Genomic DNA, 52208 nt, shown 5'->3' with positions numbered 1-52208 from the left:
TGACGCAGACGCCGCGCGCGGTGGCGGCCGGAATGTCGACGTTGTCGACGCCGATGCCGGCACGCCCGACGACCTTCAGCTTTTTCGCCGCTTCGAGCACCTTGGCGGTAACCTTGGTGGCCGAGCGGATGGCGAGGCCGTCATAGTCGCCGATGATGGCGATCAGCTCCTCGGGCTTAAGGCCCGTCTTGACGTCCACTTCGACGCCGCGGTTCTTGAAGATGTCGACGGCAGCCTGGCTCAGCTCGTCGGAAATAAGGACCTTGACCATGGTGATGATCCTTGAATGCAGAAAATGTTTGTATGTGGCCGGCGCACCCGGAAACGGGCCAGGATGCGCCGGCAGATGATCAGGCAGCGGCGGGCTTGTAGCTGGCCTTCACTTCACTGAAGGCCCAGTCGAGCCAGGGGCAGAGCGCCTCGATATCCGAGGTCTCGACCGTGGCGCCGCCCCAGATGCGCAGGCCCGGCGGGGCATCGCGATAGGCCGCGATGTCCATGGCGACGCCTTCCTTTTCCAGCAGCGCGGCAATCTGCTTGGCGGCTGCCGCCTGGTCCTTGTCGCCCAGCGCGGTGAACCACGGATCGACCACTTTCAGGCAGATCGAGGTGTTGGAGCGGACGGCGGGATCCTGTGCCAGGAAATCGACCCAGTCGGTCCTGGCGACCCAGTCGGCGATCGTCTTCAGGTTGGCTTCCGAACGGGCGATCATGCCCTTCAGGCCGCCGACGCTCTCGCCCCATTTCAGGGCATCGAGAATGTCTTCGACACAGAGCATGGACGGCGTGTTGATCGTCTCGCCCTTGAAGATGCCCTCGATCAGCTTGCCGTCCTTGGCCAGGCGGAAGATCTTCGGCAGCGGCCAGGCCGGTGTGTAGGTCTCGAGGCGCTGCACGGCCCGCGGGCTCAGCACCAGCATGCCATGCGCGGCCTCGCCGCCGGTCGCCTTCTGCCACGACCAGGTGACCACATCGAGCTTCGACCACGGCAGGTCCATCGCGAAGACCGCCGAAGTGGCATCGCAGATCGCGAGGCCTTCGCGGTTGTCGGCGATCCAGTCGCCGTGCGGCACCTTCACGCCCGAGGTCGTGCCGTTCCAGGTGAAGACGACGTCGCGCGACCAGTCGACCTGCTTCAGATCAACGATCTCGCCGTAACCCGCCTTCAGGGTGCGGACATCCTTGATCTTCAGTTCCTTGTTGATGTCGGACGCCCAGCCGGAGCCGAAGCTTTCCCAGGCCAGCACATCGACGCCGCGTGCGCCCAGCAGCGACCACAACGCCATCTCGACGGCGCCGGTATCGGAGGCCGGCACGATGCCGATCCGGTAATCGGCCGGAATGCCGAGAATCCGGCGATGCTGCTCGATCACATCGAGCAGACGCTGCTTGCCCTCTTTCGAGCGGTGCGAGCGGCCAACCAGAGCGGATTTGAGGATTTCAGGGGTCCAGCCGGGGCGCTTGGCGCAGGGGCCGGACGAAAAATGCGCGGATTTCGGCCGCGCAGCAGGCTTTGCCATGTAGCTATCCTTCCAGATAGAAGCGCCCCGTTGGGGGGGCGTGTCCCGCCGCCCTTCTATCCGGAACCGGATAACCGCGCAATGGTTCAGTTCGTCGCAGGCTGAAATGACCGCCGCGACAGCAGGGAAGTCAGGCCAGCTTGGCTTCCTGTTCGGCCAGTTCCAGCAGGCTGGGCGCGCGTTCGGAAACCTCCTGGAGGATGGTCTCCGCCACCTGCAGGCGCTTTCGGGCCTCGCCGTCCAGTACGCCTTCGATCTGCTCGCGATCGATCCGGTCGACCGTATCCTTCAGTTCCCAGATCGTGGCGAGAATGACCTTCTGCGTTCCCATCGGCAGTACGGCCTGCTCCTCGAGGGCAGGAAAGACACGCAGCACCACGTCGATCTTCATCCGCAGAAGATCGACGATCAGGCCTGTGTGGTACTCCTTGAGCTGATCGACGGCGCTCTTCTGGGCATGCTGCATGCGGTCTTCGATCAGCACGAGGACACCTTCCAGTTCGGTCAGCGCCTCGCGGTATTCGTAGTAGGTCTCGAAGGAAGAATGCGTGATCTGCTGGATTGCCTCGTCCGCGATCCTGCGGGCACGCTTCGTCTGCCGCTCCAGAGCCTGCAGCAGCGTTTCGATTTCCGCCTTGTTGTAGATTTTCCCGGCGATGTTCGTCATGGGACACTGGGAGGCAAAGTGCGTGTATTCTACCCTGTGTTGCAGGCTCCGCAAGCAGCGTTGTGTGTGGATAACCGCATTACCAGGCCAGCAGCGCCGTGATGCCGAGAAGAGCGAAAGCCGCCGCGGCGATATACCGGACCGGAGTGAGCGGCAGCCGGGCCATCAGTTTCTCGCCCGCCAGTACCACCGGTACATTCGCCACCATCAGGCCGAGCGTACTGGCCGCCGCCACCATCGCCACGGATTCGTGACGCGCCGCCAGCGCGGTCGTTGCCAGCTGGGTCTTGTCACCGATCTCGGCGATGAAGAAGGCCACCAGCGTGGTGAGGAAGGCGCCCCATTTTCCCACCACCGGCGTGTCATCCAGCTTGTCGGGAATCAGAGTCCAGACCGCCATCGCAAGGAAGGATGCACCCAGCACCCAGCGCAGTACCTCCGGCGTCAGCCACTGCTCGATCCACACGCCGATCCACGCGGCAAGAACGTGATTGGCAAGCGTTGCCACCAGGATGGCTGCGAGGATCGGCCAGGGACGCCGGAATCGCGCCGCCAGCAGCAGCGACAGCAGCTGCGTCTTGTCGCCGATCTCGGCAATGGCGACGACGCCGGTGGTGGTGAGGAAGGCTGACAGCATGGGGCGTTTGCTGGACCGGGCGGCGAACGGAGCCATAGGCCTTCATCTCCGCCGCCCGGTCCGGGTGTCGGAAATGCAAGCCTAAGGTCTCGCCAAGCCAGGCTCTCGCCTGCTGCCGGAAACGCCAAGGCGGACGCTGGTCATCCGCCTAGTCTGTTGACGTCTCCACCGCTGTCGTGCGGGCGGCTACTCCCCAAAGGGTGCAGCGAGGGTGTAGCGCGGATCGGCGGCGCTGCCAAGCATTCTCCTTATACGCATCAAATGCATGCACTCGTAATCTTTTTCCGGCAGCCCCGACTCGGCATTGCAATCCCTCCGGTTGCAGCGTAGCAACAAAACAGGACCAGAGGTGGGAGTCTTCCGATGGTAGCACGCTGCAGAACCGTGGCGTTCCAGGGCATCGAAGTGATGCCCGTCGATGTCCAGGTGCAATTGTCGAACGGCCTGCCGGCCTTCGCCGTCGTCGGCCTGCCCGACAAGGCGGTCGGCGAGAGCCGCGAGCGGGTGCGCGGTGCGCTCGGCGCCATCGGGCTCGCGCTGCCGCCCAAACGCATTACCGTCAATCTCGCGCCGGCCGACCTGCCGAAGGAAGGCAGCCATTACGACCTGCCGATTGCGCTCGCGCTGCTGGCCGCCATGGGCGTACTGCCGCCCGACGCGCTGGACGGCTTCGTGGCGCTGGGCGAACTCGGCCTCGACGGCGCGGTCGGTGCGGTGACCGGCATATTGCCGGCAGCCATCGCGGCCAATGGCGAGGATCGCGGCCTGATCTGTCCGGCGGCACAGGGCAGCGAGGCAGCCTGGGCGGGAGATGCAGCGCGCGTGCTGGCAGCGCCCTCGCTGCTGTCCCTGATCAACCATTTCAAGGGCAGCCAGGTGCTCAGTCCGCCGGTGGCGCGGATGGCCGACGACGATGATGCCCCCGCCCCCGATCTGCGCGACATCAAAGGCCAGGAAACGGCCAAGCGCGCGCTGGAAGTCGCTGCGGCCGGCGCGCATAACCTGCTGTTCATCGGCCCGCCCGGTGCCGGCAAGTCGATGCTCGCCCAGCGCCTGCCCGGCATCCTGCCGCCGCTGGACTCGGCCGAGATACTCGAGGTCAGCATGATCGCCTCGCTGGCCGGCCAGATCGCCGAAGGCAAGCTCACACGTCGCCGGCCGTTCCGCGCGCCGCATCATTCTGCTTCGATGGCGGCGCTGATCGGCGGCGGCCTGCGCGCCAGGCCCGGCGAGGTAAGCCTCGCGCATCTCGGCGTTCTGTTCCTCGACGAGCTGCCGGAATTCAACCGCCAGACCCTCGACAGCCTGCGGCAGCCGCTGGAAACCGGCCAGGCCGTGGTGGCGCGCGCCAATGCCCATGTGACCTATCCCGCCCGCGTGCAGCTGGTGGCGGCGATGAATCCCTGCCGCTGCGGCCATCTTGCCGATCCCGCGCTCGCCTGCAGCCGCGCGCCGAAATGCGGCGGCGACTACCAGGCGCGGCTTTCCGGCCCGCTGCTCGACCGCATCGATATCACCCTAGAAGTACCGGCCGTCAGCGCCGAGGATCTCAGCGCGCCGCCGGCGCGCGAAAGCAGCGCCGATGTCGCCGCCCGGGTGGCGCAGGCGCGCGAGATCCAGCGCCGGCGCTATGCCGGCGCCAGCATCGACGGCCGCGCTATCCGCACCAACGCCGAAGCCGACGGCGAATTGCTCGAGCGCGTGGCCAACCCCGATCAGGCCGGACGCGCCTTGCTCAGCCAGGCGGCAGCGGCGATGCACCTGACCGCGCGCGGCTATCACCGCGTGCTGCGCGTGGCGCGCACCCTGGCCGATCTCGACGGCAGCGACAGCGTCAGGCGCCCGCATGTGGCGGAAGCGCTGAGCTATCGCAGGCTGGCTTTCGTGCGGTAATCGTCACCACCAAAGCCTAGCTTCCCCGCCCGGCTTGCCGCCATATTTGGCCGGCAGAATCACGCGGGAGGAACAGCATGATCAAGGCGGTGCGCTATTCGGCATTCGGCAAGCCCTGGGAGGTCGCCGAACTGATCGACCTGCCCGATCCCGGCCGGCCCGGCGAAGGCGAAGTGCTGGTCGATGTCGAAGCCTCGCCGATCAATCCCGCCGACCTGCTGCAGTTCGAAGGCAGATACGGCGCGGCACCGCCGCCGCTTCCGGTGATGGCGGGCGGCGAGGGCGTCGGCATCGTCCGCGAAGCCGGGCCCGGCGTGACGCATCTCAAGGCCGGCGATCGCGTGCTGCTGCTGTTTGCCGGACGCGGCAACTGGCGCCACCGCCTGATTGCCAAAGCGGCGCGCCTCTTTCCGCTGCCGCCTGCCGATCCGCTGCAGCTTGCGATGCTGACCGTCAATCCGCCGACGGCCCTGCTGATGCTGCGGAACTTTGTCGATCTCGCGGCCGGCGACTGGGTGATCCAGAATGCCGCCAATTCCGGCGTCGGCCACAGCGTCATCGTGCTGGCCAGGCGCCGCGGCCTGCGCAGCATCGCCGTCGTGCGCCGGAAGGAACTGGCGCCCGAGCTGACGGCGCTCGGCGCCAACGCCGTGCTGGTCGACGGCCCCGATCTGGCGGAGCAGGTCGCCGCCGTCACCGGCAAGGACAACCGGCCGAAGCTCGCCATCGATGCCGTCGCCGGCGAGGCCACGGCACGTCTGGCGCGGGCGCTCGCAGACGGCGGCGTGATCGTGAATTACGGCCTGCTGTCGGGGCAATCCTGCGTGATGCCGCCGGGCGATGTCGTGTTCCGCGACATCGCGCTGCGGGGCTTCTGGCTGGCGCGCTGGTTCTCGACAGCCCAGCCCGAGGAGATCCAGCGCACCTATGCGGACCTGATCGCGCTGATTGCCGACGGAACCATTCATGTCGAGGTTGAGGCGACCTATCCGCTGGAACGGATCCGCGAGGCGCTTGCCCATGCCGCCCGCGAAGGCCGCAAGGGCAAGATCCTGATCACACCGCAGCAGGCCTAGCTTCGCGGTCGCCGGCGGGGATCCGCACGCGCACCACGAAGCCCGTCTCGCCGACGGTCTCGACGCGCCCACCCATCTGCCGGGTCAGGAGATCGACCAGCTTCGGTCCGGCGGGACGGCTGCTGCCCGCCCCTCCGACGCCGTCATCGCCGACCGTGACGACGTAAAAGCCGTCGGCCTCGGTGAAATCGACCGCGATCGTCCCGGAGCGGTCCGCCGGGAAGGCGTGCTTGAGCGCGTTGGTGACCAGTTCGTTGACGATCAACCCGACCGGAACCGCCTGGACGAGGGCAAGGGCCACCGGCTGGACCCGGACCTGCAGCGCGATGCTGCGGCCTTCGATCAGCGACATCTGCAGCTCGCGGCAGAGCTCCTCGATGAACTCGCGGGCGTTGACGATGTCGTGGAGGTCCGAGCGGTACAGGCGGTCATGCAGGCGCGAAATGACCATGATCCGGTTCGAGACCGCCTTTGCCATGGCCCTGGTCCGCGCATCGGCCTCCCGTCCCGCTTCGAGATGCAGGATCGCGGTGAGCAGCTGCAGGCCGTTCTTGATGCGGTGATGCATCTCGGCGCGCAGCAGGCGCTGCTCCTGCTCCATGCGCGCCAGCGACACGGTCTTCTCGCGCAGGTTTTCCACCAGCCATGCCATCAGCAGCATGATGAGCAGTGTCAGCAGGGCGGCAAAGGCCAGCCGCGGGTCTTCTATTGCCAGCGAGTAATGCGGCGGAATGAACAGGAAGATCGAGAGAAGAATGCTGACCAGGCTGGCATAGATGGCGCTGCCATGGTCGATCATCAGGGCAACGATGAGGATTGCCGGGAAGAAGAGCAGGAAAGGAACCGGGTCGAGCAGATCCCGAAGCGCCCAGCGCAGGATTGCGAAGCCGGCCACGATCAGGGTTGCCAGCACGTAACGCGCGGGCACCGACAGGCGATGGATCGGCTTGGTGGTTTCGAAGATTTTCCGGACGAGCATAGAGGCCTCGCCCGGTACAAACCCCGAAACCGCTCATTGATCCCGGATTTCCGTTACGTCAGGCAGTCAGTGCCGGAGTGCGGAAAACCTGTAGCAACGCGGCTGCTTTGATTTTACACTGTACATTATGCCACGCTCGCTTTCTCCCGACGATATCGACGCGTTCCGCGCGCGCCTGTGCCGCGCCGCGGAAAAGCGGTTTGCCCGCTATGGCGCCGACGGCGTGACGCTCCGCCAGCTGGCGCGCGATCTCGGCTGCAGCGCAATGACGCCCTACCGCTATTTCCGCGACAAGGATGAAATCGTCGCTGCCGTGCGCACCGCCGCGCTTGACCGCTTTGCCGAGGCGCTCGAGGCGGCTGCACGCACGAAGGGCAATGCCCGGCAGCGCGGCCGCGCCGTCGGCGAGGCCTATATCCGCTTTGCCCTGGAGCATCCCGACAGCTACCGGCTGATGTTCGATCCGATGCAGCCGGACCCGCAACGCTTTCCCGATCTCGCCCGCGCCCAGGCGCGGTCGCGCCGCACCATGAGTGCCTATGTCGAAGACCTCGTCGCGGAAGGCGAACTGGAGGGGGATCCGGAGATCCTGGGCCATATATTCTGGGCCACCGTGCACGGCCTGCTCAGCCTGAAGCTGGCCGGCCGCATCGGCGACGGCATCTCCTTCGACGAACTCTACCGGACCGCGATGGGGCTGCTTGCCCGTGGCGCCGCGCCGAAGGGCGCAGTTGCCCAACCTGACACGAAACCCGCCCGCCGCCGGGCGTCATGACGGATTGAAGGAGGACGATACATGGCCATTCCCCAGATTCTGCAGGGCAAGCTTACCCTTCCGGTGATCGGCTCGCCGCTGTTCATCGTGTCCTGCCCCGAGCTGGTCATCGCACAATGCAAGGCCGGCATCGTCGGCTCTTTCCCCGCCCTCAACGCGCGGCCTGCTCACGTGCTGGAAGAATGGATCATCCGCATCAAGGAGGAACTGGCCGCCTACCAGAAGGCCAATCCGCAGGCCAAGGTGGCGCCCTTCGCGGTGAACCAGATCGTGCACGGCTCCAACGATAGGCTGGAGCATGACGTGGAAATCTGCGTCAAGCATCAAGTGCCGATCATGATCACCAGCCTGCGGCCGCCCGCCGATGTGGTGAAGGCCGCACATTCCTATGGCGGCATCGTGCTGCACGACGTGATCAGCGTACGCCACGCCGAGAAGGCTCTCGAACAGGGCGTCGACGGCCTGATCCTCGTCTGCGCGGGCGCCGGCGGCCATGCGGGAACGCTGAGCCCGTTTGCGCTGGTTTCCGAGGTTCGCCGCTTCTACCAGGGCACCGTCGTGCTGTCGGGCGCGATCGCCAACGGCCGAGGCATCCTGGCCGCCCAGGCGATCGGCGCGGATCTCGCCTATATGGGTACCCGCTTCATCGCCACCAATGAGGCCAACGCATCGCCCGAGTACAAGCAGATGCTGGTCGATACCGCGGCCAGCGACATTGTCTACTCTTCGCTGTTCACCGGCGTGCACGGCAACTACCTGAAGCCCAGCATCGTCAAGGCCGGCCTCGACCCCGACAATCTGCCCGAGGCCGACAAGAGCAAGATGAGCTTCGGTTCCGGCGGTTCGTCCAAGTCGAAGGCCTGGCGCGACATCTGGGGTGCCGGCCAGGGCGTCGGCAGCATCCATGAGATTCTTCCGGTCGCGGAACTGGTCGAGAAGCTCAAGCGCGAATACCATGAGGCCCAGGCCGACCTGCTGAATGCGAGGTTCGCTGCAGCCGCCGAGTAAGAGCGGCGAACGGGAGGTGAAATGACCGAGCTGATTTCCGGCGCACGGCGCCTCAGCCATGCCGAGCTGCAGCAGCGTGCCGCCCAAGCGGCGGGAGGCTTCAGACAGCTCGGCATCGGCGATGGCGACGTGGTGGCGCTCTACATGCGCAACGACTTCGCTTTCTTCGAGGCGACGCTGGCGGCAGGGCTTGCCGGCGCCTATGCCACGCCGGTCAACTGGCATTTCACAGCCGAGGAAACGGCCTACATCCTGTCCGACTCGGAGGCCAAGGTTCTGGTCGTCCACGGCGATCTCTGGCCGCGCATCGCCGCGGTGGTACCCCGGCACGTCCATGTCTTCATCGTGCCGACGCCGCCGGAGATCGCCGGGGCATACGGCGCGGATACCGCCCTGCCGCCCGAAGCTGCGGGTTTCCGGCTCTGGGACGAGTGGGTTGCCGCGCAGCAGCCCCTGCAGGGGGGCTCGACGCTGCCCCGCGGCTCGATGATCTACACGTCCGGCACGACGGGGCGGCCGAAAGGCGTGCGCCGGCAGCAGCCAACCCAGGAACAGTATGACGGCAACCGGCAGGCGGCTGCGACCTATTTCGGCCTGAAACCCGGCACGGACATGACCGTGCTGATGAACGGGCCGATGTATCACTCGGCACCCAATTCCTACGGCATCATGGCTGCAAGACTGGGCACCAGGATCGTGCTGCAGCCCCGTTTCGATGCCGAGGAAATGCTGCAGCTGATCGAGCGGCATCGCATCACCCACATGCACATCGTGCCGACCATGTTCGTGCGGCTGCTGAAGCTGCCCGAAGAGATCCGCCGCCGCTATGACCTCGGCAGCCTGCGCGACGTGGTGCATGGCGCCGCTCCCTGCCCGCCGGACGTGAAGCAGGCGATGCTCGACTGGTGGGGCCCGGTGATCAACGAATATTACGGCTCGACCGAAACCGGCATCGCCGTCTGGCTTTCGGCAGCGGACGCCCGGCGCAAGCGCGGCAGCGTCGGCTGCGTACTGCCCGGTGCCGTGGTGAAGATCTTCAGCGAGGATGGCCGCGAATTGCCGCCCGGCGAGACCGGCGAGATATACATGCGTGCCAGCTACATCCCCGATTTCACCTACAACAAGCTGGACGACAAGCGCGCGGAAGTCGGCCGCGGCGATCTGGTCACGGTGGGCGATGTCGGCTTCATCGACAACGAAGGCTTCGTCTATCTCTGCGATCGCAAGCGCGACATGGTGATTTCGGGCGGCGTGAACATCTATCCGGCCGAAATCGAATCGGTGCTGATCGGCATGCCCGGGGTGAAGGACTGCGCCGTGTTCGGCATTCCCGACGAGGAATTCGGCGAGAGCCTCTGCGCCTGCATCGAGCCCGATCCGCGGGAAGCGCCCCCGGCGCCGGCTGCCGTGCGCAGCTACCTCGCCGAGCGGGTGGCGAAATACAAGGTCCCGAAGATCGTCGAGATCGTGCCCGGCCTGCCACGGGAGGATTCGGGCAAGATCTTCAAGCGCAAGCTCCGCGAGCCCTACTGGGAGAAGGCCGGGCGCGCGATCTGAACCGGTCAGCCGGATTCCGACAGGTAGATGGCGCCGATGATCTTGTTCACCGTGCCGCCCTCCATCAGCGGCAGGGCCAGCTTGTCCATGGTGAGATAGTCGCGCGCCGACGGACTCGAGCGGGCCACATAGGATGGCGCCGCGAGGGCCCGCACCTGCCGGTACTCGATCAGCGGCTTCTCGCCGATCCTGGAAGTCGCGGCTGATACCAGCATGCCGGTCAGGTCGAAGCCAAAAATCCCGACCAGATCGGTGCCGTAGAGCCGGTAGCGGAAATCATCCTCCTCGACGCAGTCGAGAATCAAGAGATGGCCAAGCCAGGGGCGTAGCTCCTCGACGGTGAAATCGGCACGCAGAGGCGCCCGCCGGCCGGCGCATTTGTCCCGCCACAGAAAATAGAGCTGACGGAGAGACGGGTGAGCGATCCGCGATCCGGCGTCACCATCCTCGGGCAGCAGGAAGCGTCGCTCGGGTCGCGCCATATCCGATTCCCCCTCTCCCGACTATGCCGCAGATGCCGGCTGCTTCGCCACGTCCATCGTGAGCCCGCTCACAGGCCGACCTGCTTCAGGATGCTGCGGGTCAGCCTGACCCGGCTTTTGTCGAAATCCTTCCACGCGTCAAAATGCCGCGCGGCCTCTTCCGTCCGCGTCATCGAGTAGACCGGCAGTGACCGGAGGCCTTCGAGAAAATCCCAGGTGACCGGAACGGCAATCGGCGCCCCGGGACGCGCCCGCGGCGACCATGCCGCAACGGCAGTCGCCGTCCGGGAGTTGCGCAGATAATCGATGAATATCCGCCCCTTGCGTTTGACCTTGCTCATGGTTGCGACGAAGTTGGCCGGATCGACGCGCTCGAAGGCTTCCGCAATTTCCCTGGTGAAGGCCTTCGCTTCGTCCCACTGCACATGCGGCCTCAACGGCACCACCACATGGATGCCCTTGCCGCCGGTCAGCTTGGGAAAGGCGGCCAGCCCGAGATTTTCCAGATGCGCGCGCATGCCGATGGCCGCGCGCTTGAGCATGGTGAAACTCAGCCCTTCGTCCGGATCGAGGTCGAAGATCAACTGGTCCGGCTTTTCGATATTCCGGGCCGGCGCCCCCCAGGGATGGATTTCCACCACGCCGAACTGCGCCAGCCCCCGCAGGCCCTGCCGGTCGCGGATCATGAGATAGGGCTGTTTCTCCGACCGTACCTTGATCGGAATGATTCCCTCCGGCATGCCGCGGCTGTGATGGCGCTGGAAGAAGCGTTCCCCCTCGATGCCGTCGGGCGCGCGGATCAGCGAGATCGGGCGCTCGGCCACGAAAGGCAGCAGGTGGTCGGCAAAGGCCTCGTAATAATCGGCCAGTTGCTGCTTGGTGACGCCATCATCGGGCCAGAGCAGCTTGTCCGGATTGCTGACGGTCGGCTTCGCCATTCTGGCGGGCGGCTTCTTCTTCGCAGGCTTCGCTTTCTCCACATTCACCTCGGCCGGTGACTTGTCCTCGCGCAACCCCTTGAACGATGCCTGCCGCAGCACGCCCGAGCCGGTCCAGCTGGCGAACTCCACCTCCACGACCAGCTTCGGCTCCACCCAGTCGATCTCGCGCGGCTTTTCCGGCTGCGCGCCGGTTTTCGCGAAGGGCGATCCGTCCCGCTCGAGCCTCGCCAGCTGCCTCAGCAGATTGGCCGAGGAGCGGGCATTGTAACCCGTCCCGACCTTGCCCTTGTAGCGGAACTCGCCCTCCTCGAAGGCGCCAACCACCAGCGCGGTGAGCGGATTGCCGTTCCGGCGACGGATGTAGCCGCCGACCACGAATTCCTGCCGCGGGCGGCATTTGCTTTTCTGCCATGAAGGCTGCCGGCCCGAGATGTAGCGCGCGTCGAGCCGTTTCGACACGATGCCTTCCAACTCCATGCCGCAGGCCGATTGCCGGATCACCTCGCCCACGCCGCTCAGATGCTCGACATAGCGGATACGTCCACCCTGCCCGTCGCCGAGAAGCTCTTTCAGTGCCGCCTTGCGCGACTCCAGCGGATCGCGGCGGTAATCCCTGCCCTCCGCATGAAGCAGGTCGAAGACATAATAGATCAGCTTTCCCGTGGTGTTCTGTTCCAGAGAAGCCTGCAACGCCGAGAAATCCGACTGGCCGCCCGCCGCCAGCGCCACGACCTCGCCGTCCAGAATGCAATTCGGCAGCTTTGCGGCGGCAGCGACGATCTCGGGAAAGTGATCCGACCAGTCCAGACCCTTGCGGGTATAGGCGATCGCCTCGCCGCCATTGACGTGAAGCTGGATCCGATAGCCATCCAGCTTGATCTCGTGCACCCAGTTCGATCCTTCCGGTGCTTCGTCCACCAGAGTGGCGAGCTGTGGCGCGACGAAGCCCGGCATCTCCGCCGTCTTCCTGCGGGGCTTCCCCTTTGCAGCCGCCTTCGGCCTGGCGACAGGGTCTTCCGCCCTGCCGCGGTTGCTGCGCCACACGGCGGATTTCCCCGTCGCGATCTCCACCATGGTGCGGCCGGTCTTGATCGACGTGTCGATATCCGCCAGGGCGTTGGGATCGGCGTCGCTGGCATGAACGTCATGGCTCTTGATCAGCAGCCAGGTTTTGCCCTTCCCGTATCCGCCGGCACCGCCGCCGGAACGGCGCCCGGAGGTGCGAACCAGATTCCAGCGGCCATGCAGCCGCTCGCCCTCCAGCTCGAAGGCGAGATGCCCCTTGGCGAATGCTTTGTCGACCCTGGCCGGATCTTCCGGAATCCAGGTGCCGCGATCCCAGAGCTGCACCGTCCCGCCGCCATATTCGCCGCGCGGGATGGTGCCTTCAAACTCGCCGTAATCGATCGGATGGTCTTCCGTCTCGACGGCGAGGCGTTTGACCGAAGGGTTCAGGCTGGGGCCCTTCGGGACGGCCCATGATTTCAGGACCCCGTCATATTCGAGCCGGAAGTCGAAATGCAGCCGCCGGGCGGCATGTTTCTGGATGACGTAATTGAGCCGGCCGGACTTGCGCCCGGATTTTGGCGCGGCCCCTTTCGGCTCGGCCGTTCTCGAGAAGTCGCGCTTGCGGTTATAGAGATCGAGGCTGCTTTTCGGCATGGCGGATTCCGGTCAATAACCGGAATCCGCCTGTCCAGGTTCCCGCCCGCTGCTGGCACTGCGGGCGTCAAACCGCTAAAAACCTGCCATGACCCTGAAAACAGACGTGGCCATCATCGGGGCCGGACCGGTCGGCCTGTTCGCGATCTTCGAATGCGGCATGGTCGGCCTGCGCTGCCATGTCTTCGACGCACTCGACGTGGCGGGCGGACAGTGCAGCGCGCTCTATCCGGAAAAGCCGATCTACGATATTCCCGGCTTCCCCCGCATCAGCGGCGCCGAACTTGTGGAGCGGCTGGAGACGCAGGCAGCGCCGTTCAATCCCGTATTCCATCTCGGCCAGCGGGTGGACCAGCTGCAGCGTCTGGCCGACGGCGGCTTCCGGCTCGTGACATCGAAGGGGCTGACGCTGGAAGCCGGCGCGGTGATCATTGCCGCCGGCGCCGGCGCCTTCGGCCCTAACCGGCCGCCACTGCCCGGCATCGAATCCTATGAGGGCAAGGCGGTGCATTACTATGTGCGGCGCGCCGAGGACTTCCGCGGCAAGCGGGTGGTCATCGCCGGCGGCGGCGACTCTGCCGTCGACTGGGCGCTCGCCCTGCACGGCATCGCCGCGCACATCCATTTCGTGCATCGCCGCGACCAGTTCCGCGCCGCGCCCGACAGCGTTGCCAAGCTGGGGCAGTTGAACGGACGCGGCATCGATATCGTGGTGCCGTTCCAGCTTGCCGCTTTGGAAGGCGACGGAACATCCCTCGATGCGGTCGTGGTGACGTCCCTGGATGGCGAGAACCGCCGGCTGGAGGCCGACGCCCTGCTCGCCTTCTTCGGCCTGAAGAGCGACCTGGGCCCGATCGCCAACTGGGGCATGGAACTGGCGCTGCATCATCTGCCGGTCGACCCGGCTACCTGCCAGACCTCGCAGTCGGGCGTCTTCGCCATCGGCGACGTGGCCACCTATCCCGGCAAGCTGAAGCTGATCCTGACCGGCTTCGCCGAGGCTGCCGCGGCGGCACATGCCATCTACCCGCTGCTGCATGACGGCCAGCCGCTGCATTTCGAGTATTCCACCTCGAAAGGCGCGCCCGGCCTGGCGGCCGACTAACTCTCCTTCGCCAGCAGCGCGCGCAGTTCCGTCTTCAGCACCTTGCCGTAGTTGTTTTTCGGCAGGGCGTCGACGAAGCGGTATTCCTTCGGCCGCTTGAACCGGGCGATATGATCGAGGCAGAGCCGCTCCAGCATCTCGGGCGTCACCGCAGCGCCAGTGCGCGGCACCACGAAGGCGACGACCACCTCGCCCCAGTCCTTGTCCGGCCGCCCCACCACGGACACCTCGCTGACATTCTCGTGCTGCAGCAGCACTTCCTCCACTTCGCGCGGATAGATGTTGCTGCCGCCCGAAATGATCATGTCCTTGGAGCGATCCTTCAGGGTCAGCCAGCCATCCTCGTCGAAACTGCCGACATCGCCGGTATGCAGCCAGCCGCCGCGCAAAGCCTGCGCCGTGGCTTCCGGGTTGTTCCAGTAACCGGCCATGACGACGGGGCCGCGGCAGATGACCTCACCGACCTCGCCCACCGGCAGGGGATTGTCGTCGGCATCCACAACGCGCACCTCGACATCGGTGCGTGGCACGCCCGCCGAGCCGAGCCGCTGCAGGTAGCGCGGATGGCCGTCATCCAGATGCATGGCCTTGTCCATGCCGGTGATGGTCATCGGCGCCTCGCCCTGGCCGTAGATCTGCGCCAGCTTCGGGCCCAGCACATCCATCGCGGCCCGCAGGTCGGCGACGTACATGGGCCCGCCGCCATAGACCAGGGTCTTCAGGTTGTCGGTATTGGCCGAGGTAATCTGTGGCGCGTGGATCAGGCGATGCACCATGGTCGGCGCGAAGAAGAAACTGCAGCCAGGCCAGCGCGCGATCAGGTCCAGCGTCTCGGCCGGGTCGAAGCCGCCGCTCTCCGGAATCACCTGGTTCGCCCCGCGCGCCACATGGGGCATGCCGTACAGGCCGGAACCATGGCTGATCGGTGCGCAGTGAATGATGCAGTCGGTCGGGTCGACGCGGTCGACATCGGCGAAATAGTTCATCGTCGCCGACCAGATATTGGCGTGCGTCAGCATGGCGCCTTTCGGCCGCCCGGTGGTGCCCGATGTGTAGAACAGCCAGGCGAGACTGCCGGGCGACACCTCCGTTGCCATCGGCATCGGCTCGGCCCGGTAAAGAGCGCGGCATTCCTCGTCTTCAAGCACGATCAGGCGTTTCAGCCCGGGAATGTCCCTGGTCAGCGGCAGCAGCTCGCCACTCAGGCTTTCGGAGACAATGGCCAGCTTTGCCTGGGCATTCCCGATGATCCAGGCCACCTCGCGGGCATGCAGCTTGGCATTGATGGGCACGGCGGCGAGCCCGGCATGCCAGATGGCGAAGAGCAGCTCCCAGTAGTCCGGACTGTTTTTCAGCAGGAGGGCCACGCGATCACCCGCCTGCAGACCGCCGGCAGCCATGAGTCCCGCCGCCAGCCGCGGCACGCGCTGGCCCATTTCCGCGTAGGTGAGCCGCACGTCGTGGCCGACCGACAGCGCGGGACGGTCGCCCCAGATTTTCGCCGAGCGATGCAGAAGGTATGCGAGATTCATTGCGGCCCCGGATTCGTTTCCTCTGGCCGCGATGTTAAGGAGGAAACCGCGGCTCCGACAACCGGTGCCGCAGGTTCAGACCGTTCAGGCGTGATACTCGGTCAGGACCAGGCCTTCGTCGGGCGAAAAGCGGTTCTGGTACTTCGGCGCAATCCGCTCCACCGGCAGCAGGATGAACACATCGGTGGTGCCGAACTGCTGATCGATGACGGCACCGTCGCCGATATAGGCACCCAGCCGCAGATAGCCCTTGATCAGGGGCGGCAGGGCATGCAGCGCGGCCCGGGGATTGATCTGGTCCGCCGGCAGCAGATCCATCGGGACATAGCGCTCCGGCAGGGCCCGGACCCGCCATTCCGGCGGCGGCAGGTGATGCGCGTGGAGATAGCTCAGCGCCAGCGCGTGGTCCTGCGGGTTCGTGCCCGGGAAGGATGCGCAGCCGAACATGAAGCTGATGCCATGGTCGGCGATATAGGTCGAAATGCCCCGCCAGAGCAGCTGGATCGTCGCATTCGTCCGGTATTCGCGATGGACGCAGGAGCGGCCCAGTTCGAGCAGGCCGCCGCGCGGGCCGACGAAATCCAGCATCGGCTGGAGATCGTATTCCGACGAGGAATAGAAGCCGCCATGCAGGGCCGCGACCTCGCGTCGGAGCAGACGATAGGTGCCGACCGCCTGCTCGCCCTCGGGCCGGTTGCGGTCAAACACCATGAGATGGTCGCAGAGCCGGTCGAACTGGTCGAAATCGAGACCCAGCTGCGCCATCTCCGGCGACGGCTCTGCCGCCATTTCCTCATAGAAGACCCGGTAGCGGAGTCGCTGTGCCGCAGCGATATCCTCCGGCGCGCGGGTCAGGCGAACCTCAAATCGGCCATCGGCGGATACGCACTGCCACCCGGTTCGTGGTGTACGCGCCGCAGGTACAGCCAACGGGACGGAGAGCGGTAATTGCATATTCATGGCTCCGACTATCGCCACACAGTGTGTATCAAACATGTCGAATATATGACAGATTGGCTAAACTGCGACATATCATATAAGATGTAGTCAGCCTAGGCGGGTAGGCATCTATATCTGGGGGGTATAATGGGAGGATGTCCGGTTTGCGCCGGCAGGGCGCATACGCCGTTTATGGATCACAACGGGTGTCATCTACGGCGCTGCTCCGATTGCGGCCTGGTGTACATGGACCCTCCGCCCAGCGCGGCCGTACTGCACGCTCTCTACGACCGGGAGTATTCCGGTACCCCGCTTTATCTGGCGAAAGCGGAGAAGAAGATGCGTCGAATGCGGCATCGCGCCCGTCAGATCGCCCGCGTCGCCCGCTTGGCGCACCAGAGGGAACCGCTCAGTTTTCTGGACATAGGCTGCAGCGGCGGCTTCATGGTGGAGGCTGCCCGCGAACAGGGCTTCGTCGCCGCAGGTATTGAACCGGACCGCATGGCAGTCGAATTCGCACGCACTGCCTATCCGCGGAATGAGTATTTCGAAGGTCTGCTGGAAACGGCCGATCTCGGCGAACGGCAGTTCGACGTGATCTACTGTTCGGAAGTCATCGAGCATGCGCCCGACTGCCACGCCTTCCTGACACGGCTGACCGCTATCATGAAGGATGGGGGGCTGCTTTATCTGACGACGCCTGACATCGATCATTGGCGGCGTCCGAAAAACATTCTGGAATGGGACGGCTTTGCCCCGCCAGGCCACTGCCTCTATTTCAATCCGACAAATCTGGAAATGCTGCTGGCGCGGCATGGCCTCGCCGTGGTGCGGCGGTCTTTTGCATGGAAACCCGGCATTAAGCTCTACGCCCGCAAGGCGCGGGCGGCGTCAGTCCTCGGCCAGCAACGCGCCGCCGCGTGACGCCGGCACACGGGTCTCGGCTCCCCGCCGGGTCAGCCAGCCGAGAAGCAGCAGGCCGGGGATGGCGGCAACGGCCGTGGCCACGAAAAACAGCGGCCAGCCGAGCCATTCGGCCGCAAATCCCGCGTAGGATGACAGCAGGGTCCGGGCCACTGCCGTAAGGGAAGACAGCAGGGCATACTGGGTTGCCGTATAGGCAACGTCGCAGAGCGCGGAGAGGTAGGCGACCAGGGCTGCCGTGCCCATGCCGCCGGCTAGATTCTCGATCCCGACCGTAAGCGCAAGAAAACCCAGGTCATTGCCGCGTACGGCCAGGACGGCGAACAGAAGATTGGATCCGAGCTGCAGGACGCCACAGACCCAGAGCGAGCGATACAGCCCGACCGCCTGCATCAGCCACCCGCCCAGAAACAGCCCGGCCATGGTGGCGGCGAAACCGTAAAGTTTGCCCACCTCGGCGATCTCCGCCTTGGTGAAGCCGAGATTGAGGTAGAAGCTGGTGGCCAGCACGCCGGCCAGGCTGTCACCCAGCTTGAACAGCATGACGAAGAGCAGGATCGCCACCCAGCCTTTGCGGCTCATGAACTGCAGGAAAGGCCCCGCCACGCTGGCATAGAGCCAGGCCATCAGTTTCCCGCTGCCGCCGGCGAGATGCGGACGTGCCGCCAGCCAGCGTTCCGCTTCGGCGAAGCGCCGTTCGGCATCGCCGCGAGGCCGGGCCGCCGGCTCGCCGACCATCAGCACCGTGACAGTGCCGATAACCAGAAGCGCCGCCATGGCGAAATAAACCAGCGGCCAGGCCATGATGGTGGCCAGAAAGAGTGCGCCCGCCGAGGACACCAGCATGCCGATGCGGTATCCGAAGACAATGGCCGCGGCGCCGGCCGCCAGCTGGCGTTCTTCCAGGATCTCGACACGCCAGGCATCGATGACAATGTCCTGGGTAGCAGATGCGAAGGCGACGGCGACGGCGCAGAGCGCGGTAAAAACCAGCGCGTCCGCCGGATTGCTGACGGCGAGGGCGGCGATGGCGGCCATCAGCAGCAGCTGCGAAAAGATCAGCCAGCCGCGCCGCCTGCCGAACAGGCCGGTGAGGCCCGGCAACGGCAGGCGGTCGATCAGCGGCGCCCAGAGGAATTTCAGGGTGTAGGGCACGCCGACCAGCGCGAAGAGGCCGATCGACTTCAGCGATACCCCCGATTCGGTCAGCCATGCCTGCAGCGTCTGGCCGGTCAGCGCCAGTGGCAGGCCTGAAGCAAAACCGAGAACGGCGATCGCCAGAACGCGCCTGTCGCGGTAGACCGCGAAGGCGGCGAGCCACTCCCTCAGACGGCTGGCTGCATTCACGCTTTACTGCCGTTTTCCATAGCCGAGCGGCTGCAACGCCTCGCCGATCTCGCTCAGAATGGCGGGATCATCGATGGTGGCGGGCATGCGATACTCCTGCGCGTCGGCGATCTTCTGCATCGTGCCGCGCAGTATCTTGCCCGAACGCGTCTTCGGCAACCGCTTCACGACCACCGCCTGCTTGAAGGCCGCGACGGGGCCGATCCTTTCGCGCACAAGCTGCACCAGTTCCTGGATGATCTGCGATTCGGCGCGCGATACGCCGGCTTTCAGCACCACGAAACCGAGCGGCACCTGGCCCTTGAGCTGATCGGCAACGCCGACCACCGCGCACTCGGCCACATCGGGATGCGAGGCAAGCACCTCCTCCATGCTGCCGGTCGACAGCCGGTGGCCGGCGACGTTAATGATGTCGTCGGTGCGGCTCATGATGAAGATGTAGCCATCCTCGTCGAAATAGCCGGCATCGCCGGTGTTGTAGTAGCCGGGAAAGCGGGCGAGATAGCTTTTCTTGAAGCCTTCGTCGTTCTGCCACAGGGTCGGCAGGCAGCCGGGCGGCATGGGCAGTTTGATGACGATGTTGCCGATATCGCCGGCCTTCATCTCCTTGCCGTCGTCATCGAGGATCCGGACATCGTAGCCCGGCACGATACGCGTCGGGGAACCATGCTTCACCGGCAGATGCTCGATCCCCATGCAATTGGCCGCGATGGCCCAGCCGGTTTCCGTCTGCCACCAGTGGTCGATCACCGGTTTCCGAAGATTATCCTCCGCCCATTTGACTGTATCGGGGTCGGCGCGCTCGCCGGCCAGAAACAGGGTGCGGAAGTTGCTGAGGTCGTATTTCTTAAGCAGCTCGGCCTTCGGATCTTCCTTCTTGATCGCACGGAATGCCGTCGGCGCGGTGAACAGCGCTGCCACCTTGTGCTGTTCGATGACGCGCCAGTAGGCGCCCGCGTCGGGCGTGCCGACGGGCTTGCCCTCATACAGGACGGTCGTGCAGCCGAACAGCAGCGGCGCATAGACGATGTAGGAATGGCCGACCACCCAGCCGACATCGGATGCCGCCCAGTACACGTCGCCCGGCTTCATGCCGTAGACATTCGCCATCGACCAGTATAGCGCGACCATGTGGCCGCCATTGGCGCGCACGACGCCCTTCGGAATGCCCGTGGTGCCCGAGGTATACAGGATGTAGAGCGGGTCCGTCGCTTCCACCGGCACGCAGTCGGCAGGTACCGCCTTCTCCAGCTCTTCGGCAAAGTCGAAATCGCGACCTTCCGTCAGCGGCGCCGGGTACATCGGACGCTGGAATATCAGGCAGCATTCCGGCTTGTGCGCGGCAATTTCGATCGCCTGGTCGACAAGCGGCTTGTATTCGACCACGCGCCCCGGCTCGAGGCCGCAGGAACTCGCGATGATCATCTTCGGCTTGCAGTCGTCGATGCGGGTCGCCAGCTCGCGCGGCGCGAAGCCGCCGAAGACCACCGAGTGGATGGCGCCAAGGCGCGCACAGGCCAGCATGGCCATCACCGCTTCCGGCGTCATCGCCATGTAGATGACGACGCGATCCCCCTTGGTGACGCCGCGGGCCTTCATGGCGCCCGCCAGCCTGGCGACGCGGTCGCGCAGTTCCCGCGTGGTGAAGGTCTTTATCACGCCCGTGACAGGCGAGTCGTAGATCAGCGCGGGGCGATCGCCGTGCCCGGCTTCGATATGGCGGTCCAGTGCATTGTAGCAGGTATTGGTCTGCCCGCCGGCGAACCAGCGGAAGAAGGGAGGGTTGGAGTCGTCGAGAACCCGGTCCCAGCGCTTGTACCAGTGCAGGGCGTCTGCGGCTTTGCCCCAGAAGGCCTCGGGATCCGCCTTTGCGGCGGCATAAACCTGCTCGTACAATCCTGCCATCTCGATCCTCCCGCTTTTTCCGATCTATACCAGAGCCGGCCGCGGCCCTTTAAGGCTTTTGTCCGTCCCCGCGGGCGATCTGCAAGGCGTCGCCCGGCCTCCATGATGCCAGCAAATCGAGCAGATCGGGCAGTGCCATGGCGACGCACCCCTCGGTGCCGGAATAGTCCGGCCTGGCCACATGGAGAAATATGGCGCTTCCCATCCCCGGGATCGGCGGATCGTCGTTATGCCCGAGCACGACGATCACGTCGTAGACCGGGTCGTCACGCCAGAGTTTTTCGTGACTTGCCGCATAGGGCAGCCGGACATGGCGGTTATAGGCCGGATCGGCGGGGTCGTCGCACCAGCCGTCTTCCGGCATGAGCGCCCGGCCGGGCAGCCTCGCCTGCGGCGCCGCAGGTAGGCGATCGGCCCGGTACAGCAGCTGGCGCAGCGGATAGCGGCCAAGCGGCGTGGCACCGTCGCCTTCGCGCTTGTCGGCTTCCGGCTTGCAGCCGCCCTTGCCCAGGGCGCAGCGATAGATGCGGGCGCCATGGCGCAGCCAGCCGTCGGATGTTGCAATGATGTCGCTCATGGAGCGATCAAGCGGCATGAGCCGCCGAGACGCAAGGGTCAGTAGCTGGCATCCACGGCGCGCTGGCGCTCACGCTGCTGCTGCATCGTCGCATATTTCTGGTAGGCCGCGGCGGCGCGCTCCGCCCATTCCGCCTGCGCATTCGAGCCGGCGCGATGCCCGGCACCCTGATCCGAAGCGCCACGGGCAACGCCGAACTTCGCCACCGCATTCTGCGACGATACCGGCTGCGCGCCGACACCGCGCACCGGCGCGCCGCCCCCGCCCTGCGGGAAAGCCGGAAACCAGGTGCGGCCATCGACGGTCTGCGGCGGAGCGGCCGGCGCGGCGATGCTACGTGCGCCCGGCTGCAGGCCGCGCGCGCGCACCGCCATCGCGGCAAGCGCCTCATCGGCCTGGGCCTGCGTCACACCCTGTGCCGCCATCATGCTCTGCGCCAGATCCGGTGCCGCCGGGCGGCGCGAAGGCTCATTCCCGCCCCGGCCATCGGCATCAGCCGGTTTGACCGAGAGCTTCAGTTCCTGACGGGGCGGCGGCTGAACAGCCGCCAGCAACTCGGGAGGAACGCGGTCTGGCTGCGGTGGCGGCGGTGCCTCCGCCATGGCGGTTGCAGGTTCTCCCGCAGGCTCATCGCCGATACCGAGCAGCGCCAGTGCATGCTCGCCAGGATCCTTGCCGGTATCTTCCTCGACCATGGCGCTGACCAGCGATACCACCATCCCGATCGGCCCGCCGAACAGCGTGCCGCCGGCAATGCGGGCCCCGGGATCGATCGTGTCGCCCGTCACCGCCCGGTAAATGGTCGAGACGATGGGGATGTGCTGCAGCGGATTGACGATGTCCAGCAGATCCCAGAACGAGAATCCGTCCTCGCCGAACAGGCCGCGCGACTTCCCGGCCTGATCGGCCTGCTGGGCCGTCGGCTTGGGCTGCACCCCCTGGGTGGCGAGCGGTGTATCGGTCAGAGCAGCAACCATCGCATCCTCATCCGAGGGGAATGCTGCAAACCACGGGCCAGCTTGGCTGGCTTTCAGATCAATGACTTACCACGAGACGGACCGTTTGCCCGGCAGAATCTGCCGGGTCTGAAGCGTCCTAGAGGTAATGACCCGACTTCTTCCGCTTGGTGGCCAGATAGGCCTCGTTATGGGCGTTCGAGGGGAAACGATGGGGCACGCGTTCCGCAACCGTGATGCCGCAGGCCTCCAGCCCCTTCACCTTTTCCGGGTTGTTGGTCAGCAGCCGCACATGCCGGAATCCCAGCAGCTCCAGCATGCGCGCGGCCGGCAGGAACCACCTTTCGTCGGCATCAAACCCAAGCCGCTGGTTGGCCTCGATCGTGTCGAAGCCCTGATCCTGCAACTGGTAGGCGCGCAGCTTGTTGACCAGCCCGATGCCACGGCCTTCCTGCGCGAGATAGAGCAGGATGCCTGCGCCGGCCTCGCTGATCGTCTTCACCGCGCCGCGTAGCTGCTCGCCGCAGTCGCAGCGCAGGCTGCCCAGCAGATCGCCGGTGAAGCATTCGGAATGCAGCCGGATCAGCACCGGCTGCGTCGGGTCGGGCTCGCCGATCACCAGCGCAAAATGTTCCTGCCGGCCATCGGCGGGACGAAATGCATAAAGCTGCGCATTCTCCGCAGCCGCCACCGGCAGCCGTGCCTGGCTGACCGGAACCAGCGTTTCCGCAGCGGCCAGATCGTAATTCGCGACGGCTTCGGCAGACACCGTAAGCAGGTCCGCCGGCACGTCGACGCTGTCAGACAGTGCGATACAGATCGCGGCCGGCAGCAGGAAGGCGGTCTTCGCCAGCTTGATGGCCAGACGCGCACCCTCCGGCGGCGCGGCCTTCACGCGCGTGAACGGTCCCCGCATCGGCGCGCCGAGATCACGGCTCGCATCGGCGAGATCGCGGATCAGCGAGGCGCGGTCGGCAGTGTCGGTCGGCAGTTCGGCAACTGGCAGCAGAATCGTATCGTGTCCGGTCGGACCGATATGCAGTACCGCTGCGCGCGAGGCTGTCAGCGCCAGATAGCCGTCACCCCAGGCCAGCGCTGCATCGAGCGCGCTTTCGGTGAGGGTTTCCGCGGCGAGAACAACCGTCCGGCCGGTATCAAGCGTGAGCAGCACCGGACGGCCGCGGCGCAGCTCGTGCCCGGCGCGATCGACCGCAATGGCGGCCTGCTGCAGGTTCTTGTTCATGGGTTTCGGTTTACGCCGCCCGGCCTATCGCGGCAAGGCGCCGCCATCACAGGACCGTCACCAACGGCCGGTTGCCGCCGCGCCGACAGGCCCTTACGCTCGGCAACGATGACACGCCCGGGCCCCGATACCCAGCCAAGTCTGCAGGCACGGCTGATTTCGCGCGGCCTGCGCAGCCTGGTGAAACCGCGCCATATCACCCGCGCGGACATCCCGCTGATCCGCGCGCTGATAGCAGGACTCACGCGCAGTCAGTTGCCCAATGGGGTGACGGCCGAGCGGACGAGGCTTCCCGTACGCGGCGAGTGGCTGCGCGTCGCCCACCCCCGGCGCGGTCGCGTGCTGCTGTATTTCCATGGCGGTGGCTTTTTCTGCGGCTCGCCGCAGACTCATCGGGTGATCACCGGCCGTCTGGCGGAACTGCTGGGTTACGAGGTGTTTTCGCTGGACTACCGGCTGGCGCCGGAACATCCCTTTCCGGCCGCGCTGGATGACGCCATCGCTGCCTGGGACTGGCTGCGGTCACTCGGATACCGTCCCGACCGGATCTGGCTGGGCGGGGACTCTGCCGGCGGCGGCCTGGCGCTGGCGCTGATGCTGGCCTGTCGCGACCGCGGCCTGCCTCTGCCGGCCGGCGCCCTGCTCTTTTCACCCTGGACCGACCTGACCTGCAGCCTGCCGGCCTATGCCGAGAATATCGCGCGCTGCGCCTGGTTCATGCCCGAACAGGTGGCCTTCGTTGCCGATACCTACGTGGCCGGGCGGAAAAAGGATGATCCGCTGGTTTCGCCGATTTACGGCGACCTGAGCGGCCTGCCGCCACTGCTGCTGCATGCCAGCGACAGCGAACTGCTGCGCGACGATTCGGTGCAACTGGCGGAACGGGCACGGGCGCGAGGCGTCACCGTGCAACTGCGCCTGTGGCATGGGCTACCCCACGCCTGGCCGAACTTCGCCGGACTGATGCCGGAAGCCGATCTCTGCCTTGCGGAATCCGCGGAGGCCATCCTGCACCTCAGCGCAACGGCTTGAGCCTCCCCGCCACAAGGGGCAGACTCCGACTCGGCCCATTCGGGCCATTTCAGGGGGCCTTCTTTGCAGGAAAAGGAACTGCGCCTCGCGCTGGTCTGCTTCGGCGGCGTGTCCCTCGCCATCTACATGCATGGCGTGACCAAGGAAATCCTGAAGCTGGTCCGCGCGTCCCAAGCCTACCACGCGCTGCCGAAAGGCGCAGCGCGCGATCAGGCGAAATTCGCCGACCGGATACGCCCGGGCGATACCGAGTATGATAGCGAGCACGCCTATTTCGAACTCCTGCAGGAACTCGGCAAGCAGGTCGATCTGCGTGTGGTGGTCGATGTCGTGTCCGGCGCTTCGGCGGGCGGGATCAACGGCATCATCCTCGCCCGCGCCCTCGCCCATGACCTGCGCATCGACCATTTCCGCAATCTGTGGCTCCATGAAGCCGATGTCTCCCGGCTGCTCGATCCGAAGAAGAAGGCCGGCCAATTCAGCAAATTCTACATGCGGCCGCTGCTCTGGCTGGCAGCGCGCACGAAACTCGGCCGCGTGCTGCTGGATCCGGAGATCCGCGAGAAACTCTCGCTGTTCACGCGCTCGCGCTGGTTCGAGCCGCCGTTCGACGGCCAGCATCTCGGCCGCCAGCTGCTCGCCGGCCTCGAGGCGATGGGAGATCCGCGGAAACCCGGCGCATCATTGATGCCGACGCAGCTGGCGCTGGATCTTTTTGTCACCCTGACCGACTTCTACGGCTACCTGCGGCACATTCCCATTCACGATCCGCCCTTCGTGCAGGATCGCGAGCATCGCCACCTGCTGCGGTTCACCTACCGGCGCTGGCCCAATGGCGAGGAACAATCCGATTTCACCCGCGCCGACGCGCCGGCGCTGGCCTTTGCCGGCCGCGCCACCTCGGCCTTTCCCGGCGCCTTCCCGCCGGCGCAGATCGGCGACATCGAGCAGCTGATGAACGAGCAGGGAAGGACGTGGGAAACCAAGGATGCGTTCCTGGCCAGGAATTTCCCCGACTACTTCCGCGCCGAACTGGATCCGGAGAAAACCTCTTTCGTCGATGGCGGAGTCCTGGCGAACAAGCCCTTCGCCGCGGCTATGCGCGCGATCCGCGGCCGGCCGGCCTACCGGCAGGTCGATCGCCGCCTGGTGTATATCGATCCGCAGCCGATGCGCCCCGCTCCGCCGCCCACCGGCCGCGTGCCCGGCTTCTTCAGGGTGCTGAAAGGCGCACTGAGCGACATTCCGCGCAACGAGCCGATTGCCGACGAGCTGATTGCGGTGGCGCGGTTCAACGAGCGCGTCCGGCATCTGCGCGACATTATCGAAGCGACCCAGCCGCAGGTCACGCGGCTGGTCGAGGAAAGCGCGCCGCACAACATCGAATCGGCTCTGAGCGAGCTGGAAATCCGCCTGTGGCGCATGCAGGCCAGCGAACGGGCGGTGCAGGAAGCCGGCTTCGCCTATGAGGGCTATGTCCGCCTGAAACTCGGCGCCGTTCTGGACGCGGTGCACCGGATGGTCTGCACCGCCTGCGGCTTCGGCATCCAGTCCGCCGAAGCGCAATGGACCCGGCATGCGTTGCTGCGCTGGGCCGAAGATCGCGGCGTCAGCCACACTGCCACGCATTTCGAGCACGCGAGGCCCGGCGCAAGCCCGGACCAGCTGCCGCCCTGGGCCCGCTTCCTGCTGCGTTTCGACACCTCGTTCCGCCAGCGCCGCCTGCGTTTCCTGATCCAGCGCCTGAACCAACTCTACGGCAAACTGGGCGATCCGGAACACCGCGCGCTGCGGCCCGAGCAGATCGACGACCTGAAGCACAAGCTGTATGACGCGCAGGAGGACCTCCGGCGCCTGGATGGCGGCAACGGCATCGCCCCCGCAACGGCGGACATGATCCGGCAGCTTTTCTTCCGCCGCGTCGAGCCGCAGCAGGCAGTGCAGCTTGCCGCCGATGCCGCAGCCTTCGCCGAGGCGAACATGGCGGCCATCGACCATGTGATCGACCGGCTGGCCGAAGACATCGCCCTGAACCGGAACACCGGCCAGCTCGACGCCCTGTTCGCCGGCCTGGAGCCGACGGAATGGAGTGCTGCCGCGCGGCGCGACCTTCTGGTCAGCTATATCGGTTTCCCCTTCTGGGACGTGCTGACCTTCACCATCACGAACTGGCGCGACCTGGGCGAGTTCAACGAGATCCGCATCGACCGGATCAGCCCGGAAGATGCCGTGGCGATCCGCCGCGGCAACACGCTGAAAGGCGTCCATCTGGGACGTTTCGGCGGCTTTTTCAGCCGGGCGCATCGCGAGAACGACTATCTCTGGGGCCGGCTGCATGCCGTCGACCGCCTGATCGACATCGTCTACGACGCCGCCCTCGGCCATGGCACGGAGAGCACGGTGAACCGCAAGGCGATCAAGCTGAAGGCCTTCCGGCTCGTCCTCGACCGGGAAGCCGCCAATCTGGCAGTCAGCCGGGGGCTGATCGAGGATCTGCGCCGCGAACTTGACGCAATCGCCGCCGGGACTGCGTGACCCGGCCGGGCGGCTGCTTGTCCCGGTACGGAAAAGGCGTATGCTCGGCGGCCACTTTCATTGCGAGCATGCTGTGACCCGTCTCCTGAACTCCGCCTTTCTGGCCATCGCCATCACCGCCCTGTCCCTCTCCGCGCAGGCGCAGCCAGACAAGGCTGCCGCCAGCGATCCGGTCGTCGCCCGGGTCAATGGCCAGCCGATCACGCGCTCGGCCGTGCTGGAGCTGTACGGCCAGCTGCCGCCGCCAATGAACCAGATCCCGGTCGAGCAGCTACTGCCCGGCATCATCAGCGAGCTGACGGCGCGCAAGCTGATCGGCGAGGCAGCGGAGAAATCGAAGCTGGCGGATGATCCCGCCGTGAAGCTGCAGCTGCAGAACGCCCGCGAGCAGGTGCTGCAGCAGGCCTACCTGGATCGCAAGCTGAAAGCGGAACTGACCGAGCCGAAGCTGAAGGCGCGCTATGAGGAACTGATCAAGGCGCAGCCGCAGCAGGAAGAGGTCCATGCCCGTCATATCCTCACCGCGACTGAAGCCGACGCGAAGGCCGCGCTGGAGGAAGTGAAGAAAGGCACCGACTTCGCGGAAGTATCGAAGAAGCGGTCGACCGGTCCGACAGCCGCTACCGGCGGCGATCTCGGTTTCTTCACCAAGGACAAGATGGTGCCGGAATTCGCCGAAGCGGCCTTCGCGCTCCAGCCCGGCCAGGTTTCCGAAAAACCCGTGCAGAGCCAGTTCGGCTGGCACGTCATCAAGGTCGAGGCCCGCCGCCAGGCGCCGGCGCCGCGCTTTGAGGATGTGCGCGAGCAGGTCTACGAGATCATGTCACAGGAAGTGATCGAGAAGACCGTCGCCGACCTGCGCCAGGCCGCAAAGATCGAAGAGTTCGACTGGCAGCCTCCCGGCGGCCAGCTGCCCAAAATCGCCCCTGCCCAACCGAAGAAATAAGACACATCGCCTGAGAACCGGTCATGGCTGCGCATTCCGTATCGCCGCTGGCGCCCTCGCAATATCCCGAACTTCCGGCCATTGCCGGTCTGCAGCTGGCCGCAGGCCATACCGGCATGCGCTACAAGGGCCGCAACGACGTGGTGCTGATGGCATTCGATCGCGGCACCACGGCGGCCGGGCTGTTCACGCGCTCGACCATGCCCGGCGCGCCGGTGGAATGGTGCCGCAAGATCCTTCCGCGGGGCGCCGCCCGGGCGCTGGTTGTGAATGCCGGCATCGCCAATGTTTTCACCGGCAAGGCCGGCCAGCAGGCCGTGAAGACGACCGCCGATGGCGCCGCCCGGGCGCTCGGCTGCAGGAGCAATGAGGTTTACCTCGCCTCCACCGGTGTGATCGGCCAGATCCTGCCGGCAGAGAAGATCGTCGCCCAGCTGCCGAAGCTGAAGGCGGCGCTGTCCGGCACCAGCTGGATGGATGCCGCCCGGGCGATCATGACCACCGATACATTCCCGAAGCTGGCCACCGCCACCTGCGAGATCGACGGCAAAACGGTCACCATCAACGGCATATGCAAGGGGTCCGGCATGATCGCGCCGGACATGGCGACCATGCTGGCCTTCATCGCCACCGATGCGAAGCTGCCGGCCAACACCCTGCAGGCGCTGCTGAAATCCGCCAACAACCAGAGCTTCAACTGCCTGACGGTGGATGGCGATACCTCGACCTCCGATACCGTGCTGCTGTTTGCCACCGGCAAGGCCGGGAACACGCCGTACGAGAAGGCGACCGACCGCAGGCTGGCCGATTTCCGCCGCGCGCTGGTCCAGGTCATGGCTGAACTGGCGCAGCTGATCGCCCGTGACGGCGAGGGCGCGCAGAAGCTGGTGACGATCCGGGTCACCGGAGCGAAGAACGACACCTCGGCCCGCATCATCGCCCGCGCGATCGCGAATTCGCCGCTGGTGAAGACGGCGATCGCCGGCGCGGATGCCAACTGGGGCCGCATCGTGATGGCCGTGGGCAAGACCGCCGAGCCGGCCGACCGCGACAGGCTGGTCATCAGGATCGGCGGCAAGCCGGTCACCGCGCGCGGCATGGTCCGACCCGATCACGACGAAGCTTTCGCCACAAAGCATTTCAGGGGTCGCGACGTGCGGATCGACGTGGATGTCGCCGTCGGCAAAGGCGCAGCCACCGTCTGGACCTGCGACCTGACCCATGGCTACATCGACATCAATGCCGACTACCGGAGCTGACGATCCGCTCTGCCCCGGCGATGCCGCGGCGCTGCTGGCACCAAAGCCGGTCGTTCTGGTTGTCGCCGTCGCTCTGGTCGACCCCGACAACCGCGTCCTGCTGACGCAGCGGCCGGAAGGCAAGGCGCTGGCCGGAATGTGGGAATTTCCCGGCGGCAAGGTCGAGCCCGGCGAAACGCCGGAAGCAGCCCTGCTGCGCGAACTGCACGAAGAGCTGCATCTCGACATCAGCGCCGCCTGCCTCGCGCCGTTCGCCTTCGCGAGCCACGCCTACGAGAGCTTCCATCTGCTGATGCCGCTTTACGTCTGCCGCCGCTGGGCCGGACAACCGCAGCCGCGCGAGGGCCAGGCCATGAAATGGGTCCGGCCGAGCCGGATGCGCGAGCTCGAGATGCCGCCGGCCGATCTTCCCCTGGTCGCCCAGCTGCGCGACCTGCTCAGCTAGGACAGGTCGCGGTCCAGCACGCCTTCCGCGAACTGCGCGGCGAATTCCGGCGACGGCGGGATCGGCTTGATCACATCGATCAGGATGCCGTTGGGATCGGCAACAATGAAATGCCGCTGCCCGAAGGCCTCGTCCCGCAGGGGTAGCCTGATATCGAGCTTCGCTTCCCTGGCCAGCGCGTATTCGTCATCCACATCCTCGACCTCGAAATTGATCAGGATGCCCTGGCTGGGCTTGCGGAAACCCTCGGGGATGGTTTCGTGCCGGTAATCCAGAATGGCGAGATTGACGCCGGGATCCGCGGTGCTGGTGAGATGGACATACCAGTCGCTGGCGAAGGCCGGCGCGAAGCGGAAATGCCGCTGGTAGAAGGCCGCGGTCCCGGTGACGTCGGCCGTGCAGATCACCGGGTAATACTGGGTCAGCTTCATGACGGGCCTCCTGTTTGGCACTATCGGGGCATTCGACTCGCTGCTGGACGGCCGGCAGCGAACACAGTTATATAAACATACAGGCTGTATGTATGCAACAGAAGAGACAGACCAAGGCCGAGAAACATGCCGCGACCCGTGCCGCGCTGCTCGGAATCGCGCGGACGCTTTTTGCCTCAACAGGTTACGCTGAGACCGGCACCGAAGATGTCGTCAAACAGGCGGGCGTGACCCGCGGCGCCCTCTACTACCATTTTGCCGACAAGAGGGCCCTGTTCGAGGCCGTGGTCGAGCAGGAGGCGGCCTTGATCCTCGCCGCCATCGAGGAAGCCGCCGGCAAGGCGAAATCTCCGCTGGATGCCCTGATCAGAGGAAGCGCGGCTTTTCTCGACGCCTGTCTCGAGCCGGGCACGCGTCGCATCTTCCTGCTCGATGCGCCTTCGGTGATTGGCTGGCAGCGCTGGCGCGAGATCGATGCGCAATACGGCAGCGGCTCTCTGCGTCGCGGCGTCGATGCCGCGCTGGAGGACCTGCCGGCGGCGAGGCGCCTCTCCGCTGAAGCGCTGACCTACCTGCTCACCGGCGCGATGAACGAAGCGGCACTCTGGCTGGCGGAGGCGAAAAACCCGGTGCAGGCGCGCATGGCGGCCGATGCCGCACTCAACCGCATCCTGGAACTGCTGTTCAAACCGTGATCAGCGCAGCGGCCGGTCGCCGCGCGACCGTTCCTCCGTGCCGAGCGCCTGGGCCAGACTGGTTTTCGCACTGCCCGGCCGCAGCGGCTTCTGCTGGCTTTCGTGCGGATACCAGCCGGTCAGCATGACGATCTCGAACGTCGCCGGGATGCGCCCGTCCGGTCCGGCGAACCGCTGCTGATAGAGTTCAGCCATACGGAACAGGGTGGCGCGGCGGGTGAAGCTGCGGCGGCGGCCCGCGGTCGCATTCGTCTCGCCCATGCCGCGCAGATCGCGCATAAGCCGGAAGGCATCGGCATAGGTGACGGTGAGCTTCTCGTTGTCGGCCACGGGCAGGGCAAAGCCGGCGCGCTGCAGCAGCGCCGCGCCATCCAGCGTCTCGGCCATGGGAGACACGCGCGGCGATGCGCCGCCCTCCAGCTCGGCCTCCGCGGCGAGCCAGCATTGCCGCAGCTCGCTCAGGGTGGCACCGCCGAACATGGCACCGAGGAAGAGGCCGTCGGGCTTCAGCGCCTGGCGGATCTGGATCAGCGCGCCGGGCAGATCGTTGATCCAGTGCAGGTTCAGCAGTGCGATGACCAGATCGAAGCGATTGCCGCCGAAGGGCAGAAACTCTTCATCGGCCACCACATGCCGGCTGCCCTGCCCCACCATATCCGCGGAGACCAGCGTCTCGATGCCGCCGCGCCCTTTCAGATGCGGCTGCAGCCATTCCGCCGTACAGCCCTGCACCAGCGCCAGCGGGAAGCTGCGCCGGATATCGTCGAGCCGGTCCAGCAGCCGTTCGGCCGCGGCGGCGCGGAGAAAATCGAACTCGTCGCCGAAGCGGGCGGCGCGTTCGCGCTGCCGCCGCTTCACGGCCCGATCGAAAACAAGATGGCTGTCTGACATGGCCGCTTTATCGCATGCGTCCCCGCCGGACGCCATGCGCCCGGCTCAATCCAGGGTATCCTGCCAGGCGACGATCAGTTCCTCGGCGCGGGCGCGGATCTTTTTGGCGCCGCGGCCGGGCTTGTAGAGCCACGAGCCGATGCCGAAACCCGCCGCCCCCGCCTTGCGCCATCCGGCGAAATCCCCGGCAGCAATGCCGCCCACCGGCAGGACCGGGACCAGCGGCGGCAGTACCGCGCGCAGGCTGCGCAGGACGGCGGGAGAATAGGCCTCGGCGGGGAACAGCTTCAGCCCGTCGGCTTCGGCGGCGATCATGCTGAAGGCCTCGGTCGGCGTGGCGATGCCGGGAATGGCGATCATGCCCAGCACCTTGGCCTTATGCACGATATTCACGTCGGCATGGGGGGTGACCACAAGATGGCCACCGGCCTGCACGACATGCTTTACTGCCAGCGGATCGATCACCGTGCCTGCCCCGATCAGCGCGCGATCGCCGAAATGTTTCGAGAGTGCGGCGATGCTGGCAAAGGGATCCGGCGAGTTGAGCGGCACCTCGATGATGCGGAAGCCGGCCTTGTAGAGGATGGTGCCGACGGCGACCGCGTCTTCCGGCGGCAGGCCGCGCAGAATAGCGATCAGCGGGCATTCCGAAAGCCAGGCAGACAGGTCCTTCATGCGCGTTCTCCCGCCAGCAGGCAGCCGATACGATACAGGCCTCTCGCCGCAGCATGCTCCGGTGCGATCTCCGCCGCAATCCCGAGATGCCGGAAAGCCAGGCGATAGCGTCCAGCGAGATCGGATGCACCAATGATGCGCACACTCCCGCCCGGCCAATGACTGCTGCGCAGCTCGTGGCCGATCAGCAGACCGGAGAAATAGTCCGGCGCCGCTTCGGCGGCGAGTTCGTCGAACAGCCGTTGCGTGCGGATGCCGAACAGGTGATGCAGCAGTCCGCCGGCCGTGCCAGAACGCGCAACGCCTTCACGGAACGCCGCCTCATCGGACGGGCCCGGCTCGCGCGGCAGCATCGCCGCAATGAGACCATGCTGGCGCAGATGGGCAAAAACCTCACCGGTCATGCTGGTGGCGAAACGCTCGATGCGGCCGCCGCGGACAATGACGTGCTTCGAATGCGTTCCCGGCAGGCAGAAGACCGCATCCTCGCCGTCATTCTCCAGCGCGCCGAAAATCTGAACCTCCTCGCCGCGCATGACGTCGGGCAGACCATCAGCCGTGCGGCAGGTCAGTCCCGGCACGATGAAGGCTTTGCCGCTCTCCGTCTCGACGGGGCAGAGCTTCGGCACGAGATCGGCAATGGCTGCCGGACAGTCGCCATAGGGGGCTTCGCGCCAGCCCTGCCGGCTGCCGACCATGCCGGAGAGCAGCAGCATTTCGCCGGGTCGCTTCAGCCAGTCACCGATTTCCTCACGCAGGACCCGGGGATAGTCCTCCGGTTTCAGCGCCATGATCCCGCGCGGCGCCGTCCGGGTGTCCAGGATGTCGCCGTCATCAGCCAGCAGATAGGCGCGGAAGCCGCTGCTGCCCCAGTCGATGCCGATCATGACGACGCCGGCCGGCGCGCATCAGGCCGGCAGCCGGCGCCCGCTATCCGCGTCGAAAAGATGGACCCGGTCGACCTGCGGCATCAGATGCACCGTGCCGCCGGGCTCGAAGCCATGGCGCTCGGTGAAGACGCCGCAAAGCTGGGCACCAGCCAGTTCGGCATAGACGAAGGTGTTGGCGCCCGTCGGCTCCACCACGCCGACCCTGACCGGCAATCCGTCCTGACCCGCCGGCGACAGATGTTCGGGGCGGATGCCGTACACCACCGGCTGGCCGTCCTGGCCTGCCGCATTATTCCCCAGCGGCAGTTCGATCCCGGCGTCGGTGGCGACCCAGCTGCGCCCGTTATTCTTGCGCAGCGTGCCGCGCAGCAGATTGATCGCCGGCGAGCCGATGAAGCCGGCCACGAAGAGATTGGCCGGGCTGTCATACAGCTCGATCGGCGTGCCGATCTGCTCAACGATGCCGTCATGCATCACGACGATGCGGTCGGCCATGGTCATCGCCTCGATCTGGTCATGGGTGACGTAGATCGACGTCGTACGCAGCTGCTGGTGCAGCGCCTTGATCTCGGTGCGCATCTGCACGCGCAGCTTGGCATCGAGGTTGCTGAGCGGCTCGTCGAACAGGAAGACCTGCGGATCGCGCACGATGGCACGGCCCATCGCCACGCGCTGCCGCTGACCGCCGGAAAGCTGCTTCGGATAGCGGTCCAGATAGGTTTCCAGGCCGAGGATGCCGGCCGCCTTCTTCACGCGTTCCTCAATGACGGAGCGTTCGGCGCCGCGCAGCTTCAGCGAGAAAGCCATGTTCTCGCGCACCGTCATATGCGGATAGAGCGCGTAATTCTGGAACACCATGGCGATGTCGCGGTCCTTCGGCGGGATCTCGTTCACCACCGTATTGCCGATCCGGATCACGCCGCCGGAGATCGCCTCCAGCCCGGCAATCATGCGCAGCAGGGTGGATTTGCCGCAGCCCGAAGGGCCGACCAGAACCACGAACTCGCCGTCGGAAATCGCAATGTCGATGCCGTGGATGACTTCCAGGGCGCCGTAGCTCTTCCGCACATTCTCTGCACTCACGCTCGCCATCGTCTACTCCCTGTCGTTTATTCTTATTGGATCGCTGAAGGCCGTCAGCCTTCGACCAGTTGCCTGATGCGGGCGAACATCTCGTCGACCGCCTGCTCCGGAGGGACCTTGTCCTGGAGGACACGGGACATCGCGCGGCTCCAGACATTCTCGGCGTTCACCGCCGCGAACCTGTGATTGTAAACGAACTGGAACGGCACGGTGGGCTGCTGGACGAACCGGTCATGGACGGCCCTGCGATGCAGGTCCGCCTGCCAGAAGGGGCTTTCCGCCCCCTCCTTCATCACCGGAAACCAGCGGCCGCCTGCGCTTTCGGTACAGGGCGTCAGATTTTCCGGCTGCAGCAGGAAGGCCAGAAATTCCTTTGCCCGTCCCTTGTTCGGCGCATCGGCGAAAACCACGGCCAGCTTGGTCGAAACCAGGCCCGGCAGCGGCTTGCCATCCGGCCTGTTGGGCCAGCCGGCCGTGCGGATCAGATCCTCATAGGCCTTCGTCGCCTGCGCCCGGGCAGCCCCGTCCGCGGCGCTCCGCATGTCCTCGAGGTATTTGCCCGCCAGCGACAGACCCGCGTCATACGTCATCACCGTCGTCCTGCCGTGGAAGGCGGCATCATTGGCCCCGTCCTTCCACGACAGCGAGCCCGGCGGCGTGCAGCCCTTCTGGACGATATCTGTGTAATCCTTCAGCGCCGCCGCCATGTTCGCCCGGATCTTCGCGTCGCCGACCAGCAGCTTGCCAGTCGCGTCGACCGGCGAGGCGTCGTAGGCAGTGACATAGGTCAGAAAGCTGAACATCGTGTCCGAGGCTTCGACCGATGCGGGATGCCCAATGCCGTAGACCCGCTTTCCCCGGGCGCGCAAAGCCGGCTGCACCTTGTCGCACCAGAAGGACCAATAGCCCTTCCAGTCCGCCGGAATGTCGCTTTCCTGGAACCCGGCTTCCTGCAGCATGTCGGCCCAGTAGGTCGGCTGGATGGTCTGCTGGAAGATCGGCAGGCCGTAATAGCCGCGCCGGCCATCGGGCCCGGCCAGATGGGCACGCTCCGCCACGCCGGGCAGGAAGCTGTCCTTCAGCGGCTCGACGATATCGTTCAGGTTCTCAAGCTTGCCTTCCGCTGCCCATCGGCCGGCCGTCCGTGAATCATAGGCCCAGCCGAAGCCGACATCCGGCGGGTTTCCGGCATCAACCGCGGCAACGGATCGCATGACGATCTCTTCGGCGTCGAACCGGCCGAGTTCGATCCTGACGCCGGTCCTCTGCTGGAAACGCCCGATCACCTGATCCAGCGCCGCATCCTCGGCGGGGGAGACGCCCTTGTTGAACCAGACGACCAGCTTTTCCTGCGCAGAAGCCGCCGGCGCGCCGGCCATGACCGCGCCCGCCAGCAACAGCGCCAGCGCTTTACGCATATCCATTCCTCCCTGGCGGGCCGTGAGCGGCGGCCCGAGGATCGTTCTGCGGCATCTCATATATCAGCTTAGTTGCCCGACCTTCCGGTGCCAAGGACCAATGCAGGCCCCGCTGCAGGCGGGGCCGTGCATGGTCGATGCAACTGCGCCGTGCCCGGATCAGTGGTTGTTCCGGGGCACGCCGTGGGTAGCATCAACGCGCTGGTAATTCACCGCGAAATCGAGACAGCCGCCATCGGAGAGCTGTCCGACATAGCGGCGGTGCAGCTCCTGCCAGGGCGTGGCATTGGTCAGTGCCGGCGCCTTCCATTCCTTCCGCCGACGCTGCAGTTCCTCGTCGGAGATCAGGATGTCGGCGCTGCGCTTGCGCAGGTCGATCCGCACGCGATCACCGGTCTGCAGCAACGCCAGACCGCCGCCGACCGCTGCCTCGGGCGAGGCATTCAAGATCGAGGGGCTGGCCGAGGTGCCGCTCTGCCGGCCATCGCCGACGCAGGGCAGCAGCGTGACGCCCTCTTTCACCAGCCGGTCGGGCGGCAGCATGTTCACCACTTCGGCGCCGCCCGGATAGCCGACCGGGCCGCAATAGCGGATGAACAGGATGCTGTTCTCGTCGATCGGCAGCGAGGGATCGTTGATCCGATGGTGATAATCCTCCGGCCCGTCGAAGACGATGGCGGTTCCCTCGAAAGCGTCGGGATCACCCGGCCGCTGCAGATACTTCTCGCGAAAATCGGCCGAGATCACCGAGGTCTTCATCACGGCGGAGTCGAACAGTGTGCCGGAGAGCACGGCAAAGCCGGCTTCATTGAGCAGCGGCTGGTCGTAGGCGCGGATCACCTTCCGGTCGACCTCGCCCACATCGCGCAGGTTCTCGGCCATGGTGCGGCCGTTGATGGTGAGCGCGTCGCCGTGCAGCTTGCCGGCCTGCAGCAGCTCCTTCAGCACCGCGGGCACCCCGCCGGCGCGGTGGAAGCTCTCGCCCAGATACTCGCCCGCCGGCATGCAGTTGACCAGCAGCGGAATGCTGTAGCCGATGCGATCCCAGTCCCTGATATCGAGCTCGACGCCGATATGCCGCGCGATGGCATTGATATGCGGCGGGCAGTTGGTGGAAGCGCCAAGCGCGGATGCGGCGACGATGGCATTCTCGAAGGCTTTGCGAGTCAGGATCTTCGACGGCCGCAGATCCTCGCGTACGATCTCCACCGCGCGCCGGCCGGTCTCGTAAGCGATCTGGCCGCGCTCACGATAGGGTGCCGGAATGGCGGCACAGCCGGGCAGCGACATACCGAGCGCCTCGGCCAGGCTGTTCATCGACAGCGCGGTGCCCATGGTGTTGCAGTGGCCGGCACTGGGTGCCGAGGACGCGACCATCTCGAGGAATTCGTCATAGTTGATCTTGCCGCCGGCCAGCAGTTCGCGGGCATGCCAGACCACCGTGCCCGAGCCGGCCAGCTTGCCCTGATACCAGCCGTCCAGCATCGGCCCGCCCGACAGCACGATGGCCGGAATGTCCACCGTGGCGGCCGCCATCAGCATCGCCGGCGTGGTCTTGTCGCAGCCCGTGGTCAGCACCACGCCGTCGATCGGATAGCCGTGCAGCAGTTCCACCAGAGTCATGTAGGAGAGATTGCGGTCCAGCGCCGCGGTCGGACGCCGCCCGGTTTCCTGGATCGGATGGGTCGGAAATTCCATCGGCACGCCGCCGGCCGCGATGATGCCGTCACGCACCCGCTTGGCCAGCTCGAGATGGTGCCGGTTGCAGGGCGAGAGATCGCTGCCCGACTGCGCGATGCCGATGATCGGTTTATCGCTGCGCAGTTCGCCGAGCGTCAGACCGAAATTGAGGTAACGTTCCAGATACAGGGCGGTCATGCCCGGATCGTTGGGGTTATCGAACCACTCGCGGCTGCGCAGCCTTTTGATCTTCTTCTCGGCCATGATTTCCCTCCTTCAGTCCTGCGTGCGGCGCCGTTGCTCCCGGTGCATCACGAATAATCCGCTGCCGACGATGATCGCCGCGCCCAGCAGCATCAGCGGCGTCGGCGTATCGGCAAAGAACAGCCACCCGAGCAGGATCGCCCAGAGCAGCGAGGTATAGGTATAGGGCACCACCACCGTGGCCGGCGCCAGCCGGAGCGCCTGGTTCATGCACATATGCGCCAGCGTCGCCACGACGCCGATCAGCGCGAGATAGCCCGTTTCCACCCAGCCGATCGCCGCCCAGCCCCAGGGCAGGCTGATAAGGCCGGCCGCGCCGACCGCCAGCGTGTGGTAGACGATCAGCGACAGGGCGCTTGCCGCCCGCAGATGCCGCGTCGCGATCATGGTCAGCGCATAGGCGGTGCTGCCCGCCAGCGCGATCAGCGCTGCCGCGGTGAAGACGCCCGCTTCGGGCTGCAGGACCAGCAGCACGCCGATGAAGCCGACGGCCACCGCAATGCCGCGGCGCCAGCCGATCCGCTCGCCCAGCAGCGGAATCGCCAGCACGGCCACGAAGATCGGCGTCGCCTGGTAGACGGCCATCACGTCGGCCAGCGGCAGGTGACGGACCGCGAGATAGAAGCAGGCGACCTCGGCAACGATCAGGACAAGCCGCAGCGCGTGGCGGCCCGGCTGGGCGAGGACGAAAACCTCGCGCCAGCCGGCACGCTGGATCGCCGGCGCCAGCATCACGAAAGCCGCAACCGAGCGGATGAAGAGCAGCTGCCCCACGGCGACGCTCGCCACCATCCACTTGCCCAGGGCATCGTTGAAGGTGAACAGGGCCGTGCCCAGCAGCATGAAAGCGATGCCGCGCCAGTGTTCGGCCGCAGCTGTTTCGGAAGACATGCGCGGCAGGCTGCCTTCAACCACTCCGGCGCTCCCGGCCGCGTGCCTGTTCCTGCAGCAGGATCTGGTAGTCGCGCGAAGCGGCGCGGATATGGACGCCGAGCAGGTTCAGCGCCTTGGTCTTTTCGCGCGCCCGCAGCAGCTTGACGATGTTCTGGTGCTCGGTAAGGGAATCCTGGACCGTGCGGTGCTTGGAGGTGACGCTGGCGCGCAGGGCCTGGATCTTCATTTCCAGCTGCTGGTGCGCGAGCGTGAGAAAGCGGTTGCCGGCGCGCTCGAGGATGTGGCGGTGATATTCGGTATCGAGCCGGCGGTATCCCGGCATGTCGTTGTCGGCGACCGCCTTTTCCATGCGGCGGACATTCTGTTCCAGCGCCGCGACCAGACCGGTCTCGTCGTTATGCAGCGCGTCGCGCAGCGCAGCGCTCTCGAGGATCACGCGATACTGGCAGAGTTCGGACGCCTCTTCCGGCGCCATCGAGAAGACGAAGCTGCCGCGCTGCGGCTGGATGTCGACCAGGCCCTCGAGCTTGAGCTGCAGCAGGGCCTCACGCACCGGCGTCTTGCTGATGCCCAGCTGGGCTGCCAGGACATTCTCCGACAGCGCCTCGCCCAGCATCAATTCGCCGTTGATGATCCTGCCGCGGACATGTTCCTTGACGAGTTCGGTTAGCGACTTCGGACGCTCGATGCGCGTCGCGCGAGCCGCGGAGGTCTTCGGCATGGCCGGCAAGCCTTCTTGATTGTTGTGAGCCCAACCTAGCAGGCGCCCCGGAGTGCCTCAAGTTAATATCTGATATGTCAGTGGCCTTGCCCGGCCCCGCGCCCCGGGTTAGGTAAGGATGCAGGAGGGACGCCGGACCATGAAACTCGACATCCTCTGCCTCGGCGAGGCCATGGTGGAGTTCAACCAGACGGGCGGGCCGAACAGCGACCAGTATCTGCGCGGCTTCGGCGGCGACACGTCCAACTGCGCCATCGCCGCTTCCCGGCAGGGCGCGAGAACCGGCTACTGCACCCTGCTGGGCCGCGATCCCTTCGGCGACCTGCTGCTGGACCTGTGGAAGAGCGAGGGCGTGGCGACCGACGGCGTGGGCCGGCACGACAGCGCACCGACGGGGATCTATTTCGTGACCCATACCGACAAGGGCCACGCCTTCACCTACTACCGCAAGGGCTCCGCCGCCAGCCGGATGACCCCGGCCGACCTGCCGGTATCGCTGCTGCAGGACACCGCCATGCTGCATGTCTCGGGCATCAGCCTCGCGATCAGCCCTGAAATGCGCGAGACGGTGATGACCGCCATCGACATCATGCGCAAGGCCGGCCGCAAGGTGTCCTTCGACACCAACCTGCGGCTCAAGCTCTGGTCGGCGGACGAGGCCCGCCCCCACGTCGATGCCGCGCTCGCCCTGAGCGACATCGCCATCCCCAGCCTCGAGGATTCCACCGCCCTGACGGGACTGGACGATCCCGTCGCCATCCTGGACCTCTATCGCGGCCGCGGCATTCCTCTGGTGGTGCTGAAATGCGGCGCCGCCGGCGTCATGGTCGCCGATGCCGGCGGGCGCTGGCGCATCGCCGGCCACAAGGTGCCGACCGTCGACGCCACCGGCGCGGGCGACTGCTTCGACGGCGCCTTCCTGGCCGAGATCGTGCGCGGCGCCTCGCCGCTGGAAGCCGCGGCCTATGCCAATGCGGCGGCGGCGCTTACCACCATCGGCTACGGCGCCGTGGCGCCGATCCCGCGCCGCGCCGCCGTGGAAGCCTTCTTCCGCTCCATGGGCCGGGCCGAGCCAGAACCCGTCTAGCCCGAATAGGCGCGCACCGCCTGCTTCTGCTCGCCGAGGCCGGCGACGCCGAGGTGAATCGTGTCGCCCGGCTTGAGATAGACCGGAGGCTTCTGCCCCATGCCCACGCCCGGCGGCGTGCCGGTTGAGATGATGTCGCCCGGCTGCAGCGACATGAACTGGCTGAGATAGCTCACCAGGTAGCGCACGCCATAGACCATGGTCTTCGTCGAGCCGTTCTGGAAGCGATGCCCGTTCACGTCGCAGAACATCGCGAGGTCCTGCGGATCGGGCACCTCGTCGGCCGTCACCAGCCAGGGACCGATCGGACCGAAGCTGTCGGCACTCTTGCCCTTGGTCCACTGGCCATGGCGCTCGGTCTGGAAGGCGCGCTCCGACACGTCGTTGACCACGCAGTAGCCGGCGATATGCTTCATCGCATCCTGCTCGGAGACGTAGCGCGCCACCGAGCCGATCACCACGCCCAGTTCGACTTCCCAGTCGGTCTTCACCGAGTTCTTGGGGATGATCACGTCGTCATTCGGCCCGGTGATCGCCGAAGTCGCCTTCATGAAGATGATCGGCTCGGGCGGCACGGTGGCGCCGGTCTCGGCGGCATGGTCGGAATAGTTCAGGCCGATGCAGATGAACTTGCCGACGCCGGCAACGCAGGGCCCCAGGCGCGGATTGCCCGAAACTGCCGGCAGCTTCGCCGGATCCAGCGCCTTCAGCCGGGCAAGGCCGTCCGGCGAAAGAACCTCTCCGCCGATGTCCGGCACCACGCCGGACAGGTCGCGCAGCACGCCGTTGCCATCCAGCAGACCCGGCTTTTCCTGGCCTGCCGGCCCGTAACGCAGAAGCTTCATCGCGATGTCTCCCGATCTGTTACAGCGACCAGCCGCCGTCGATGACGTGGATGGCGCCGGTTGTGAAGGCGGATTCGTCGGAGGCGAGATAGACCGCCAGCGCCGCGATCTCCTCGGGGGTGCCCAGGCGCCCCAGCGGCTGCCGCGCCACGAAGGCCGCGCGCGCCTGGTCGGCCCCACCCGCGGCAGCGGCCTGCGCGGCGATGCGGTCATCCAGCGATGGCGTCTGGATGGTGCCCGGACAGATCGCGTTGCAGCGGATGCCCTGCCGGATGAAATCCGCCGCGATCGCCTTGGTCATGCCGATCACGGCGGCCTTGGTGGCGCCATAGACGAAACGGTTCGGCGCGCCTTTCACCGACGATGCCGCCGAGGACATATTGATGATCGAGCCGCCGCGGCCGGATTGCAGCATGGCCGGCAGGAAGGCTTTGGCCATGCGGTACATCGACCGCACGTTGAGGTCGAAGGAAAATTCCCAGTCCTTCTCCTCGCATTCCAGAATGGTGCCGTGATGGACGAAGCCGGCGCAGTTGAACAGCACGTCGACCGCGCCGGTCTCGGCGGCGAAATCCGCAATCGCCCTGGGATCGAGGACGTCGAGCCGCCGCGTTCTGATGTTCGGCAGGCTCTGCAGTTCCTTCAGCCTGGCTTCATTGATGTCGGTCGCGATTACGGTCGCGCCCTCACTGGCGAAGGCGATGGCGGATGCGCGCCCGATTCCCTGCGCTGCCGCCGTCACGATTGCGGTCTTGCCGCTCAGTCTCATTCCCGTCTCCCTGTCAGGTCACCGCCGCCGCGAAATCGTGCGGCACAGAATGTCGATACAGTACCTTCGGCCGCTCCGGGCAGCCTGGAGGTCGATTCGGACAGTGTGTCATGCATCCGGCGGGGGAAGTGCACAGCCGCCGACCGCGCCGTTCCGTGCGTGAAGCGGCATCCGCGGCCATGTTTCCTCCCATCTGATATATCAGTGCCAAACTCTACCGGCTTTGCCCCGAACTGGCTAGCCATGCGAAGGGAGATTGCCCAAGCCTGCTGCCGGGTCGATAATGCCGACGGGGCGGGAAACGGAAGGATCGGACGATGATCAAGAAACTTGCCCTGGCTTTCGCCATCGTGGTCGTCGCGCTCGCAGGCGCGGCCTATTACTTCGCTTCCAATCTGGACAGCCTGGTCAAGGCGGCCATCGAGCGCTACGGATCGGAAGCGACCCAGGCGCGCGTCAGCCTGAAATCGGTTGAACTCTCGCCGACCTCCGGCACCGGCAGGCTGCAGGGCCTGACGGTCGGCAATCCCAAGGGCTTTGCCACCTCGGAAGCGATCTCGCTGGGCGACATCCGCGTCTCGCTGGACATTTCCACGCTGCAGTCGAACCCGATCGTGATCAAGGAAGTCCTGATTACCCAGCCGGCCGTCACCTATGAATATGCCGGCAGCGGCAGCAATCTCGAAACGCTGCAGAAGAACGTGCAGGCCTATGCGGCGCGATTCGGCGGCGGACAATCCGCCTCCGGCGGCAGCCAGGGCACCGCGCCAGCCGGCAAGACCGACGCGGCGGCGGAGCGCAAGGTCGTCATCGAGCGCCTGCTGGTGACCGATGGCAAGATCGGCATCAGCCATGCCGCCCTGCAGGGCCGGACGCTTTCCTCCCCACTGCCGACGATCGAGCTGAAGAACATCGGCAAGGACAAGGGCGGCGCCAGCCCGGCGGAGGTCGCCGACAGGGTGATCGGCACGATTTCCGCCCAGGCGTCCCGCGTGGCCACTTCAGACCTGCAGAAGCAGCTCGGCACCCTGCTGAAGGACCAGGCCGGCAATATCGGTGGCGCTGCCGGCGGCGCCGCGGAAAAGCTCAAGGGCCTGCTCGGAAAATAGGCGCGGCCGGCCGTCGCCGGGACCGGACGTCTGCACTAACATTCCAGACGCCCGGTCTCCCGCTGTTTAGTCTGGCTGCATGATTTCTCCTCTCTGGCGCAATGCGCTCGCCGGCCTGTGCGCCCTGCTGCTCGGCATCGGCTTTGCCCGCTTCGGCTACACGCCGCTGATCCCGGTGCTGATCGAGCATGACTGGCTGAGCGCCAGCGACGCGGCCTATCTCGGCGCCACCAATCTCGCCGGCTATGTTGCCGGCAGCCTGCTGGCGGCCAGCCTCGCGCGTCTGGTCCCGATCGCCCGCCTCACCCGGGCGGCGATGGCGGTAACCGCCTTCACCCTGCTCGCCTGCGCCCTGCCCTGGGGCTTCGTCTGGTTCGCGCCCTGGCGTTTTTTGGCCGGCTTCACCGGGGGCCTGCTGATGGTGGGCGCCATTCCGCTGGTGCTGACCCGTGTGGCGCCGGAACAGCGCGGCCGAGCGAACGGCATCGTCTTCACCGGGGTCGGCCTCGGCATCATCAGTTCCGGCACGCTGGTGCCGGCGCTCGCCGGCTTCGGCCCGGCGCCGATCTGGCTCGGCATGGCCATCGCCGCCGTCCTGCTGACCCTGCTGACCTGGCGGCAATGGGGCGAGGAGCCGCCGCAATCCGCCGCACAGGCCGGACCATCCGGCCGCATCCTGACCTGGCCGGTGGCACTGCTGCTGGTGGCCTATCTCCTCGATGCGGCCGGCTTCGTGCCGCATACCGTCTTCTGGGCCGACTACATTGCGCGCGGCCTCGGCCGCGGTGCCGGCACCGGCGCCTTCTTCTGGATCTTCTTCGGCTTCGGCGCCCTGGCCGGTCCCTTCCTCGCCGGCATGATCGCCGAGCGCTTCAGCTTCTATCGCAGCATGGTGGCGCTGCTTGGGGTCAAATCCGCGGCCGTGGCGATCCCGCTGGTTTCGCAGCACAGCGTCGCCCTGGCCGCTTCCGCACTGATCGTCGGCGCGCTGACGCCGGGCATCTCGGCGCTGGCTTCGGGCCGCGTTGCCGAACTGGGCGGACTGCAGGCCCATCGACAGGTCTGGGGCTGGATGACCGGCGGCTGGGCGATCTCCTCGGCTGCCGTCGGCTATCTGCTGTCCTTCCTCTTCGACCGGACCCAGTCCTACGATCTGCTCTTCGCCTTCGGTGCCGCCGGGCTGGCGCTGTCGATGCTGTTCGCCGCTTTCGCCCGCAATCCCCGCCACAGCTGACGTGTGACGAAATTATCCGCCGGCGGCCCTTGCAAGGTATATTATAATTAACTAAATTAGAATTTACTAATATAAAGGATGCCATGAAGACCGGAGATCTCGAACGCCTCAGGGCCAGTGCGGCGGAAGCCAGCAACTTCCTGCAGGCCATTTCGAACGAGAAACGCCTGCTGGTGCTCTGCCATCTGATGGGCGGAGAACGGTCGGTCGGCAGCCTGGCTGACCTTGTCGGGCTCAGCCAGTCGGCGCTGTCGCAGCATCTCACGCGCCTGCGGGCCGACGGCATGGTGGCCACCCGCCGGGAGGGACAAACCGTCTACTACCGGCTGGCGGATCCGCGTGTCGAGGCGGTGATTAGCCTCCTTTACGAGCAGTTTTGCAGACCCAAACGGAGCAGTACCCGATGAATGCCTTTTCCCGGATCGAACCGCACGAGCTGCATCAGCGGATGCAGAAAGGCGATATCGTCCTGATCGATATCCGTGAGCCTTCGGAATATGCGCGCGAACACATCACTGGCGCGCGGCTGGTGCCGCTCGGCGCCATAGACAGCCACGATTTCGACGCGGAACGCGGCAAGGCCGTCGTATTCACCTGCCGCAGCGGGAACCGCACCGCAATGCATGCCACGCGACTGCTGGCAAAGGGATTCCGCGAGGCTTACGTCCTTGCCGGCGGCATCGACGGCTGGAAGAAGGCCGGACTGCCGGTCCATTTCAATCCGAAGGCGCCGCTCGATCTCCAGCGCCAGGTACAGATCGCGGCGGGGTCTCTCGCCCTGCTCGGCGCCGTGCTGGCCTGGCTGGTCTCGCCCTGGTTCATCCTTCTGAGCGGCTTCGTCGGCGCCGGGCTGATGATGGCCGGCATCACCGGCTTCTGCGGCCTGGCGCGGCTGCTTGCGGTCATGCCGTGGAACCGCCGCTTCCTCTGCGCGTAGTGAGAATGACATGAAACCCGATGTCGCCGCCTTCTTCGACGAAGACACCTTCACGGTGTCCTACGTGGTGGCCGATCCGGCCACCCGCCGCTGCGCGGTGGTCGATTCCGTGCTCGATTTCGATCCGGCTTCGGGCCGCACCCGGAAAACCTCGGCCGACGAGATCATCCGGCATATCCGCAACAGCGGTCTGGAGCTGGAATGGATCCTGGAGACCCATGTGCATGCCGACCACCTGTCGGCTGCTCCCTATATCCAGCAGCAGCTCGGCGGCAGGCTCGGCATCGGCTTCAACATCACGGTGGTGCAGGAAACCTTCGGCAGAGTCTTCAATGCCGGCACGGACTTCGCGCGCGACGGCCGCCAGTTCGACCATCTCTTCCGCGACAACGAGGCATTCCGCATCGGCAGCATCGATGCCAGGGCGCTCCATACGCCGGGGCATACGCCGGCCTGCATGACCTATGTGATCGGCGACGCCGCCTTCATCGGTGACACGCTGTTCATGCCCGATTACGGCACCGCACGCTGCGATTTCCCCGGCGGCGATGCCCGCGAGCTCTACCGGTCAATCCAGCGCATCTTCGCCCTGCCGCCGGAAACGCGCCTGTTCCTGTGCCACGACTACAAGGCGCCCGGCCGCGACGAATACCGCTGGGAGACCACGGTGGCGGAACAGCGCGCCCGGAATATCCATGTGCATGACGGCGTTTCGGAGGAGGCGTTCGTCGCCATGCGCACCGGCCGGGACGCGACACTGCCAATGCCGCGGCTGATCCTGCCCTCCGTGCAGGTGAACATGCGGGCGGGCCGGCTGCCGCCGGCGGAGGATAACGGCATCCGCTATCTCAAGCTGCCCGTCGACGCCCTCTGACCGTGATGGGATCGCTTCCCGCATTGCAGCCGGCGCTGGCCGTGGCGTCCGGTTCGGTGGTGGGCTTCGCCCTTGCCCTGGTCGGCGGCGGCGGTTCCATCCTCGCGGTGCCCGCCCTGCTCTATGTCGTCGGCATTGGCAGCACGCATCTCGCCATCGGGACCAGCGCGCTGGCGGTTGCCGCCAATGCCTTCGCCAATCTGGCGCAGCATGCCCGCCGCGGCACGGTCAAATGGCCATGCGCCGCCGTCTTCGCCGCATCCGGCATCCTCGGCGCCGCCGCCGGCTCCACGCTCGGCAAGCTGGCGGATGGTCGCCTGCTGCAGATCGCCTTTGCCGGCGTAATGATCGTCATCGGCGCCGCCATGCTGCGCCCCCGCGCGGCGGACGGCGATCCCGCCGTGCGGATCGACCGCCGCATTGCCCTGCGCCTTGCCGCGCTGGGCATGGCGACCGGTCTGGCCAGCGGCTTCTTCGGCATCGGCGGCGGTTTCCTGATCGTGCCCGGCCTGATGTTCGGCAGCGGCATGGCGATCCTCAATGCGATCGGCTCCTCGCTGTTCGCAGTCGGCAGTTTCGGCCTCACCACCGCGACCAATTACGCGCTGTCCGGACTCGTCGACTGGCCGATCGCCGGCTGGTTCATCGCCGGCGGCATTCTCGGCGGCCTGGCCGGAACGCGGCTCGCCCATGCGGCGGCCACGCGGAAGGGCCTGCTCAACCGGATCTTTGCCGGCGTGATCTTCGCCGTTGCCGCTTACATGATCTGGCGCGCCGTCTAGCCACCGTAGAGCCAGGCATTGCCCTCATAGGCCTGTTCCGGCGTGCGGCCGGCGAGTGCCTGGTTGCGCAGTTCGCGCACCGGCCCGGCGGCGTGATAGAAGTCGCCGTAGACCCGCGCCATCACCTGCACCCGCGCCGTGCGCAGGTAGCGCTCCTTCTGGTAGGCGACGAAGGCGCGTTCGGGATCGTTGCGCGATGCCGCCAGGTGATCGGCCAGGCAGACGGCATCCTCGATCGCCATGCAGGCGCCCTGGGCCAGATACTGCAGCATCGGATGCGCCGCATCGCCCAGCAGCGTGACGCGGCCCCTCGTCCACTCCGCCACCGGCTCGCGGTCGCACAGCACCCACATGCGCCAGGATTCGATCTTGCCCAGCAGGTTCATCACCTGCGGCTGCTGGTTGGCGAAACGCTCGGCCAGTTCCTCGGGGTCGCCGAAGCTGTTCCAGCCTTCCTCGTAGCGGTTGCTGTGGAAGACGGCGACGAGATTGTACAGCTCGCCGCGGCGCAGAGGGTAATGCACCAGATGCGTCTTCGGCCCGGCCCACAGCACGACGTTGTTTTCATACTGCCCGTCCGGGACGTCACCCGCCGGCAGCACGGCGCGGTAGGCGATGTGGCCTGAAACGCGCGGCTTGCCATCGCCGACGATCTGCTCGCGGAAGGAGGACCACAGGCCGTCGCAGGCGATGATGCTGTCCCCGTCGATGCGCTCGCCGTCGGCCAGGGTCACGCTCACGCCGGTCCCGTCATCGCGATGTCCCGTCACCTTGGCATTGTTGCGCAGGGTGACCAGCGGCTGCGCCTGGCAGGCCCGCAGCAGCGTCGTATGCAGGTCGGCGCGATGGGTGACGGCATAGGGCATGCCGAATCGGGCATGCAGGCGCTCGCCGGCCGGCATGCGGGTGACCTCCTCGCCGGTCAGCGCATCGCGCATGATCAGGTTGTCTGGAAATACCGCATCGGCCTCGATCGCCCGGCGGATGCCGAGCCGCTCGAAGCGCCGGAAGACATTCGGCCCGAGCTGGATGCCGGCGCCGACCTCGCGGAATTCGGCGGATTGCTCCAGCAGGACGGAACGGATGCCCTTGAGCGAAAGGGCCAGTGCCGCCGCAAGCCCGCCGATACCCCCGCCCACGATGATGACCGGACGATCTGCCATCTCTGCCTCCCTGCACGGCTCTGCCGGCCGCTCATTGATCCGTTTGCAGATTATATCGGTTAGTCAAGAAAATTATTACGCATTTCGCGCATCCCGCGAATCGGACGCCGCATTTGACAGACCTTACACCGCATCGAATGATCGACTTTAGTCGAAGACTCGGCGGCCGTCAGAATGCCGCCGCATGGGCTGCACGAACTCAATCGGAGGGGATTATGGCACAAGCAGAGGGCGGCTTTCTGTCGCGCTGGAAACTCAGGACCGACGGCGGCGTGATCGCCCCCGACGAAAGGCTGCCCATGGGGCAGACCATCATCGCCGGCCTGCAGCATGTGGTGGCGATGTTCGGCGCTACCGCGCTGGCGCCGATCCTGATGGGCTTCGACCCCAATGTGTCGATCTTCTTCTCGGGCGTCTCGACGCTGATCTTCTTTTTCGTCACCGGCGGCAAGGTGCCGAGCTATCTCGGCTCGAGCTTCGCCTTCATCGCGGTGGTAATCGCCGCCTCCTCCTATGCCGGCTCCGGGCCCAACCCGAACATTCCGGTGGCGCTCGGCGGCATCATCGCCGCCGGCGCGGTCTATGCGCTGATTGGCCTGATCGTCATGAAGATCGGCCATGGCTGGGTCGAGACGCTGATGCCGCCGGTAGTGACCGGCGCCATCGTCGCGGTGATCGGCCTCAACCTCGCGCCGATCGCCGTGAAGGGTGTCAGCGGCAGCGGCTTCGACGCCTTCATCGGTCTGCTTACCGTGGTGGCCGTCGGCCTTGTCGCGGTGCGCCTGCCCGGCATGCTGGGCCGCCTGCCGATCCTGCTCGGCGGCCTCGTCGCCTATGTCGTCTATGCGATCTGCGCCAACGGCCTGGGCTGGGGCAAGCCGATCGACTTCTCCGGCGTCGCCAGCGCCGACTGGGTCGGCCTGCCGAACTTCGTCGCCCCGGTCTTCGAGGTCGGCGCCATGGCGCTGATCGCGCCGGTGGCGATCATCCTGGTGGCGGAAAACCTCGGCCATGTGAAGGCGATCGGCGTGATGACCGGCCGCAACCTCGATCCGTATCTGGGCCGCGCCTTCCTCGGCGACGGCATCGCGACGATGCTGTCGGGCGCCGGCGGCGGCACCGGCATGACGACCTATGCGGAAAACATGGGCGTGATGGCGGTGACCCGGGTCTTCTCGACCCTGCTGTTCATCGTCGCGGCCCTGTTCGCCATCCTGCTCGGCTTCTCGCCCAAGTTCGGCGCGCTGATCCAGACCATCCCCGGCCCGGTGCTGGGCGGCCTGGCGCTGGTGGTGTTCGGCCTGATCTCGGCCACTGCCGGCCGCATCTGGGTGGAGAACAACGTCGACTTCTCGAACGCGCGCAATCTGATCACGGTCGGCGTCGCGCTCACCATCGGCGCGGGCGACCTGGCGCTGAATTTCGGCGGCTTCACCCTGGGCGGGATTGGCACCGCCACGTTCGGCGCGATCATCCTGTACCAGATCCTGCGCGAAAGAACCTGACGCCAGGCTGAAGGACGGCAATGCAGCGGGCGGGAGGCAACTCCCGCCCGTTTTCCTTTTGGGTATGCTACTGGGCGGTCGGCAGCGGCGCCGCGGCGGCGGCGTTGTGGACCAGCTGCGTCACCGGTGCTGCGAATTCCTCCGGCTCGTCCTCGAACGGCTCGGCCTCGCCCATCACCACCATGTCCGGCCTCGGCGCCGGCGGCTCTGGCTTCGCCTTCGGCACCACCTGCTTCTGCAGCAGGGCCGAGGCGACCGAGACGGCCTCCTCCAGATCCACGCCGAGCGTGGTCATGTATTTCCGCGTCTCCGGCGGCAGCGGCTGCTCCTCGCGCAGATGCGCCTCGAAGCGCGCCGGGCCGGCATTGTAGGCGGCAAACAGGCCGGGCCAGCCGAAGCGGTCGTACATCGCCCGCAGATAGGCGGCGCCGGCCAGAATGTTGTCGCGCGGATCATGGGGATCGGGCCCCAGCCGGTGCTCGTCGCGCATTTTCGCGTAGGTGTCGGGCATCACCTGCATCAGCCCGAGCGCGCCGGCCGGCGAGGTGATCGGCCGCCCCCGCAGCATGGTGCGGCCGCTGCTTTCCGCCTGCATCACGGCGCGGATCCATTCCGCCGGCAGGTCGAAGCGCTCGGAGGCTTCCGCGATATGCGCCTGCCACGGATCGGCCTCGGGGGAGATGGTACGGATGACCGCCTTCTCGAAACCCTGTCCCTGATGCGAATGCGCACCCCGGGGGAGGGCCGCGGCGGCCACGGGGCTCGTGGCGTAGAGCATCATTAGGGCGAGAAGGTCCATGACGGAGAAACCCGCCGGACGCCGCCTGGTCGCCCCGACCACGGAAAAATCACCGTCTTCCACCGGCGCATTCGCCCTGCCGGTCCGCCCTGCGACCCCTCGCCGCAGGAAATATTGATCTTGGTCAAGGACCTAGCACAGCCGCTCCGGCAGGATCGCTGCAGCCGCCTCCCCATGACGGCTCTCGCAAGCAAATCACAACGGAGCTTTTTTCATGCGTACCGGATTGCCTACCCTTGCAGCGGCGGGCGCCGCCCTGCTGCTTTCCACCGCGCTCACCGCCCCCGCCGCCCTCGCCCAGGAGGGCAAGTCCGCCGGCGACATCATGGTCCGCGCCCGCGTGATCGGCCTGCTGCCCGACGAGGATTCGACCGTCTCGGTGATCGGCGGCAAGGCCAATGTGAGCAACGCCTATACCGGCGAACTCGACTTCACCTATTTCTTCACCGACAACATCGCCGCCGAGCTGATCGCCGCGACGACCAAGCACAAGACCTCGGTGCGCGGCAGCGCCGCCGGCAATGTCGGCCTGGGCGATGTCTGGCTGCTGCCGCCGACCCTGACGGCGCAGTACCACTTCGCGCCCAAGGCCGCCTTCAGCCCCTATGTGGGTGCCGGCCTGACCTACGCCATCTTCTACAATGAGGATGCCGGCGCCGGCCTGCGCAGCGTGAAGTATGACGATGCGCTCGGCTATGCCCTGCAGGTCGGCTTCGATTACCGGCTGAGCAACAACTGGTACTTCAATGCCGACGTGAAGAAGATCTTCCTCAGCACCGACGTCGACGTGGTCACCAGCACCGGCACCGCCGTCCATGCGGATGCCGATCTCGACCCCTGGGTGGTCGGCATCGGGCTCGGCTACAAGTTCTGAGCCGCTGCGACCGCAGCGTCGCGATTCCGGCCGGCTCCGGGGAGCATACGCCCCGGGGCCGGCGCCTTGCGGCACCGCCGGAATATCGGGCAAGTCACTGAAAAGATGGCGCACCCGACAAGATTCGAACTTGTGACCTCTGCCTTCGGAGGGCAGCGCTCTATCCAGCTGAGCTACGGGTGCCTGGCCGGGGGCGGACCTTAGCGACCAGCCCGCCCCGATGCAAGGCCGACCGGCCGGTGCGCCATACCGCTCCTGTCGCGCTCCATCGTGTCAATTGCAGGTCTATCTGCGCCTATCTGCGGCTTATCTGCGCTTAAGTTAACCCTGCTTCGGCCTATTCCTGCTTATTCCACCCTGTTTCTGCTTACTCCTGTCTCAATGTCCTTCCGGCGCCGCGACGAAACCTGGTCAGCCGCAGCCATCCGGTGCCCCCGGCGAGGACGGCCGGGTGCTCAGATTTGATTCGTTACGAGTGGGTACGCTGTACTCTGAGCGTTACCCGCCATCGGATTGTCCCGTGACTGCAGGGCCCGGCGGGCGCTCACAGGGAGAATAAACAAAAAGAGAACATTCGGCAAGCAGAATATGCAGAATACTGCTGTATTCCACTGCTTGTCCCCGCATCCCAACGTGAGGAATCCCT

Annotated in this window: 48 protein-coding genes, 1 tRNA gene and 1 pseudogene; 22 read left to right on the top strand and 28 right to left on the bottom strand. The window is 66.1% G+C overall.

Features of this window, described 5'->3' with window-relative positions:
- From VKZ87_RS03620 to VKZ87_RS03605, 4 genes and pseudogenes are all read right to left on the bottom strand, one after another.
- A pseudogene (locus VKZ87_RS03620) lies at positions 1 to 271 on the bottom strand (phosphoglycerate dehydrogenase); the annotation flags it as partial.
- Between the two features lie 79 nt (positions 272 to 350).
- Complete coding sequence (locus VKZ87_RS03615; protein WP_324219885.1) at positions 351 to 1520, bottom strand: phosphoserine transaminase; 1170 nt, start codon at positions 1518 to 1520, stop codon at positions 351 to 353.
- Positions 1521 to 1650: 130 nt separating this feature from the next.
- A complete protein-coding gene (locus VKZ87_RS03610) occupies positions 1651 to 2187 on the bottom strand; it encodes a hypothetical protein (protein WP_324219884.1) in 537 nt (178 codons plus the stop codon).
- Positions 2188 to 2266: 79 nt separating this feature from the next.
- Positions 2267 to 2824 (bottom strand): TMEM165/GDT1 family protein, encoded by a 558-nt coding sequence (locus tag VKZ87_RS03605; protein ID WP_324219883.1) that lies wholly within the window; start codon positions 2822 to 2824, stop codon positions 2267 to 2269.
- A gap of 363 nt (positions 2825 to 3187) precedes the next feature.
- Between VKZ87_RS03605 and VKZ87_RS03600 the strand changes: the two genes are divergently transcribed.
- Positions 3188 to 4717 carry a YifB family Mg chelatase-like AAA ATPase gene (locus tag VKZ87_RS03600; protein WP_324219882.1) on the top strand — a complete coding sequence of 510 codons (1530 nt, stop codon included), beginning with the start codon at positions 3188 to 3190 and terminating at the stop codon, positions 4715 to 4717.
- Between the two features lie 77 nt (positions 4718 to 4794).
- Positions 4795 to 5793: a zinc-dependent alcohol dehydrogenase family protein gene (locus VKZ87_RS03595; protein WP_324219881.1), complete on the top strand. Its 999-nt coding sequence runs from the start codon at positions 4795 to 4797 to the stop codon at positions 5791 to 5793.
- Here VKZ87_RS03595 and VKZ87_RS03590 read toward each other — a convergent pair.
- Positions 5774 to 6772 (bottom strand): sensor histidine kinase, encoded by a 999-nt coding sequence (locus VKZ87_RS03590; protein ID WP_324219880.1) that lies wholly within the window; start codon positions 6770 to 6772, stop codon positions 5774 to 5776. The two genes, VKZ87_RS03595 and VKZ87_RS03590, sit on opposite strands and share 20 nt — an antisense overlap.
- A gap of 127 nt (positions 6773 to 6899) precedes the next feature.
- Between VKZ87_RS03590 and VKZ87_RS03585 the strand changes: the two genes are divergently transcribed.
- The 3 genes from VKZ87_RS03585 to VKZ87_RS03575 are packed head-to-tail and all read left to right on the top strand — an operon-like array spanning position 6900 to position 10112.
- Complete coding sequence (locus VKZ87_RS03585) at positions 6900 to 7547, top strand: TetR/AcrR family transcriptional regulator (RefSeq protein WP_324219879.1); 648 nt, start codon at positions 6900 to 6902, stop codon at positions 7545 to 7547.
- A 21-nt stretch (positions 7548 to 7568) separates the two neighbouring features.
- Positions 7569 to 8555 (top strand): nitronate monooxygenase family protein, encoded by a 987-nt coding sequence (locus VKZ87_RS03580; RefSeq protein WP_324219878.1) that lies wholly within the window; start codon positions 7569 to 7571, stop codon positions 8553 to 8555.
- A 21-nt stretch (positions 8556 to 8576) separates the two neighbouring features.
- Positions 8577 to 10112, top strand: a complete 1536-nt coding sequence (locus tag VKZ87_RS03575) for an acyl-CoA synthetase (protein ID WP_324219877.1) — start codon at positions 8577 to 8579, stop codon at positions 10110 to 10112.
- 5 nt (positions 10113 to 10117) lie between these two features.
- On the opposite strand, the gene VKZ87_RS03570 is transcribed toward VKZ87_RS03575, so the two are convergent.
- Both VKZ87_RS03570 and ligD read right to left on the bottom strand, forming a co-directional pair.
- The gene (locus VKZ87_RS03570; protein WP_324219876.1) at positions 10118 to 10594 is read right to left on the bottom strand and encodes a PAS domain-containing protein; all 477 of its coding nucleotides are present in this window, start codon (positions 10592 to 10594) and stop codon (positions 10118 to 10120) included.
- A 68-nt stretch (positions 10595 to 10662) separates the two neighbouring features.
- Positions 10663 to 13197 carry a DNA ligase D gene (ligD, locus tag VKZ87_RS03565; protein ID WP_324219875.1) on the bottom strand — a complete coding sequence of 845 codons (2535 nt, stop codon included), beginning with the start codon at positions 13195 to 13197 and terminating at the stop codon, positions 10663 to 10665.
- An 88-nt stretch (positions 13198 to 13285) separates the two neighbouring features.
- Between ligD and VKZ87_RS03560 the strand changes: the two genes are divergently transcribed.
- The gene (locus tag VKZ87_RS03560; protein ID WP_324219874.1) at positions 13286 to 14302 is read left to right on the top strand and encodes an NAD(P)/FAD-dependent oxidoreductase; all 1017 of its coding nucleotides are present in this window, start codon (positions 13286 to 13288) and stop codon (positions 14300 to 14302) included.
- Here the strand turns inward: VKZ87_RS03560 and VKZ87_RS03555 are convergent.
- Together VKZ87_RS03555 and VKZ87_RS03550 are read right to left on the bottom strand one after the other, a co-directional pair.
- Positions 14299 to 15834, bottom strand: a complete 1536-nt coding sequence (locus tag VKZ87_RS03555; RefSeq protein WP_324219873.1) for a long-chain fatty acid--CoA ligase — start codon at positions 15832 to 15834, stop codon at positions 14299 to 14301. The genes VKZ87_RS03560 and VKZ87_RS03555 overlap by 4 nt on opposite strands.
- Positions 15835 to 15918: 84 nt before the next feature.
- Entirely contained in the window at positions 15919 to 16764 is an 846-nt protein-coding gene (locus VKZ87_RS03550; protein WP_324219886.1) for a GNAT family N-acetyltransferase, read from the bottom strand.
- A 201-nt stretch (positions 16765 to 16965) separates the two neighbouring features.
- On the opposite strand from VKZ87_RS03550, the gene VKZ87_RS03545 reads away from it, so the two are divergent.
- Positions 16966 to 17697: a class I SAM-dependent methyltransferase gene (locus VKZ87_RS03545; protein WP_324219872.1), complete on the top strand. Its 732-nt coding sequence runs from the start codon at positions 16966 to 16968 to the stop codon at positions 17695 to 17697.
- Here the strand turns inward: VKZ87_RS03545 and VKZ87_RS03540 are convergent.
- From VKZ87_RS03540 to ribA, 5 genes are all read right to left on the bottom strand, one after another.
- The gene (locus VKZ87_RS03540) at positions 17665 to 19044 is read right to left on the bottom strand and encodes an AmpG family muropeptide MFS transporter (protein WP_324219871.1); all 1380 of its coding nucleotides are present in this window, start codon (positions 19042 to 19044) and stop codon (positions 17665 to 17667) included. The genes VKZ87_RS03545 and VKZ87_RS03540 overlap by 33 nt on opposite strands.
- 3 nt (positions 19045 to 19047) lie before the next feature.
- Entirely contained in the window at positions 19048 to 20949 is a 1902-nt protein-coding gene (locus VKZ87_RS03535; protein ID WP_324219870.1) for a propionyl-CoA synthetase, read from the bottom strand.
- A 49-nt stretch (positions 20950 to 20998) separates the two neighbouring features.
- Positions 20999 to 21526: a L,D-transpeptidase family protein gene (locus VKZ87_RS03530; RefSeq protein ID WP_324219869.1), complete on the bottom strand. Its 528-nt coding sequence runs from the start codon at positions 21524 to 21526 to the stop codon at positions 20999 to 21001.
- Positions 21527 to 21564: 38 nt separating this feature from the next.
- Positions 21565 to 22503: a hypothetical protein gene (locus tag VKZ87_RS03525; protein WP_324219868.1), complete on the bottom strand. Its 939-nt coding sequence runs from the start codon at positions 22501 to 22503 to the stop codon at positions 21565 to 21567.
- 118 nt (positions 22504 to 22621) lie between these two features.
- On the bottom strand, positions 22622 to 23725 hold the full coding sequence (gene ribA / locus VKZ87_RS03520; RefSeq protein WP_324219867.1) for a GTP cyclohydrolase II: 1104 nt from the start codon (positions 23723 to 23725) through the stop codon (positions 22622 to 22624).
- Between the two features lie 108 nt (positions 23726 to 23833).
- On the opposite strand from ribA, the gene VKZ87_RS03515 reads away from it, so the two are divergent.
- The 5 genes from VKZ87_RS03515 to VKZ87_RS03495 all read left to right on the top strand — a co-directional run bounded on the left by VKZ87_RS03515 (position 23834) and on the right by VKZ87_RS03495 (position 29942).
- Entirely contained in the window at positions 23834 to 24757 is a 924-nt protein-coding gene (locus VKZ87_RS03515; RefSeq protein WP_324219866.1) for an alpha/beta hydrolase, read from the top strand.
- Between the two features lie 63 nt (positions 24758 to 24820).
- Positions 24821 to 27292 (top strand): patatin-like protein, encoded by a 2472-nt coding sequence (locus VKZ87_RS03510; RefSeq protein WP_324219865.1) that lies wholly within the window; start codon positions 24821 to 24823, stop codon positions 27290 to 27292.
- Between the two features lie 73 nt (positions 27293 to 27365).
- Positions 27366 to 28238: a peptidylprolyl isomerase gene (locus tag VKZ87_RS03505; protein WP_324219864.1), complete on the top strand. Its 873-nt coding sequence runs from the start codon at positions 27366 to 27368 to the stop codon at positions 28236 to 28238.
- A 23-nt stretch (positions 28239 to 28261) separates the two neighbouring features.
- Positions 28262 to 29497 (top strand): bifunctional glutamate N-acetyltransferase/amino-acid acetyltransferase ArgJ, encoded by a 1236-nt coding sequence (argJ, locus tag VKZ87_RS03500; protein WP_324219863.1) that lies wholly within the window; start codon positions 28262 to 28264, stop codon positions 29495 to 29497.
- The gene (locus VKZ87_RS03495) at positions 29478 to 29942 is read left to right on the top strand and encodes a (deoxy)nucleoside triphosphate pyrophosphohydrolase (protein WP_324219862.1); all 465 of its coding nucleotides are present in this window, start codon (positions 29478 to 29480) and stop codon (positions 29940 to 29942) included. Before argJ ends, VKZ87_RS03495 begins: the two co-directional genes overlap by 20 nt.
- Here VKZ87_RS03495 and VKZ87_RS03490 read toward each other — a convergent pair.
- Positions 29939 to 30373, bottom strand: coding sequence for a VOC family protein (locus VKZ87_RS03490; RefSeq protein WP_324219861.1), 435 nt, complete (start codon positions 30371 to 30373; stop codon positions 29939 to 29941). The genes VKZ87_RS03495 and VKZ87_RS03490 overlap by 4 nt on opposite strands.
- A 92-nt stretch (positions 30374 to 30465) precedes the next feature.
- Here VKZ87_RS03490 and VKZ87_RS03485 point away from each other — a divergent pair, with 92 nt between their 5' ends.
- The gene (locus VKZ87_RS03485; RefSeq protein ID WP_324219860.1) at positions 30466 to 31068 is read left to right on the top strand and encodes a TetR/AcrR family transcriptional regulator; all 603 of its coding nucleotides are present in this window, start codon (positions 30466 to 30468) and stop codon (positions 31066 to 31068) included.
- Here the strand turns inward: VKZ87_RS03485 and VKZ87_RS03480 are convergent, their stop codons facing one another.
- The 8 genes from VKZ87_RS03480 to VKZ87_RS03445 all read right to left on the bottom strand — a co-directional run bounded on the left by VKZ87_RS03480 (position 31069) and on the right by VKZ87_RS03445 (position 39584).
- Positions 31069 to 31959 (bottom strand): methyltransferase domain-containing protein, encoded by an 891-nt coding sequence (locus VKZ87_RS03480; protein WP_324219859.1) that lies wholly within the window; start codon positions 31957 to 31959, stop codon positions 31069 to 31071.
- Positions 31960 to 32004: 45 nt separating this feature from the next.
- Entirely contained in the window at positions 32005 to 32634 is a 630-nt protein-coding gene (locus VKZ87_RS03475) for a 2-dehydro-3-deoxy-6-phosphogalactonate aldolase (protein WP_324219858.1), read from the bottom strand.
- Entirely contained in the window at positions 32631 to 33521 is an 891-nt protein-coding gene (locus VKZ87_RS03470) for a 2-dehydro-3-deoxygalactonokinase (protein ID WP_324219857.1), read from the bottom strand. Before VKZ87_RS03470 ends, VKZ87_RS03475 begins: the two co-directional genes overlap by 4 nt.
- Positions 33522 to 33542: 21 nt before the next feature.
- Complete coding sequence (locus VKZ87_RS03465) at positions 33543 to 34616, bottom strand: sn-glycerol-3-phosphate ABC transporter ATP-binding protein UgpC (RefSeq protein WP_324219856.1); 1074 nt, start codon at positions 34614 to 34616, stop codon at positions 33543 to 33545.
- Positions 34617 to 34660: 44 nt separating this feature from the next.
- Positions 34661 to 36025: an ABC transporter substrate-binding protein gene (locus VKZ87_RS03460; RefSeq protein ID WP_324219855.1), complete on the bottom strand. Its 1365-nt coding sequence runs from the start codon at positions 36023 to 36025 to the stop codon at positions 34661 to 34663.
- 159 nt (positions 36026 to 36184) lie between these two features.
- Positions 36185 to 37969: an IlvD/Edd family dehydratase gene (locus tag VKZ87_RS03455; protein WP_324219854.1), complete on the bottom strand. Its 1785-nt coding sequence runs from the start codon at positions 37967 to 37969 to the stop codon at positions 36185 to 36187.
- 12 nt (positions 37970 to 37981) lie between these two features.
- Positions 37982 to 38884 (bottom strand): DMT family transporter, encoded by a 903-nt coding sequence (locus VKZ87_RS03450; RefSeq protein WP_324219853.1) that lies wholly within the window; start codon positions 38882 to 38884, stop codon positions 37982 to 37984.
- Positions 38877 to 39584, bottom strand: a complete 708-nt coding sequence (locus VKZ87_RS03445; protein WP_324219852.1) for a GntR family transcriptional regulator — start codon at positions 39582 to 39584, stop codon at positions 38877 to 38879. Before VKZ87_RS03445 ends, VKZ87_RS03450 begins: the two co-directional genes overlap by 8 nt.
- 139 nt (positions 39585 to 39723) lie before the next feature.
- Here VKZ87_RS03445 and VKZ87_RS03440 point away from each other — a divergent pair, with 139 nt between their 5' ends.
- Positions 39724 to 40671, top strand: coding sequence for a sugar kinase (locus tag VKZ87_RS03440; protein WP_324219851.1), 948 nt, complete (start codon positions 39724 to 39726; stop codon positions 40669 to 40671).
- Here VKZ87_RS03440 and VKZ87_RS03435 read toward each other — a convergent pair.
- Together VKZ87_RS03435 and VKZ87_RS03430 are read right to left on the bottom strand one after the other, a co-directional pair.
- Complete coding sequence (locus VKZ87_RS03435; protein ID WP_324219850.1) at positions 40668 to 41516, bottom strand: fumarylacetoacetate hydrolase family protein; 849 nt, start codon at positions 41514 to 41516, stop codon at positions 40668 to 40670. The two genes, VKZ87_RS03440 and VKZ87_RS03435, sit on opposite strands and share 4 nt — an antisense overlap.
- Positions 41517 to 41535: 19 nt before the next feature.
- Positions 41536 to 42285, bottom strand: a complete 750-nt coding sequence (locus VKZ87_RS03430; protein ID WP_324219849.1) for an SDR family oxidoreductase — start codon at positions 42283 to 42285, stop codon at positions 41536 to 41538.
- A gap of 317 nt (positions 42286 to 42602) precedes the next feature.
- Between VKZ87_RS03430 and VKZ87_RS03425 the strand changes: the two genes are divergently transcribed.
- The 6 genes from VKZ87_RS03425 to VKZ87_RS03400 all read left to right on the top strand — a co-directional run bounded on the left by VKZ87_RS03425 (position 42603) and on the right by VKZ87_RS03400 (position 47221).
- Positions 42603 to 43394: a hypothetical protein gene (locus VKZ87_RS03425; RefSeq protein ID WP_324219848.1), complete on the top strand. Its 792-nt coding sequence runs from the start codon at positions 42603 to 42605 to the stop codon at positions 43392 to 43394.
- Between the two features lie 79 nt (positions 43395 to 43473).
- Positions 43474 to 44628: a YbfB/YjiJ family MFS transporter gene (locus VKZ87_RS03420; RefSeq protein ID WP_324219847.1), complete on the top strand. Its 1155-nt coding sequence runs from the start codon at positions 43474 to 43476 to the stop codon at positions 44626 to 44628.
- 83 nt (positions 44629 to 44711) lie between these two features.
- Complete coding sequence (locus VKZ87_RS03415) at positions 44712 to 45035, top strand: metalloregulator ArsR/SmtB family transcription factor (protein WP_324219846.1); 324 nt, start codon at positions 44712 to 44714, stop codon at positions 45033 to 45035.
- Complete coding sequence (locus VKZ87_RS03410) at positions 45032 to 45565, top strand: rhodanese family protein (RefSeq protein ID WP_324219845.1); 534 nt, start codon at positions 45032 to 45034, stop codon at positions 45563 to 45565. Before VKZ87_RS03415 ends, VKZ87_RS03410 begins: the two co-directional genes overlap by 4 nt.
- A gap of 10 nt (positions 45566 to 45575) precedes the next feature.
- The gene (locus tag VKZ87_RS03405) at positions 45576 to 46439 is read left to right on the top strand and encodes an MBL fold metallo-hydrolase (RefSeq protein WP_324219844.1); all 864 of its coding nucleotides are present in this window, start codon (positions 45576 to 45578) and stop codon (positions 46437 to 46439) included.
- A 5-nt stretch (positions 46440 to 46444) separates the two neighbouring features.
- Positions 46445 to 47221: a sulfite exporter TauE/SafE family protein gene (locus VKZ87_RS03400; protein WP_324219843.1), complete on the top strand. Its 777-nt coding sequence runs from the start codon at positions 46445 to 46447 to the stop codon at positions 47219 to 47221.
- On the opposite strand, the gene VKZ87_RS03395 is transcribed toward VKZ87_RS03400, so the two are convergent.
- The gene (locus tag VKZ87_RS03395) at positions 47218 to 48384 is read right to left on the bottom strand and encodes a 3-hydroxybenzoate 6-monooxygenase (protein ID WP_324219842.1); all 1167 of its coding nucleotides are present in this window, start codon (positions 48382 to 48384) and stop codon (positions 47218 to 47220) included. The genes VKZ87_RS03400 and VKZ87_RS03395 overlap by 4 nt on opposite strands.
- A gap of 215 nt (positions 48385 to 48599) precedes the next feature.
- On the opposite strand from VKZ87_RS03395, the gene VKZ87_RS03390 reads away from it, so the two are divergent.
- Positions 48600 to 49889 (top strand): solute carrier family 23 protein, encoded by a 1290-nt coding sequence (locus VKZ87_RS03390; RefSeq protein WP_324219841.1) that lies wholly within the window; start codon positions 48600 to 48602, stop codon positions 49887 to 49889.
- 67 nt (positions 49890 to 49956) lie between these two features.
- Here VKZ87_RS03390 and VKZ87_RS03385 read toward each other — a convergent pair whose 3' ends face one another.
- Complete coding sequence (locus VKZ87_RS03385) at positions 49957 to 50688, bottom strand: lytic transglycosylase domain-containing protein (RefSeq protein WP_324219840.1); 732 nt, start codon at positions 50686 to 50688, stop codon at positions 49957 to 49959.
- Positions 50689 to 50902: 214 nt separating this feature from the next.
- Between VKZ87_RS03385 and VKZ87_RS03380 the strand changes: the two genes are divergently transcribed.
- A complete protein-coding gene (locus VKZ87_RS03380) occupies positions 50903 to 51562 on the top strand; it encodes an OmpW/AlkL family protein (RefSeq protein WP_324219839.1) in 660 nt (219 codons plus the stop codon).
- A gap of 106 nt (positions 51563 to 51668) precedes the next feature.
- On the opposite strand, the gene VKZ87_RS03375 is transcribed toward VKZ87_RS03380, so the two are convergent.
- Positions 51669 to 51745, bottom strand: a tRNA-Arg gene (locus tag VKZ87_RS03375).
- Positions 51746 to 52208 lie beyond the last annotated feature (463 nt).

This window comes from Ferrovibrio sp., assembly GCF_035304305.1.
GTDB lineage: Bacteria > Pseudomonadota > Alphaproteobacteria > Ferrovibrionales > Ferrovibrionaceae > Ferrovibrio.
The sequence above is the reverse complement of the archived record's forward strand: the minus strand, read 5'-3'. Positions and strand labels throughout refer to the sequence as shown.

Excerpts from the sequence above, each read along its gene's own strand:
- VKZ87_RS03425 (WP_324219848.1), top strand. The coding sequence starts at position 42,603 with ATGATCAAGAAACTTGCCCTGGCTTTCGCCATCGTGGTCGTCGCGCTC.
- VKZ87_RS03410 (WP_324219845.1), top strand. The coding sequence starts at position 45,032 with ATGAATGCCTTTTCCCGGATCGAACCGCACGAGCTGCATCAGCGGATG.
- ligD (WP_324219875.1), bottom strand. The coding sequence starts at position 13,197 with ATGCCGAAAAGCAGCCTCGATCTCTATAACCGCAAGCGCGACTTCTCG.
- VKZ87_RS03615 (WP_324219885.1), bottom strand. The coding sequence starts at position 1,520 with ATGGCAAAGCCTGCTGCGCGGCCGAAATCCGCGCATTTTTCGTCCGGC.
- argJ (WP_324219863.1), top strand. The coding sequence starts at position 28,262 with ATGGCTGCGCATTCCGTATCGCCGCTGGCGCCCTCGCAATATCCCGAA.
- VKZ87_RS03530 (WP_324219869.1), bottom strand. The coding sequence starts at position 21,526 with ATGAGCGACATCATTGCAACATCCGACGGCTGGCTGCGCCATGGCGCC.
- VKZ87_RS03400 (WP_324219843.1), top strand. The coding sequence starts at position 46,445 with ATGGGATCGCTTCCCGCATTGCAGCCGGCGCTGGCCGTGGCGTCCGGT.
- VKZ87_RS03480 (WP_324219859.1), bottom strand. The coding sequence starts at position 31,959 with ATGTCAGACAGCCATCTTGTTTTCGATCGGGCCGTGAAGCGGCGGCAG.
- VKZ87_RS03600 (WP_324219882.1), top strand. The coding sequence starts at position 3,188 with ATGGTAGCACGCTGCAGAACCGTGGCGTTCCAGGGCATCGAAGTGATG.
- VKZ87_RS03460 (WP_324219855.1), bottom strand. The coding sequence starts at position 36,025 with ATGCGTAAAGCGCTGGCGCTGTTGCTGGCGGGCGCGGTCATGGCCGGC.
- VKZ87_RS03385 (WP_324219840.1), bottom strand. The coding sequence starts at position 50,688 with ATGGACCTTCTCGCCCTAATGATGCTCTACGCCACGAGCCCCGTGGCC.
- VKZ87_RS03585 (WP_324219879.1), top strand. The coding sequence starts at position 6,900 with ATGCCACGCTCGCTTTCTCCCGACGATATCGACGCGTTCCGCGCGCGC.
- VKZ87_RS03470 (WP_324219857.1), bottom strand. The coding sequence starts at position 33,521 with ATGATCGGCATCGACTGGGGCAGCAGCGGCTTCCGCGCCTATCTGCTG.
- VKZ87_RS03545 (WP_324219872.1), top strand. The coding sequence starts at position 16,966 with ATGGATCACAACGGGTGTCATCTACGGCGCTGCTCCGATTGCGGCCTG.
- VKZ87_RS03415 (WP_324219846.1), top strand. The coding sequence starts at position 44,712 with ATGAAGACCGGAGATCTCGAACGCCTCAGGGCCAGTGCGGCGGAAGCC.
- VKZ87_RS03595 (WP_324219881.1), top strand. The coding sequence starts at position 4,795 with ATGATCAAGGCGGTGCGCTATTCGGCATTCGGCAAGCCCTGGGAGGTC.
- VKZ87_RS03395 (WP_324219842.1), bottom strand. The coding sequence starts at position 48,384 with ATGGCAGATCGTCCGGTCATCATCGTGGGCGGGGGTATCGGCGGGCTT.
- VKZ87_RS03575 (WP_324219877.1), top strand. The coding sequence starts at position 8,577 with ATGACCGAGCTGATTTCCGGCGCACGGCGCCTCAGCCATGCCGAGCTG.
- VKZ87_RS03380 (WP_324219839.1), top strand. The coding sequence starts at position 50,903 with ATGCGTACCGGATTGCCTACCCTTGCAGCGGCGGGCGCCGCCCTGCTG.
- VKZ87_RS03525 (WP_324219868.1), bottom strand. The coding sequence starts at position 22,503 with ATGGTTGCTGCTCTGACCGATACACCGCTCGCCACCCAGGGGGTGCAG.
- VKZ87_RS03570 (WP_324219876.1), bottom strand. The coding sequence starts at position 10,594 with ATGGCGCGACCCGAGCGACGCTTCCTGCTGCCCGAGGATGGTGACGCC.
- VKZ87_RS03475 (WP_324219858.1), bottom strand. The coding sequence starts at position 32,634 with ATGAAGGACCTGTCTGCCTGGCTTTCGGAATGCCCGCTGATCGCTATT.
- VKZ87_RS03555 (WP_324219873.1), bottom strand. The coding sequence starts at position 15,834 with ATGAATCTCGCATACCTTCTGCATCGCTCGGCGAAAATCTGGGGCGAC.
- VKZ87_RS03440 (WP_324219851.1), top strand. The coding sequence starts at position 39,724 with ATGAAACTCGACATCCTCTGCCTCGGCGAGGCCATGGTGGAGTTCAAC.
- VKZ87_RS03560 (WP_324219874.1), top strand. The coding sequence starts at position 13,286 with ATGACCCTGAAAACAGACGTGGCCATCATCGGGGCCGGACCGGTCGGC.
- VKZ87_RS03465 (WP_324219856.1), bottom strand. The coding sequence starts at position 34,616 with ATGGCGAGCGTGAGTGCAGAGAATGTGCGGAAGAGCTACGGCGCCCTG.
- VKZ87_RS03590 (WP_324219880.1), bottom strand. The coding sequence starts at position 6,772 with ATGCTCGTCCGGAAAATCTTCGAAACCACCAAGCCGATCCATCGCCTG.
- VKZ87_RS03405 (WP_324219844.1), top strand. The coding sequence starts at position 45,576 with ATGAAACCCGATGTCGCCGCCTTCTTCGACGAAGACACCTTCACGGTG.
- VKZ87_RS03435 (WP_324219850.1), bottom strand. The coding sequence starts at position 41,516 with ATGAAGCTTCTGCGTTACGGGCCGGCAGGCCAGGAAAAGCCGGGTCTG.
- VKZ87_RS03495 (WP_324219862.1), top strand. The coding sequence starts at position 29,478 with ATGCCGACTACCGGAGCTGACGATCCGCTCTGCCCCGGCGATGCCGCG.
- VKZ87_RS03610 (WP_324219884.1), bottom strand. The coding sequence starts at position 2,187 with ATGACGAACATCGCCGGGAAAATCTACAACAAGGCGGAAATCGAAACG.
- VKZ87_RS03390 (WP_324219841.1), top strand. The coding sequence starts at position 48,600 with ATGGCACAAGCAGAGGGCGGCTTTCTGTCGCGCTGGAAACTCAGGACC.
- VKZ87_RS03535 (WP_324219870.1), bottom strand. The coding sequence starts at position 20,949 with ATGGCAGGATTGTACGAGCAGGTTTATGCCGCCGCAAAGGCGGATCCC.
- VKZ87_RS03430 (WP_324219849.1), bottom strand. The coding sequence starts at position 42,285 with ATGAGACTGAGCGGCAAGACCGCAATCGTGACGGCGGCAGCGCAGGGA.
- VKZ87_RS03515 (WP_324219866.1), top strand. The coding sequence starts at position 23,834 with ATGACACGCCCGGGCCCCGATACCCAGCCAAGTCTGCAGGCACGGCTG.
- VKZ87_RS03485 (WP_324219860.1), top strand. The coding sequence starts at position 30,466 with ATGCAACAGAAGAGACAGACCAAGGCCGAGAAACATGCCGCGACCCGT.
- VKZ87_RS03445 (WP_324219852.1), bottom strand. The coding sequence starts at position 39,584 with ATGCCGAAGACCTCCGCGGCTCGCGCGACGCGCATCGAGCGTCCGAAG.
- VKZ87_RS03490 (WP_324219861.1), bottom strand. The coding sequence starts at position 30,373 with ATGAAGCTGACCCAGTATTACCCGGTGATCTGCACGGCCGACGTCACC.
- VKZ87_RS03455 (WP_324219854.1), bottom strand. The coding sequence starts at position 37,969 with ATGGCCGAGAAGAAGATCAAAAGGCTGCGCAGCCGCGAGTGGTTCGAT.
- VKZ87_RS03420 (WP_324219847.1), top strand. The coding sequence starts at position 43,474 with ATGATTTCTCCTCTCTGGCGCAATGCGCTCGCCGGCCTGTGCGCCCTG.
- VKZ87_RS03605 (WP_324219883.1), bottom strand. The coding sequence starts at position 2,824 with ATGCTGTCAGCCTTCCTCACCACCACCGGCGTCGTCGCCATTGCCGAG.
- ribA (WP_324219867.1), bottom strand. The coding sequence starts at position 23,725 with ATGAACAAGAACCTGCAGCAGGCCGCCATTGCGGTCGATCGCGCCGGG.
- VKZ87_RS03580 (WP_324219878.1), top strand. The coding sequence starts at position 7,569 with ATGGCCATTCCCCAGATTCTGCAGGGCAAGCTTACCCTTCCGGTGATC.